Origin of the sequence: Acetobacterium sp. UBA5834 (assembly GCF_002435675.1) — a bacterium.
In the GTDB taxonomy this organism is placed as follows: domain Bacteria; phylum Bacillota; class Clostridia; order Eubacteriales; family Eubacteriaceae; genus Acetobacterium; species Acetobacterium wieringae.
Map to the genome: position 1 here is coordinate 53,769 of NZ_DJGY01000009.1, position 57,671 is coordinate 111,439.

The following is a 57,671-nucleotide window of genomic DNA, read 5'->3' on the forward strand; positions in this document are numbered from 1 at the left end:
ACAACATGATGTAACAATTGTCGGTACTAGGTTATTTTTTTTGACAGTTTGAAAGACAGTTTATGGCTGTCTTTTTTTGGTTAGTCGTTAATCAATTGGAAGGCTTCTACATCAAAAAGTCCCAGATCGGTCAGGCGCAAGGCGGGGATTACCGGCAGGGCCATAAAAGAAAGGGTGATAAACGGATCAACCCCGGAAGCGACGCCTAATTGATGGGCGCTGGCAATGAGTGCGGACACCTTTTTCTGAACCAGGTCTCCGGGCTCAAGACTGATCAGACCAGCCAGAGTCAGCGGCACCGAACCGATGATGCGGTGATTGCCTGCTACCACATAACCGCCACCAATTTCTGCAAGGTGCTTAACTGCCAGCAAAATATCCGCATCATTATCGCCAACGACAATCATATTGTGAGAATCATGGGCGACAGTGGTGGCAATGGCCCCATTGCGGATGCCAAAGCCCTTAATGGCAGCAACACCGACGTTGCCGGAGTGGCCATGCCGTTCAATGACACACAGCTTATCATAGTTTTCGTCGGGACAAAAGGTGCCATCAATTCCTGGCAGGGTTTCAATCAGATGGTGGGTTTCAATCTGATCCTTGATAATCTCGATCACATGATTTTTTTGACCAAGGGGGAGTCGCAGTTTTTCGGGCGTAAGGGTGTGGATATGAACCGAATCGAGCAGCTTAGGATCAATCGGGTGCTGGGGCGGATGGGCCCAGGTAGCATCATCCACCAGCCGACCATCCCGATAAACCTGATTCACCTGCATGGTGCCCAGATCCGATAGGATTACCAGATCGGCCTGGTATCCCGGGGCAATGGCGCCGAGTTTTCTGAGGCCATAGGCTTGGGCGGTGTTAATGGTGGCCATCTTGATTGCCTTGATCGGGCAGAGGCCCAAATCGATGGCTTGTTTAATATTAAATCGGATATGACCCTCCCGATGAATATCTTCTAAATGCTTGTCATCGGTACAGAAAAGGAATCGATCCATCGGACAGTCACTTTCCAATAAGCCACTGATGATGGCATGAAGGTTTTTGGCGGCAGAACCTTCCCGAACCAGAATATAAAAGCCCGCCCGCAATTTTTCAAGGGCTTCGGACCAACTGGTGGATTCGTGCTCACTGTGGATTCCGGCGCTGGCATAAGCCTGCAGGGCTTTACCGGAGAGCCCCGGGGCGTGGCCATCAGCCAATGCGTTGCGGCACAGGGTCAGTTTGTCAAGAATCACCGGATCTCCAGTCAGCACAGCGGGATAACACATGACTTCCCCCAACCCCAGAACCCGGGGATGATTAAGATAAGCTTGCATATCGGCGGCTAAAAAGGGTCCTGCGCCATTGGTTTCAAAGGGGGTAGCGGGTACCGATGAGGGCAGCATCACAAAAACATTTAAAGGAATCTGTTCGGTGGCTGCTAGTAAGTAATCCAGTCCGGATTTTCCAGCTACATTTACCAGTTCATGGGGATCGGCGATGATCGTGGTGGTGCCAGTAGGAACAATCGCCCGGGCCAGCTCGAAAGGTGTAACCATGGTGGATTCAATATGCATATGGGCGTCAATAAAGCCAGGGACAATATATTTGCCATCCAGATCCACTTCTTCAAGACCCTGATACGTTCCAATGCCCACAATGGTGCCATCGTTAACGGCCAGATCGCCAACACAGATTTCTTCAGAAAATACGTTGAGAATCTTAGCGTTTTTGAAAACCAGTTCGGCTTTTTCAAAGCCATTGGCGACAGCAATGTTTTTTTTGAGACATTCGTTATATTTTTTCATGTTCCATCCTATCTTGGTTCGTGATTTATTTGCGGCAAAGAATAATGCTAAGCTCTTATATGCCCTTTTTTTACAAAAAAATGCAATAGTGATATGAATCTAATCAAAAAAGGTTTATAATGAGAAGCAGAACATCAATTTTTTCCTGTACTTCAAGATACTTTTAAATTATAATTATTATAAAGTAGAGAGTAATTCTAAGAAAGTGGTGAACAAAATGAAAAAATGGCGCTGCACAGTATGTAATTATGTACATGAAGGTGATACTCCGCCCGACAAATGCCCGATCTGCGGGGTGGGACCGGATAAGTTTGTGTTAATTGAAGAAACGGAAGCTGTTGCCCCTGTTAAAGAGAAAAAATGGCGTTGTACCGTTTGTAATTATATCCATGTGGGTGATACTCCCCCTGACGTTTGCCCGGTCTGCGGCGTGGGACCAGAAAAATTTGTGCTGGTTGAAGAAGTCGAGGATGGTTTAACTGATAAAGAAAGAGAAGCCTTACAGACCTTATTATTCAATGTCAGCTACGGTTTATATATTATTTCATCAGTCAGGGATGAAAAACTCAATGGGATGGTCTCCAATACCTTCATTCAGGTTACCAGCACGCCCTTAAAAGCGAGTGTCTGCCTGGGAAAAGGAACCTTGACCTCAGAATATGTCCGGGAATCCGGCGTCTTTGGGGTTTCCATTCTGGGTAAAGACAATCATGATCTGATCAAACATTTCGGTTACCAGAGTGGAAGAGATGTCGATAAATTTAAAGATCTCAGCTATATTACCGGCAAAACAGGCTGTCCCGGCTTGTTGGAAACGCTCTGTTTTGTAGAATGTGAAGTGGAGCAGACAATTGATCTGGGTACCCACTATATGTTTATCGGCAAGGTTGTCGATGGCGATGGATTCAGCAAAGATGAACCGATGACCTACGCTTATTATCACGCAACCCGATAGAAAAAAACATGAGAGAAAACCATGCGAGAAAAAGTCGCATGGTTTTTTTTATTTGCTCAAAAGATCGTATAGGCGTGGTTTAATGATAGCGGTCGTAAAGCGTTAGCAAAATATCAGGTGGAGATATTGACAAAAATGGCGCTGGATGATATATTGAATATATATTCAATATATCATCCGGGAGGAAGCATGGCTCGATCAAAGGAACAAAATGAAAGAATGCGGGAAACCCGTAAAGAAAAAATTCGAACAGCTGCGTTGTCACAATTTGTTAAACAAGGGTTATTTGCCACCCGGATCCAGGACATTGCAGTTGAAGCAGGTATTGCCCAAGGGTTGTTATATCATTACTATGGATCAAAAGAAGAAATTTTTGTAGATCTAATCAATGATGCACTGGATAAAACAATTGAAGCATCCTATTCGGTCCGTGATATGGAGGCCGACCCCGGTGAAAAAATCCGCTTTGCTTTGGAGAGACTGGTTGAGATTATTGAAAATAGCCAGACATTTTTAGATACTTGTCGGTTGATTACCCAAGCCACCAATTCAACCGCAATCCCTCAGGCTGCCCAGGATCTGATTCAGGAAAAACGGAACATCCCATATCAGGTCATCGAAAAAATTATGGCGGCGGGACAAAAAGAAGGAACGATTATAGCGGGAGATCCTAAAATGCTGGCTATTTTTTTCTGGACGAGTATTAATGGCCTGGCAATATATTATTCTACCAATAATAATCGTGAGGTAAAACTGGATTATCGGGTGATCGCATCGATGTTTTTAGTTAAAACTGAAAGAGAAAGTGAGGAATAAAGTTAGAATGACTGCAAAAGCAAAAATGATGCACTATACACTGAAATATCGTCATCTCCTTAAAGGGAAATTACGACCGGAAGAGATTGATCACAACACTTCAATCGAAAAATTGCGTCGCGACTGTGATGAAAGTGCCACCCGTTTTTTTAAACCAATCCCGGGCATCAGTTTTATCCCCAGTGACTATCCGGGGGTTTATGCGGAATGGGTTGAGATTGAAAATGCTCCGGATGAAAAAGTGGTACTCTATTTTCATGGCGGCGGTTTTGTCATGGGTAATGCCCGGTCGCACCGAAATATTGTCGGGAATTTCGTCAAGTACTTAGGAATTAAAGCCCTGGTGTTTGACTATCGGCTGGCGCCGGAACATCCGGCACCGGCCGCTGTCAATGATGCTGCAGCGATTTACAGTTGGCTTCTTGAACAGGGGTATCAAGCAGAAAATATTGTCTTTGCTGGTGATTCGGCGGGCGGTGGGATCGCACTGGCCACCCTTTTAAAATGTAAAGATGATAAAATCCCCTTACCGGGAACCTGTGCCGTATTTTCGCCGTGTACCGATATGACAATTTCGGGCGAGTCCCATATAACTCGGGCAAAGGCTGATCCCTGCACACCTAAAGGGGCAAATGAAACCTATCTGGGCTACTACGCTGGTAATGGTGATCCCAAACATCCCTATGCATCGCCATTATTTGGCGATTTAAGTGGTCTGCCACCAACGATTATTCAGGTTGGTGATAACGAAACCTTAAGAGATGATTCGACCCGTTTTGGCGAAAAAGCCAAAGCCGCCGGGGTTGATGTGCAATTAAAGGTATGGAAGGGGATGTTTCATTGTTTTCCGTTATTGGCACCACTGTTTCCCGAGGCAACGGTGGCCCTGGAAGAGGTTTGTCAATTTATCAGAAAAAAACTGAAGGATTGAGATTTTCATCAGATGAGTAGTGTTTATTATGAAAAGCTGATTATGCAGAAAAAAGGTTTGAATGCTTCAAAATGCATGGTGTTATTAACGAATCAGCCTATTGACTGGAAAATTTTGCAAAGCTAAACAAATAAGATTTCGAATTATCCTTGCCTTCTTTTTACAGTACGGCTATAATTTAACCATACGGAGGTCGGAGATGAAAAAGCTGGGGATAATACTTTTGTTTTTTGTTCTGACAGTCTTTGGACTTTCAGGTTGCGGCATTGTCGACTATTTTACGGCGCAAAGGGAGCCCATTGTCGCTAAAAAACTGCCGGAAATGGTATTAAATGAGCCCTTTGTCATAACCACAGCCAATGGCGATTACAGTGTGACCATCAACGGAGCCAGAACAACGCCACAAAGAGATGCTAATTCCAAATCGAATCCCCAAGCGGTTATCTTTCTTGACTATAGTTATGAAAATATCAGCTATGAAAAGCGAAACAATATGGATTTCTTTTTGGCACAAGGGGATTTTATGGTTAGCGATGATGCGGGTAACGAGCTGGAGACTTATAATATAAAGGATCCCAAGCGGATGATTCAGGAAACGCCCATTGGTGGGAGTTGTGCGGCAAGTATTGCCTATGCTCTGGAAACGGAGAGTGAAAGTCTCACCGTCACCTTTGTCAGAGGAAAAGGCCGGGAAATTGCCCAGATTATTATTCCAATTGAAGAATAATGGGATAAAATTTCAAAGTGTTCCGATTTTTACAATAAGATCAGGATGAAATAGAGTATAGTAAGATCAGAAAGACAAAGCAGTCTGATTTCTTTTTAGGAAATCATTTGTTTTGTCTTTTTATTTTCGCAGAAATGAGCTTACTTGTAGGCGTTTTTTTTCAGGAAATAATGAAAAATATAACTCGGAATTTTTTGTGTATTGTGGATTGTATTAGTTGAATAATAATGGGGGCAAGGGTGCTCAAATATCCAAAAGGATGTTTGGGCATCTTTTTATTTTAAAAAACACACCATCGGGACACTTTTTCAATGACGAATAAGGTGTCAAAAAAAATTAAGAAGGAGATTATTATGGAAAATCAGAAAAAATTGGGATTAGGCTCTGCGGTATCAGTCTGTGTTGGTCTGATTGTAGCAACCAGTTGTTTGCTTTTACTTGGTCAGGGAATGGGTTTGGCAGGTTCCGGGTTTATCATCTCGTTAGGAATTGTACTTTTTTTAAATGTGATGCTGTCGCTGACATTTGGTGAGCTTCATGCCATCATGCCAGAGGTGGAAGGGGGTCTTGGACAATATACGCTGGCGGGACTCGGCCCGGTGGCATCCATTATTTCAAACCTTTCCGCCTATGTGATTACCATGATTTTGGCGTCATCGGTGGAAATGGCAATGTGTGGAATGGTAATCAATCAGATTTTCCTACCAATGATTCCAGCCCCGGTCCTCAGCGTGGTGTTATTGGCAATTTTATTTATGGTCAATTATAATGGGGTCGATATTTTTGCCAAGGTTCAAAATGTTGTGGTTGTATTACTGATCGGTTCATTGATTGCCCTGGGGATTATCAGCTTTTTTAATCTGGGAACGGGAACCGTAATTACCGCCGCCCAGCAAACACCAGCGCCGGTAACCGGGATCAGCGGCTATGCATCGCTGGCCGCTTTGGCATTCTGGTTATTCATTGGCATTGAATTTGTTATTCCCATCGCCAAGGATTTAAAGAATCCCAAACGTGATGTAACCCTGTCAATGATTCTTGGTCTATTATTGCTGTTTGGAGTTCAGGCCATGCTTGGGATTGGGATGACCCATTATGTTACCCTGGAAGCCCTGGCCAGCTCAGAAATGCCGCATATGTTATTTGCAGAAAATCTATTGGGTCAATTTGGTGTCTACTGGATGGGGATTGTGACCTTGCTGGCTGGAATCAGTACCGCCAATACAGTTCTGGGCAGTGTCAGTAAAATATTATCGGGAATGGCCCAGGATGAGATGATGCCGAAGGTATTTGCCAAAAAGAATAAACATCAAATCCCGGTGGCCGGGCTGGTACTGATTTTTGTCGGTGACCTGGCAATGCTAATTACCGGCTTTACCCAGTCTTCCGGTTTAGCCACAATTTTATTGGCGGCCTCATGTTTCTGGTTGGCATCCTATATTCTGGTCAATATTTCAGTGTTGGTCCTGCGAAGAAAATACCCGGATATGCCTGGCCGTAATAAAAAGCTGACCTTCTTTGGGATTCCCCAGCTGCTATGTATTGTTGGTAACATCTATATGATCTGGCATATTGCCGAAGGTGACACCCGATTGCTGGTCTATAAAATATTCTTCGGTCTGTTTGCAATCCTGATTGCCTACGCAGTGATCTGGGTAAAAGTGATTAAAAAAATCTCACTATTCGAAACGGCCGATGTTCATGAAATGAATTTAAGATGTCAAGCGGTAGGCGATACGGGGGTAAAGAATAAGCCGGTGATCATTGATTCACCAATTGTCTAACGTTAAACCGATTGCGTATCAAAATATTATAAAACAAAACAAACCACCACTGGTCTACTTTGCCCGGTGGTGGTTTGTCTTTGTGTTATAAATTGATTTTAAGTGGATGGGTATTTGATTGCAACACTTCTGCGAGTTTAGTATAATGAATGGCAAAGAAACGATTATCACGAAAATCGAAAGGATAGTCATGATGGATTCCAAGAATAAACGAATAAAACAAATGCTTACGAATTTTCTGATGATCTTTGTGCCGGGACTTCTGATTGTGACCATTTTTGCCGGGATTTTTATCAACATCAATATCGAAAATGGTAAAAATATCATTAAAATCAGACAGTTAAATAACAGCGAAATTGTTGGCGTCAACGTCAATTCAATTTTTGAAGATATCAAGTCAGATGGAAACATTATTTTAAATTCCAGTGAGATCAGAGCTTATGTGGGCAATATGACGGATGCCAATGTTCAGAACGAATTGAAACGGATCTTTTCCAATATGATGACCAACAAAAAAATCTATGATTCCATCCGGTTTATCGGTGTCGATGGCTACGAAAAAGTTCGGGTCAATGAGGTCGAAAATGGTACCACAGCAGTGGCAGACAGTGAGCTGGAATATAAGGGCGATCAGACCTATTTTCAGGAAGGGATCAAGCTTAATCCCGGCGAAATTTATATTTCACCGATGGATTTAAGCATGAAAAGTGGCGTTGTTGAAACACCACTTAAGCCACTGATGCGGCTGGTGCTGCCGGTGTTCAACGATAAAAACGAACGTCAGGGAATTCTGGTGTTAAACTATCTGGCTAAGAATATGCTGGATCAGATCGAAAATGATTCCAAAAGCAATATGGACATGAAAATACTGCTGTTAAATAATGAAGGCTACTATCTGCTTAGTGAAAACAGCGACAAGGATTTTTCCTTTATGTATGGTGATCAGCAAAGGATCTCATTCAGCCAGGAAAATCCGGAAATCTGGCAGGCTATCCTAAACAAAGGCAGCGGTTATTATGATGACGGCAGAGACCTGTATTTTTACACTCCGATCTATCCCTTAAAAGGCTATCAAAACCTGCATTGGGTCTTGGTTGGGGCTGTACCCCTGGATGTACTGGGGGTTTTCACCAATGAGGATAACCGAACCATTGTGCTCATTGCCGTTTTGTTGATTCTGGTTTTATGTATTATCAGTGTGATTGTTTCATGGTTGTTGCTGATCAGGAAAGAAGCCAGATCCCGGGAAAAAATAACCGATGGCATTTTTAAAAATGCCAAGGAAGGGATTATGATCATGGATGCCGACATGCAGATTGTTTATGTTAATAAGGCATTTTCGACCATCACTGGCTATTCCGAAGGTGAAGCCTTGGGTAAAAAGCCCATTGATTTAAAAACAGCTAAAACGCTTCGGGAGATCTACAGCAAAATCTGGGAGACCGTTAATGAAGAAGGAAACTGGAAGGGTGAAATTACCGATCAACGAAAAGACGGCACCACTTATCCCAAATATATTTCGATCTCAAAAATGTTTGATCGAAAAAGCAATACTCTCAGTAATTTTCTGGAAGTTTTTGAAGATTTAACCAGTGTCCGAATTACCGAAGAGGCCATCAATAAAATTAAACATTATGACGAAGCCACCGGGTTACCTACCCAGGTGCTTTTTGAAATGAAAGTCCGGGAATACATCAAGCAGATTGATCGGATGGCTGTCGTGGTGCTTCAGGTTACAAATTTTAATACGCTGTATGATAATTTGGGAAAAAAATCAGGTGCCATTTTAATCAATGAAGTTTCCCGGCGGATTCAGACTTTTTTGAGCGCTACGGATCTACTGGGAATTCTGCACAAAGACCAGTTTATAATGGCCCGTATCAACAGCAATGATAAGCTGGAAATGGGACATTTAATGAATAAAATGATAACCTATATCAGAGAACCGATCGAAATTGATACCGAGAAGGTTTACTTAAATGTGTCAATAGGAATCGCCGTTTTTCAGGATGACAGCGCTGATCTTGAAAAACTGATTGAATACGCAAATATTGCCAAAAATTATGCGCTGCAAACCGGCGATAATACCTATGTTTTCTATGAAAAAGAAATCCGTGAAAACTATCTCAATAATCTGAAACTGGAAACAGAGCTGCGAAGTGCTCTGGAAAACAATGAGCTCAGTTTAAATTATCAACCTCAGGTTCAGGTCGGCAGCAGAGCCATTATTGCCAGTGAAGCATTGCTGCGGTGGCATAACAAAAATCTCGGCCAGGTCAGCCCGGGGGACTTTATACCCGTCGCCGAACGGACAAATTTAATCATTCCCATCGGAAATTGGGTTTTGGAAGAAGCCATTCGGCAAAACCAAAAATGGCAACAGCTGACCAATGAACCTCTAGGAGTGGCTGTTAACCTGTCTCCAGTTCAATTTAAAAAATCAGATCTGCCTAAAATCATCAAGGAACTGCTGGAAAAATATCAAATGCCCGCAGAATTATTGGAAATTGAGATTACCGAGGGAATTCTGGTGGAAAACATGGTCGGAACCGGCAGCCAGTTGGAGCAGATCAAAGCATTGGGGGTTAAGGTTGCCATCGATGACTTTGGCACTGGCTATTCATCACTAAAATATCTGCAGAATCTGAATTTTGACAAACTGAAAATTGACCGGGAGTTTATTAAAGATTATCCGGAAAATGATAGCGGCAGCATTGCCAAGACAATTCTGAACCTGGCTGCCCAATTGGAACTTCACGTGATTGCCGAAGGCGTTGAAACGCACGAACAGTTTTTGTTTTTAAAAGAAAATAATTGTCATGAAATACAAGGGTATTATTTTTCAAAGCCGCTTTCGGTTAAGGACTTTGAAATTTTGATCACTGAGCAGAATCAAGTGGATTAAAGAAAAGTATCGCATAATGTGGTATGATTGAAAACGAAGGTGTTGACCTTAAAAAAATGCTTAATTAATGGCAAGTGTTACGATGATTCCTTTTTATAATCGATGAAAGGGAAGAAACGGTGAAAGGATTCAAATTGACTTTATTAGAAAATATTTTGTCTCCCCAGGATTTAATCGGCCTGTCTGATGCCGAGCTTAAAAATCTGGCCGGGGAGTTACGGAATCGAATTTTAGAAACGGTATCAAAAAATGGTGGGCATCTGGCTTCCAATCTGGGTATTGTTGAAACAACATTGGCCATTCATCGGGTTTTCAATAACCCGGAAGATCAAATTGTATTTGATGTCGGGCACCAGTGTTATACCCATAAATTGTTAACCGGTCGACAGCAGGTCTTTAGCAGCTTGCGGCAGTGGAATGGGATTTCCGGTTTTACCAATCGCAAAGAAAGCGATAAAGACGCTTTTGGCGCTGGTCACAGTGGCACCTCGATTTCAGCTGCCCTGGGTCTGGCGATGGCCAATCAGCTGGATGGCAAGGAGAATTATGTCATTGCGGTTGTCGGCGATGGCTCGTTTACCAATGGGATGATATATGAAGCGCTGAATAATTGTAATAAAAAAAATCTGCGACTGATTATAATTCTTAACGACAATGAGATGTCAATTTCAGAAAATGTCGGCGGACTTTCGAATTACTTATCAAAAATTAGAAACAGTCAGAATTATTTCAATTTAAAACACCAGACACAGTCGTTGTTACACAAGATCCCCACCATCGGCGATGGTCTGATTGAAGGCACCCGTAAACTAAAAAAACACATTAAAAAACGGGTGGTTGCCGAGAATTTTTTTGAACATCTGGGCCTGGATTATTTGGGGCCGGTTGATGGTTGTGATCTTAAAAAATTGGAATCGGTACTGAGCGAAGCCAAAAGTAAAACCAACTGCTGTCTGGTTCATGTTCATACCGTCAAGGGAAAGGGCTATGTCCATGCCGAAGAACATCCGGAAATGTATCACTCATCGGGTCCCTTCGACCAGGTTAAGGGGATTGAAAAAAAAGCATCTGAAGATAGTTTTTCGGCTCAGTTTGGAAAAATAATGGTGGCGGCGGCCAACGCGGACGATTCTATTTGTGCGATTACCGCAGCGATGACTGGGGGCACCGGACTGGATCATTTCAGCCTGACCCATCCCCGGCGTTTTTATGATGTCGGGATTGCCGAAGAACACGCCGTCACCTTTGCTGCCGGTCTCTCAGCCAATGGGAAAACGCCAGTATGCGCCATTTATTCAACCTTTGTCCAACGAGTCTATGATCAACTGATTCATGATGCGGCCATTCAGAAGTTGCCGCTGATCATGGCTCTGGATCGGTGTGGACTGGTACCCGGCGATGGCATTACCCATCAGGGAATTTATGATTGTTCTTATCTGTCTACCATCCCGGGAATTGAAATCTACAGTCCGGAGACCTACGATGAAATGAAGCAGAGTTTTGCGACCTGTTTTGAAGCGCCGAAGCTGGCGATCATCCGCTATCCCAAAGGCGCCCAGCAGCAATACGATCGCAGCGGTTTTAATCTTTGCGGCGAGTTTTGTTATCAGGACTTTGATGACACAGGGCGCAACCAGGGAGATCCGGAAATTGTGATGGTCACCTATGGCCGTATCACAAAAAATGTCTATGAAGCAGTCCAATTATTAAAAGCGAACCACCGGATTCGCCTAATCAAACTGATTCAGGTTTATCCGCTAAATAGTCAAAAAATCCTGTCGCTGATTGGTCAGCCGAGGCTTGTTTATGTTTTGGAAGAGGGCATCCGCAGCGGCGGAATCGGCGAAAAGCTGGCTGCGGCCATCGCCCAGCACGATGGTTGCAAGCCGGATACGATAAGAATCCGAGCCATCGAAGACCCCTTGATGGAACAGGGCGATCTGGCGGCATTAGATGGCTATTGCGGATTTTTACCACCGCAGATCGCTGCTGAAATCGCAGAAATATCGAAGGCAAAATAAAAACGGCGTAAGCCGTTTCAGACTGTCAAAAAGATAACCGAGTACCGACAATTGTTACATCATGTTGTACGCATCGGAGCGGACACGGCATCGCCTGTCCGATTTGCGCGTAGGCAACGAGCCAATCACAAGCTTGCTTGTAGTTGGCGACTGCCCGCGACCAATGCGAAAGGAGCAAAGCGGATTTCGCATGGCGCAGCGTACAACAGATTAACAATTGGTCGGTACGGCTAGTTTTTCGACAACCTCAAACGGCGTAAGCCGTTTTTATTTTGCAATGATTTGCTGGGCATGCCAGAATTATTATCAGATCAGCATTAACTATTTATAGACAGTAATCGACATTGTTTTAAAGACTGCATAAAGCTCACAGCCCTTGCTGATCTTCATGTTTTCCAGCGATTTTCTGGTAATCAGGGACATGATTGGAATCCCGATGTCTAAAATAACTTTGACGCCATCAGCATTATCAATCAGATCCACCACCTGCCCTTTAAAAATATTTCGGGCGCTGCTGGTAAATGGTTCAAGACTGAGAATGATGTCCTCCGGTCGGATTGAAAGCTTAACCGCTCCGGTTAAATCGGTGTGAACATGGATATTGACATCATCAATTTTGACAAATTGATCATCACCTTCCATAAACACCGTGCCCTGATACTGATTGGCGGAACCCTTTGATTTGAGTAAATAATTATCGAACTGGGACTGGGAAATGCGCAGATGCTTGCCCAGGCGATGGGCTTCAAGATCCCCCCGTTTGACCATCTCGTAAACCGTATTCTTGGTGATCTTTAGTTTTTGGCTGATTTCTTCTGGGGTGTATAAAAGTTCGTCATTCACGATGATCGCCTCCTTTTGTTATGTATCGATTGACTAATTGTGAGTTCGGAAAAACTTCTGAAAATTTTGAAATTAAGCCAGTCCAGGAAGTAATAAGTTCCTCACAATTCCATGGTTACATCTATTATAACCAATCCTGGGCGAATATTAAAGAATTAAAATGCCCATTTACAGTTAATTAAAGAAAAAACAGGATGTGAATGTACATGAAAAATACAGAATAATCATTTGACTCGGACAATTCTGTTTTGTATAATGGAAAATATCAAAACATAACAAAACATAATGAAAAAAGTGAAAAGGAGAAATGAGATGAAGTTGTTAAAAAGAGGTCTTGTTCTGGTTGTTTTCATGTCTTTGATTTTTGCCCTGGCTGGTTGTCAGCCTGCAGCCAAGGAGGAAAAGAAATCAGAACCGGTAGCACTGACTATTTCTGCGGCGGCCAGCTTAAAGGAGGCCATGACCGAAATTCAGAGTCTGTATTTAGAAGAGTCACCGGAAACCACCTTGACGCTTAATTTTGGTTCGTCGGGATCGCTGGCTCAGCAGATTCAGCAGGGTGCAGAAGTGGATGTCTTTATGTCCGCATCAGCTAAAGATATGACAACATTAAAAGATGCCCAATTGATGAATGACGATACGATCAAGAATCTATTGGGAAATGAAGTTGTTCTGGTCGTGCCAAAAGACTCAACCGCCACCATCACCAGTTTTGATCAATTGGTCGATCCAGCGATTACAAAAATTGGTATCGGTGAACCAAGTAGTGTGCCAGTTGGTCAATATGCAGTTGACGTATTTAATTTTTATAATATAATGGAACAGATTCAGAGTAAAATTATTTATGGGAAGGATGTTAAAGAAGTCCTAACCTGGGTCGAAACAGCAAATGTCGATGCCGGTGTTGTCTATTCAACCGATGCTCGGGCATCAAGTAATGTCAAGATCGCAGCCACTGCTCCGGCTGATTCTCATAAAGCGATTATTTATCCGGCTGGCGTTGTAAAAGCCAGTAAAAATAATGATGCGGCAGTGGCATTTGTAACCTATTTAAGCAGCGATGCAGCAAAAGCAGTATTTGAGAAATACGGTTTTACGATTTTATAAAGAAACTGGTGAGAGCCATCAGTAGTGATCATTTGCCCGCATCATCGCACAGTTTTATGTGGATGCCAGCAAGAAGTAGAGGGAGAAGTTAGAATGGGGTTCGATTTTTCGCCAGCATGGATTTCAATCAAGGTTACCTTGACCGCCACGGCCATTGTCTTTTTTCTGGGGCTGGTGATTGCCTGGCTGATGACCAATTATAATGGTCGCTGGAAGGGCCTGATCGATGGCATTTTAACCCTTCCGTTGGTTTTACCGCCAACTGTCGCCGGGTTTGGGATTTTACTGTTAATTGGCAAGAATGGACCAATTGGCAATTTCTTAGAAATATTTGGAGTCAACATTATTTTTTCCTGGTATGCTGCCGTAATTGCGGCGGTGGTGGTCGCATTTCCATTGATGTATAAAACCACCATGGGTGCCTTTGAACAGATTGATCCCAATATTCTCAGTGCCGCCAGAACCCTGGGCGCCTCAGAAGTCAAGGTATTCTGGCGGGTCGCCGTCCCGGTAGCCCGGCCGGGAATCGCCGCAGCGACCGCCCTGACCTTTGCCCGCTGTCTCGGCGAATTTGGAGCAACCCTGATGGTGGCTGGCAGTATTCCCGGAAAAACGGAAACCATTCCCATTGCCATTTATTTTGCCACCCAAGGTGGCGAGATGCAGGTAGCGTTGATCTGGGTGCTGATTATCTTTGCCATTTCGTTAACGGTGCTGGTGATCAATAATTATTGGGAGAGTCGCAAAAAGAAACAGCAACGGGGCTTTGGAGGTTAATCGATGGCGTTTATGATTGACATAAAAAAGAATTTATACGATTTTCAGCTGGCAGTAAAACTCCAATCGGAGGAAGAGATCATCGGTATTCTAGGTGCCTCCGGGTCTGGCAAAAGCATGCTTTTGCGGTGTATCGCTGGATTGGTGAAACCCGATCAAGGCCAGATTATCATTAATGGAAAAACCTTTTTTGATTCGCAAAAAAAAATCAATTTATCGATGGGAGCAAGAAAGGTGGGGTTTCTCTTTCAGAATTATGCCCTCTTTCCCAACATGACGGTGGTTCAGAATATTGCCTTTGGCTTGGATCATTTGCCGAAAAATGAAAAAAAACGACGGGTCGATGCGTTAATGGAAAAGTATCATTTGGGTGATATTGGTAATCGCTACCCGACTCAAATATCCGGGGGGCAGCAGCAGCGGGTAGCGCTGGCCAGAGCAGTGGCAGTTGAACCGGATATTCTTTTGCTGGATGAACCTTTTTCAGCACTCGATGTCCATCTTAGAAATCACATGATGAAAGAAATGGTCGAATCACTGAAAGAATTTACGGGATTAACCCTGTTTGTCACCCACAACCGCGAGGAAGCCTACCGGCTGGCTGACCATATCGCCATCTTTAATACCGGGAAGCTGGAAGTATTGGGACACAAAGACGTGATTTTCAAGCATCCGGCCTCGTTGGAAACGGCTAAAATTACCGGCTGCAAAAATCTAATCAAGGCCCGCCGCTGCTCTGATTACCTGTTGGATATTCCAAAATGGGGTGTAACGATGCAAACCACCATGAAAATTGTAGCGGAATCCGGGTATATGGGAGTTCGGGCAAATCAGGTCAAGTTTATCAATAATCCGGAATATTCCGGGATCAATCGCTTCAAGGTGTACATCGCCGATGAGAGTGATGGCCCATTTCGAACCTCGCTATATCTAAAAATTGGTTCCCCGGCTAAAAGCCTGGATGATTATCATCTTCAGGCGGAGATCAGCAGAGAAGAGCGGGATCGTCTATTTGATCAAGCGCAACCATACGAGATCGAGATCAACCCGGAATCCGTATTTTTTGTAACCGAATAAAACGAGCCGGAGACGGTCTCATTGTGAGAAAAAAAGAAATCAGCTTTTGTTGATTTCTTCAGACTGTCAAAAAAGCTAACCCAGTACCGACAATTGTTAGATCATGTTGTGTGCCTCAAGGCGAACAGTTGCGCTGAACGCCTATAATTAGCCGAATCTTTAATAGCAACTGTACGAATTGTGCGCATACAACAGATTAACAATTGGTCGGTACGGTAGTTTATCGACAACCTCAAGAAATCAGCTTTTGTTGATTTCTTTTTTGTTTGCAAAAACAAGGGATCAAAGCATTGCTTTAGAAAAACAGTGGGTATATAAGGAATGATAAAGAAGTTTGAAAGGCAGGAAAAGACGATGATGATGGAAAAGCTGTCACGGTTGTTGCATGAAAATCAGGGACGTTATGATAAAGGCTTACGGTTGCCCCAGATACCGCCGATCAAATCAGTATGGGTAGTCGGTCAATCAAGCCCGACTATCAAAGCTAAAAAGAAGCTGGTTCCTGCAGCGGAGCTCATTATGAAAAGTGGATTTAATGAAATCATTAATGCTTATGATTATTTTTTTGAAAATCCCAGTGATCCCGAGGGGGTTCATCAGGTGCGGGTGCGGATTCGCAGGTTTCGGGCTATTCTGGCTTTTTTTGCGCCGCTATTTAAGGCCGAACACTATCAACGGCAACAGGATACGCTCAGACAAATGGCCGGGCAATTCGGTGAAGTAAGACAATTGGATGTGTTGCTGGAAGGGATTGCCGAAATCGAAAAAGAGAGCGTTTTAGAGATCGATTGTTTTGGGGAAATAAAAAGTTTCCTAAAAGAAAAACGGGAAGCGGCCTTCGACCATTTAATGGTGGCACTCAAAACCGATGACTTTGCCCTGGAGTTACTGGACATCTGGATCTGGAAACTCAATGAGCCTTGGGACGAAACGGCGTCGGATTTGCATGGTTCGATCAAAGACTATACAAAAAAGCAGATTGCCAACTGGCATAAAAAAATCAGACGGAGCATGAAAACGCTGGAGATAAAGGATCAGCAGGCCATTCATCGGGTGCGCATCAAGAGTAAAAAACTCCGCTATGTTATTGAACAGCTGTCTTCGATTCTTGATCAAAAAACCCGTAAATCGATGAACGCCTTTGAAAAAATGCAGGATGATCTGGGCTACTATCACGATGTCTTTGCCAACCAGCACCTGCTTGAACAACTGGTCGCAGATTGTGATGATTGTCAACTTCATTATCAGGCCGGTATCGTCATCGGTTGGCAGATGATGGCGGGTAACCGCAAGATCAAAAAGTTTAGTGAAAAAGTCGGTACGGTAGTTCAGAAATAAACGTCAATATTTCAAATAAACTTTACAGTCAGCTTGTCAGTTGTAAAGATACGTGCTATACTTTTAATCATGAAAATCCGATTAAAGGTGGAGGCATAAAAAAGTGAAAGAGCGCTTGTTAAAAATAGAAAAACTCAAAAAAGAAAAAGATGCAGTGATCCTGGCCCATTACTATGTTAATGATGAAATTCAGGAAATTGCAGATTATATCGGTGATTCCTATTATCTCAGCAAAATTGCCGTCGAGCTGCCCCAAAAGGTGATTGTCTTCTGCGGGGTAACCTTTATGGGCGAAAGTGCAAAGATTCTAAGCCCCGAAAAAACCGTGATCATGCCGGAAGCCCTTGCGGACTGTCCCATGGCTCACATGGCATCCCTTGAGAAAATTGCCGAGGTTCGGCAGAACTATGAGGATCTGGCGGTGGTCTGCTATATCAATTCAACCTCCGAAATCAAAAAAGCGGTGGATGTCTGTGTGACCTCCTCCAACGCCTTAAAAATTGTCAGAGCCCTGCCCCAGCAAAATATTTATTTTGTGCCGGATCAAAACCTCGGCCAGTACATTGCCAGTCAGGTGCCGGAAAAAAATTTCATCTTCAATGATGGCTATTGTCATGTCCACGACGAAATCATGATTGACGAGGTAGAAGCGGCCAAAGCTGCCCACCCCAATGCCAAGGTGCTGGTGCATCCTGAATGCACGATGACGGTAATCGGTGCTGCCGATTATGTCGGGAGTACTGCCGGAATCATTGACTATGCCACGGCCAGCGATGCCGATGAATTTATTATCGGCACCGAAATCGGTATTTTGCACCAACTCAGAAAAAATAATCCCAACAAAAAATTCTATACCATCAATCAAAATCAGATCTGTCCGAACATGAAAAAGATCACCCTGGCGAAGGTTGCTTATGCACTGGAAAACGGCATCAACCAAATGGAAGTCGATGAGGAGACCCGAAACCGGGCCGTTCTGGCGTTGGAAAAAATGCTGGAACTGGCCAAATAAGGGAGTACCGGCAATGAACGGGAAAACCGATATTATTGTTGTGGGAACTGGCGTATCGGGTTTATTTTACGCCTTGAATATTCCTGTAACCAAACAGGTATTGATGCTCACCAAAGCAGCTGCGGATGAAAGTGATTCGTATCTGGCCCAAGGCGGGATCTGTGTATTGCGGGATGCCGATGATTACAATAGTTTTTTTGAAGATACCATGAAAGCCGGGCATTATGAAAATGATCCGGCCTCGGTGGATGTGATGATTCGCAATTCCCCGCAAATAATCACCGATCTGATTGCACTGGGGGTCGAGTTTGAAACGAAGGATGGCGAGCTGGTTTATACCAGAGAAGGGGCCCATTCCCAAGCCCGGATTCTTTATCATGAAGATCTGACCGGCGCCGAAATCACCAGTAAATTGCTGGCCCAGGTCAAAAGTCGACCCAACATTACCATCGTCGAAAACATGGCGATGGTGGATCTGATCTGTCAGGATAACCAATGTTCGGGGGTGGTGGCCTGTGATCGGGACGGCAGCATAAAGCTCTACCATTCGGACTACGTGGTGCTGGCTACCGGCGGACTGGGCGGGCTGTTTCACAGCTCCACCAACCTGGCTCACCTCACCGGGGATGCCATTGCTATTGCATTAAAACGTCAGATAACGCTTGAAAATATCAGCTATATTCAAATCCACCCCACTACCCTATATTCCCGGAAACCCGGACGTCGGTTTCTGATTTCTGAATCGGTTCGGGGCGAGGGGGCGGTGCTGTACAATCGCAAAATGCAGCGTTTTGTGGATGAACTACTGCCCCGTGATCTGCTGACCAAAGCGATCCATGAGCAAATGGAACAGGATGAAAGTGATTTTGTCTGGCTGTCGATGCAGGACATGGGCCGGGAGGTCATTACCCATCGCTTCCCCAATATCTTTAAACATTGTCTGGAAGAAGGCTATGATATTACCCGGGAGTGTATTCCGGTTACTCCGGCCCAGCATTATTTTATGGGCGGAATCAAGGTCGACCTCAACAGTCGAACTTCCATGGACCATCTTTATGCCGTCGGTGAAATCAGCTGCAACCGGGTTCACGGCGCCAACCGGCTGGCCAGCAATTCACTGCTGGAAAGCCTGGTCTTTGCCAAACGGGCAGCCCGGGACACTACTGCCAATTATCAGGTCATAAGCGAGGTCAGCCATCCCATTCTTGATCTGACGGAGTATAAAGATTTGGAACAGTTGCGCCTGGCCTATAAAACCATCATTCTGGACGAAATCGAAAGGAGTAAAGTGATTGAACGAATTGATAAAGCTTAATATGGATCCACACCTTTTACAGGCCTTGCAGGAGGACATCCCCTGTGAGGACATTACCACGAATGCGGTCATTGCCGCCGGGATCAAGGCCCAGGTTGAACTGGTTGCCAAAGAGACCGGGATCATTGCCGGTTTGGACGTTTATCGGCGGGTATTTGAACTGCTGGAACCCAGCGCCAGAGTAGAAACCTTTGTCAGTGATGGTGATGCCGTCACCCCTGGTGAGCTACTGGCGATTGTTTTTGCTGATGCCCGAACCCTCCTCTCCGGTGAGCGGACAGCGCTTAATTATCTGCAGCGGATGAGTGGTATCGCCACGCACACCCGAAAACTGGTGAGTTATTTGGCTGGTACCAAAACCAGACTGCTGGACACCCGTAAAACGACCCCCACTATGCGGATTTTTGAAAAATATGCCGTAACCGTTGGCGGCGGATCCAACCACCGCACCAATCTGTCCGATGGGATACTGCTTAAAGACAATCACATCAATGCAGCCGGTGGCGTCAAAGAAGCCGTTGCGGCGGCCAGGACAGCTGCTTCCTTTGTGCGAAAGATCGAGGTCGAAGTTGAAAATCTGGAAATGCTTCGTGAAGCGCTGGAGGCCGGTGCCGACATTATCATGCTCGACAATATGGATGCGGACACCATGAAAGCCGCCATTAAAATTATCGATGGTCGGGCTATCAGCGAATGCTCCGGCAATGTGACGGAAGATCGGTTAAAAGAGCTTGGGCAAATTGGAGTGGACTTTATTTCCTGCGGTGCCCTTACCCATTCTTCGCCAATTCTTGATTTATCGATGAAAAATCTGAAAATCTTATCGGATTCGTTGATGAAAAATAGAAATTGACGGCGCCATCATTGTTCACTATAATTATTGAGACACCCCCGACGCACTTATAAATGCCAGTTTAACAAAAATCTGATTTGAATCATAAATACCAGGAGTGTAAACCATGAAGAAACAACAGCGACAGGCAGACATTGTTAAGACCCTCCGGTCATCTCGGGAACCGGTTTCAGGTGCCGCCCTGTCAGAAATTTTTCAGGTCAGCCGGCAAAGCATCGTTCAGGATATTGCGCTCCTGAAAGCGGCCCATTTCAACATCATTTCCACCAACAAAGGCTATATTATCGTTGATCCACCGCCCCGCGAAAAGATCTTCAAGGTGTCCCACAATCATGAAGAAATTGGCGATGAGCTTTATACCATTGTTGATGCCGGTGGTTTTGTCAGAGACGTCTATGTTCTGCACGATATTTATGGAAAAATCCAGGTTGATTTGTTTCTGGCCACCCGGGCCGATGTGGATGCCTTTGTTGCCGGACTAAAAGAAAAAAAAACCAGCCCCCTGATGAAGCTTACCGACACGGTCCATTATCATACCGTGGAGGCGGTATCTGACAGCATTCTTGCGGCGGTCGAAAAAAGTTTAACGGAAAAAGGCTATTTAATCAGCGTCGGGTGATTTTAAAAATAAATATTGGGGTATGAACTAAATAGCATACAAAAGAAGGAAGACATCAGGAGGTTTTCCTTTTTTATTTGCACCGGAAAGTTCATTTCACAAAAATGAAGCAGACTGTCAAAGAAGATAACCCAGTATCGACAATTGTTATATCATGTTGTCTGCATCAAGGCGGACATGGCGATAGCCTGTCCGAGCTTGCGGCAGACAACAGATTAACAATTGGTCGGTACGGTAGTTATTTGAGAACCTCATTCATTTCACAAAAATGAATTGGGATTATTTTAACTAGATATCAACGAAGGGTGGAAAAACAGTGAGTAAAATAGCGTGTCAGCTCTGTCCGCATCATTGCAGATTGGATGAGGCAGAGATTGGATTTTGTCGGGCCCGGGTTAACCGGTCGGATGTGATAAGCGATTTGAATTATGGGGTGGTTACAGCCATCGCATTGGATCCCATCGAAAAGAAACCGTTGCGCCATTTTTTTCCCGGCTCCCGAATTTTGTCAGTCGGAAGTTTTGGCTGTAATTTAAGATGTCCGTTTTGTCAAAACTACGAAATTTCCATGGCTGGCAGTGAAGAAGCCCATGGTCGGCGGATGACGCCTGAGGATCTGGTCGGCAATGCCCGAAGACTGGTAGGCGAGGGGAATATCGGCTTGGCCTATACCTATAACGAACCGCTGGTGGGGTATGAATTTGTCAGAGATTGTGCCAAGCTGATAAAAAAGAATGGCTTAAAAAATGTGCTGGTCACCAATGGTTGTTTTTGTGAAGCGCCAGTCCGGGAAATCCTGCCCGATATTGATGCAATGAACATTGATCTAAAAGCATTTAACCAGAAATTCTATCAAAAAATCAGCGGCGATCTGGAAACCGTCAAACAGACCATTCGGATTGCCAGTGAGGCCTGTCATGTGGAAGTAACGACCCTGATCGTGCCAGGGGAAAACGACAGTGAGGAAGAAATTAGGGCTTTATCTAAGTGGCTGGCGTCAGTGGGAAAATCAATCCCCCTTCATCTGTCCCGCTTTTTTCCCAGACATGAAATGACCGATCGGAATGCCACCAACGTGGCCCAGATTTATCGACTGGCTGACATCGCCAGAGAGTCCCTGGAAAATGTTTATGCAGGGAATTGTTGAGGCAGAACAATGGGACATAAACGCTCAAAAAATCTAAACAGTCGCCTGGCAAAACAATTAAAAGATATCGAACAACAGATTCGACCAGCCACCGTTCCGGTCACCAATACTGAAACGGCGCCTCATTCAGAAAAAGCAGTGTATACCTTTTTTCTTGATCCGGTTGTTGCCACAGCCCCGCAGGTTGAGGCGGGTGAGATCAACCGATTGGCCCAGGAAGGCTATGGGGGATGGATTGCCGAGGATCCGAAGGAGCCAGAAAGACGGGATGATCTGATGCCGGAGGGCTATTTGCTGCCTGCCGGTAATGAACCGGAACAGCTGTTGCATTTTTTTGCCATCACGGATATTCATATCACTGACGGGGAATTTCCGGCCCACGGAATCTATTCAAAATTTGGTGGTGGCATTGTCTCAGTGTATTCTGAAATGATGCATTATACCACCCATATTTTAGATGGCGCCATTCATTCCATCAACGCCATTCATCATCAAAACCCTCTGGATTTTGGTCTATCCATGGGCGACAACACCAACAACGCCATGTACAATGAGCTGCGCTGGTCGATTGACATTTTTGATGGCAAAGAAATAAATTTGGATTTTGGGGTCAGTCCCAATCCCCGGGTTGGCCCCCGGAAGCCTTTTTATGACGAATTTGCGGCTGTGGGGCTGAATCCGCAGATTCCCTGGTATCAGGTTATTGGCAATCATGATCACAGCTGGCCGGATAAGCCGCTTTTGCCGGTATCGGATGATCCCGCCCGGCGGTTTCTGAGTCGGGCAGAATGGATGAAGGAATTTTTTATAACCGAAACGAAGCCCAGCGGACACGGTTTTAGTCTGGAAAACAGCCAGAGTGGTTTTGCCTGCTATAGCTTTGAACCCCGGGCAGAAAAACCGATCAAGGTGATTGTGCTCGATAACACCCAAAGGGATGATGATCAAAACGTTAAGGGATATGCCCATGGTTCCCTGGATCGGGAGCGTTTTGACTGGTTGGGGCAAGAGCTGGAAGCCGGACAACAAGCCGGTCAGCTGATGATCATTGCCGCCCATATACCCATTGGGGTGGAATATCAGGAACCACTGACCAGGCCGTTTATGTCATGGAGTACCCTTTCGCCAGTTTCAGAACAAGAACTGCTAAAAAAACTCCAGTCTTATCCCAATCTGATTTTGTGGGTGGCCGGACATCGGCATCGCAATACTGTAACCCCGATAAAGTCTCCGGATGCGGATCATCCGGAATACGGCTTCTGGGTGGTTGAAACAGCATCCCTCCGGGATTTTCCGCAAAACTTTCGAACCTTTGAAATTCTCAAAAACAGCGATGACACCCTATCGATTGTTAGCAGAAATATAAACCCGACCATCAGAGAAGGTTCCTTTGCCAGTATCGCCCGGTCTTATGCGGTGGCGGCCCAGCAGCTTTTTAACGGCCGGACGGAACTGCTCCCATCCGGCTCTTATAATGGTGAGTTGCTGGTTAAGACAAAAGCATAACCAACGACCAGCAAAAGCAATGAGCGACAGTAAAAAAGAGCAGCAAAGGTTTGAAACATCGATCAGCCGGTTTGATTACGGACAGACACGGGATTTTGAGAGGCGAACTGACAATTCTTGTGGAGGTAAAAGAGATGGAAGTAATGACGCTGATGGAGAAATTAAAAAACGGCGATGTCATGACTCAAGACATGCGCAGTGAGATTGTCGATTCATATAAACTGATGGATGTGGCTTTGGACTCCATTCTCAACGGACTGATGATCATTGATACCGAACTGCGGATAAAGAAATTTAATCATAAAATTTGTGAGCTGTTTCAAATGGATGAAGCCGCTATTTTAAAGCTGGACATGAATGTGGTGTTAAAAGAGATTGATGTCGTTGGAAATATCCTGATTAATAAACGAAAATTTTCGTATTCGGATATCACCCTCACAATCGGGTCAAAACAAATTGACTGTTTTTTGGATATTACCCCAGTGGTTTTTAATGAGAAGGTCATGGGCGCAGTGCTGGTGATTCGGGAAGCCAAACAGGTGCGCAAAGAAATCAATAAACTGGCAGGTTTTCGGGCCAACTATACCTTTGATAAGATCATCACGAAAAATAAAACGATGCTGGAGCTGATTAATACCGCCCGGCGAATAGCCAAGACAAATTGTTCGGTACTGATTGAAGGTGAAAGCGGTACCGGGAAGGAGCTGTTTGCCCAGTCCATTCATAACGACAGCCAGCGCCGCAACGGCCCCTTTATTGCCATCAACTGTGCCGCCATCCCTAAAGAGTTGGTGGAGAGTGAGTTTTTTGGTTACGAAACTGGCTCGTTTACCGGAGCCATCAAAGGTGGCATGCCGGGAAAATTTGAGTTGGCCAATGGCGGCACCCTGTTTCTTGATGAAATAGGCGAAATTCCCCTGGAAATGCAACCCAAGCTGCTGCGGGTGTTGGATGAAAACAAGGTAATGCGGATTGGCGGCAGTTTTGCCAGGGACTTGGATGTCCGGATTATTGCAGCCACCAATCGCAATCTGCTCAATGAGATGTCAAAATCGGCTTTTCGTCAGGATCTCTACTTTCGGCTCAATGTCATCAATTTACGGCTGTTGCCGCTTAAAAGGCGGCCAGAAGATATACTGGTTCTGGGCCGATATTTTCTGGAGCAGCTCAATTGCGAAAACAGTGACGTCAAAAAATTCTTCAGCAAGGCATTCGAAGAAAAATTGCTGGCCAATGAATGGAAGGGCAATGTCAGAGAACTCAAAAATATGGTGGAGCGTGGCTACTATTTGTCAGCCGGTGTTTTTATTGATTGCATTGAGGCACCGACAAAAGAGCAGAATGTCATTTTACCAGTCCGTGACAGTGATGGTGAAACTTTGAGAGATTTGGAAAAAAACAGCATCGAACAGGCTCTTTTTCTCAATAAGGGCAATGCGGTAAAGGCCGCAGAAGATCTTTGCATCAGTCGGGCGACCATCTATCGGAAAATAAAAGCCTATGATATTCACGTGACCAGTTTATAAATGAAGCGAAACGTAAACAGCAGCCCTTTGAAGAAAATTTTAAAACTTTTTTCGAAGGGTCTTTTTTTGGCATGAAACATGCTACAATTAGTTTTGGAAAGAATAGGAAAAATGAAAAGAATAGGGAGGTGAGCGTTTTGGCAAAAGTAAATCTAAGCTTGCAGGTTTTACCGGTAGTACCGGACAGAGAAATATACTATGTAGTCGATCAGGTTATTGAGATGATCCATCAGACGGGCCTCAAATATGTGGTGGGTCCTTTTGAAACATCCATCGAAGGCGAACTGGATGAACTGCTTAACATTGTTAAACGGGCCCAATCCATCTGCACAGAGCATGGAGCCGAGCGGGTGGTTTCAATCGTAAAAATTGATTACAAGGAAGAAGGCGTCACAATTGATGAGAAAGTATCAAAATACCAGTGACAAGCTGATTCCGATCGTATTTCTGCTGACCATTCTGATTCTCTGGGAGGCCGCTGTTAACCTGGGGGTTGTGGAGCGATACGTTTTGCCATCGCCCACTGACATCATCGCGGCGCTGATTGCCAATGGTTCGGATTTGATGATGCACGCCGGAACAACTTTTTTTGAAGGAATGACAGGGCTGCTGGTAGCCGTATGTTTATCACTGATTATGGCAATTGTGATGGATTTGTTTCCAGTGGTGAAAAAAGCCATTTACCCGGTACTGGTGATGTCGCAAACCGTGCCGATTATTGTGATCGCACCCCTGCTGGCGATGTGGTTTGGTTTTGGGATTGCCCCCAAAATTTTTGTGGTGGTGCTGGTTTGTTTTTTTCCCATCACGGTCAGTCTGATTGAAGGGCTTCAGAGTGTTGATGGGGAACTGATTAATCTGGTGCGATCGATGGGGGCAAAGAAGCGTCAGATCTTTACAAAAATCAAGTTTCCCAGTGCCCTGCCCTATTTTTTTTCGGGCCTTAAAATTGCGGCTACCTATAGTATTATGGGGGCAGTTATCGGGGAATGGCTGGGTGGAAAGGCCGGACTGGGCGTTTACATGTTAAGAGCCCGCCATGCCTTTGCGTTGGATCTGGTTTTTGCCTCGATTCTGGTGATTGTGGTTTTATCAATTGGACTTTTTTACGGCATTGCCGGGATTCAGAGGGTCATGATGCCCTGGGAAAAATTAAAGGAGGAAGAGGAATGAAAAAGAAAATCATCTTATTAACACTGGGAATTCTACTGATTGCATTAACCGGGTGTACAACAAAAGAAAGCGAGAAAATAACGGTGGTTCTGGATTGGGTTCCCAATACCAATCACACCGGTCTTTATGCGGCTAAGGAGCTTGGCTATTTTGAGGCCGAAGGGCTTCAGGTGGAGATTATTCAACCCAGCGAAGGCGGCTCAGCGGATCTGATTGCGGCCGGTCAGGGAGAGTTCGGAGTCAGCTATCAGGAACAGGTGACCTACGCCAGAACCGCTGCAAATCCCCTGCCAATTAAGGCCATTGCTGCGATTATCCAGCATAACACATCGGGCTTTGCTTCGCCGGTGGATCGCAACATTGTCAGTCCCAAAGATTTTGAAGGGAAAAAATACGGCGGCTGGGGTTCGCCTATGGAAGTTGCCACCTTAAAAGCCCTGATGGAAGGGGCAAAGGCTGATTTTAGCAAGCTGGAAATCGTCGATGTGGGAGCGATGGATTATTTTACCGCTGTTAAAGATCATGTCGATTTCACCTGGATCTTTTATGGCTGGGATGGAGTTGCCGCCGAGCTTAAAAACGAACCGCTGAATTTTATTAAACTTCAGGATGTCGATAAGAACCTGGATTACTATACCCCAGTCATTATTGCCAACGAAGACTATCTGGCCAAGCATCCGGAAACGGCTAAAAAATTTCTGCGGGCTGTCACCAAAGGCTATCAGTACGCCATTGAAAACCCGGAAGCCGCTGCGGATCTGTTACTGGTTGACAACCCCGAAATTGATCGCGACCTGGCGGTGGCCTCGCAAAAATATCTGGCCGCTGAATATCAGAGCGATGCCGAAAAATGGGGTTTGATGCGTTTAGATATCTGGGAAAACTATGGCAACTGGATGTATAACCAGGGCTTGCTGGAGAACCAGTTAAATGCCGACGAGGCCTTTACCAATGAATACCTGCCAGAATAAATGTGTACTCAAGGTTTTGGGGGTTACCAAAGAGTATAATCATAAAAATATTATACAGAACATTAATATTCATCTGAATCAGGGTGAGTTTGTCTCGATTCTGGGCCCCAGTGGCTGCGGTAAAAGCACGCTCTTTAATGTGATTGCCGGACTGTTGCCCCCGGAAGATGGCCAGGTTTTTGTAAATGAGAAGGAGGTAACCGGGGAAACCGGAAAGGTCAGCTATATGTATCAGAAGGATCTGCTGCTGCCCTGGCGCAACGTCATTGACAATGCCATTTTACCACTTGAAATTCGGGGCATTCCGAAAAAGGAAGCCCGGGAGACGGTCAAAGCGATGCTGTCGATTTTTCAACTGGCAGACGATGGGAAAAAATATCCCATTCAATTGTCCGGTGGGATGAAACAGCGGGTGTCACTGTTGCGAACCACCATGTTTTCACAGGAGATCATGCTGCTGGACGAACCCTTTGGCGGACTGGATGCCATTACCCGGATGAAGATGCAGGCGTATCTGCTTGAGATACTCAATAAAATTAAAGGGTCGGTCTTGTTTATTACCCACGATATTGATGAGGCCATTTTCTTATCAGACCGGATCTACATCATTAACGGATCACCGGCCCAGATCGTTAGCGAAATGGTGGTGCCGATTAAACACGCCAGTCCCGAGGAAATGATGACCGCAGAAGCATTGCGTCAGCTGCGTAGTGACATTCTAAAATGTCTGTAAATCTCCAGGCGAGCAATGCTCGCCCTGAAAACCGGATAATTATTGTGAATAGAAGCACATCAACTTGTTAATAAACTACCGTAGCAGTCTCATTTTTGAGACTGCTTTTCTCATTTTGAGACGCCAATTCTCATAATGAGAAAGAATTGTTCCAGGATCGGTTGGGTAAAGGCGCTCGGAAGCAGAAAGCAGCACCGTTTACGTAAACGTTTAAACAACTAGCCGATTCATCGGTTATGGCATGAATATTGCTTAACATATAGACAACATGAAATCAAGGAGGTTAGAATATGGCGTTAAAAGCAGCATTTATTTTTATTGCTCCCAATGCAGATCCGGCCATTCACCGGTCGGCGGTTGAAACGGAACAGGTCACCCTGATCGCTGTTGGGGTATCGTCCTACGAAGCAGCAGTTGCAGCAGCGGGGCAGTTGGTTGATGAAGGGGTGGTCGCTTTCGAGCTCTGTGGTGGCTTTGGAAATCGGGGGACGGCCATGGTCAGTGAAGCCGTCAAAGGAAAAGCCGCCGTGGGGGTCGTGCGTTTTGATATTCACCCCGGTTTGGATAATAAAAGCGGGGATGATCTTTTTTAACAGCATGACCACAGCAATTCACGTCAGGAGGTGTTTCTTATTAAAAAATTTATCATTGAATTTGGCATGGGGATGGACTTTCATGGTCAGGATGTTAATAAGGCGGCGGGAAAAGCGATTAAAGACGCCATTTCCCGAAGTTGTCTGATTGGTTTGAATCAGATCCATAGTTTAACGGAAGAAAGTCTCAATGAAAAAATGATGATCGAGGCAATTATTGGGGTGTCCCGGCCTGAAGATTTAAACATTGAGATGTTAAAAAAACTATTCCCGGTGGGAAAGGTAACCATTCAAGCCAGGAAAGGAGGATTAACAACAGCCGGTTTATTCTTTCCCGGTTTTGGCGATACCGACGATACCATCGAAGCCGCCATTGTGTGCGTAACGGTGAGTGTGTAGCGGAAGGTAGGTTGCAAACCTACAAAAAACCTGATAATGTGTGGTGTTATCGACGTAACAACAGACAAAGCGCATCATCGTTTAAAAAAAACTTAGCAAAGCAGATACAAAGGAGGAAATATTTTGAAAATCTCAAACGAAACTATCATTGAAATGTATGAAAAAATGGTAAAGATCAGGAAGTTTGAAAATAGAGCCATGAATCTTTTTGCTGAAGGTCAGGTTGGCGGATTCGTTCACCTTTATATTGGTGAAGAAGCAGTGGCAACAGGCGTTTGCGCAAGTCTACGGGACGATGACTACATCACCAGTACCCATCGGGGCCATGGACATATTTTAGCCAAAGGCGGCGATATGAAATACATGATGGCCGAGCTTTTTGGCAAAGAAACCGGATACTGTAAAGGCAAGGGCGGCTCGATGCATATCGCCGATGCCACCAAAGGAATTCTTGGGGCCAATGGGATTGTCGGGGCTGGCCATAATATTGCGGTAGGTGCCGGACTGGCAGCACAATATAAAGGAACAGATCAGGTTTGTGCCTGTTTCTTTGGGGATGCCTCCACCAATCAGAGTACCTTCCATGAAGGACTGAACCTGGCCAGTACCTGGAAGCTGCCGGTTATCTTTATCTGCGAAAACAATGGCTACGGAATATCTGTGAGCCAGGCCCGTCATCAGAATATCACCGATATTTCCCAACGGGCAGTGTCTTATAATATTCCGGGGATTACGGTGGACGGCAATGACGTTTTTGCGGTTTTTGAAGCGGTTCAGGAGGCCGTTGCCAGAGCCCGTAAAGGTCAGGGACCAACCCTGATTGAATGCAAGACCTATCGCTGGCGGGGACATTTTGAAGGGGATCCGACGGTGTACCGTCCCGAAGGTGAGCTGGAACAATGGAAGAAAAAAGACCCCATTCCCAGAGCCGAAAAATATATCCTTGATAATCAGGTGATGACTCAGGCGGAAATGGATCAGCTTAATAAAAAAATTGATGCTGAGGTTGAAGAAGCCGTTGATTTTGCCCTGGCCAGTAAATTCCCTGATGTTGCATCCGCTGTTTTAGATGTTTATACCGATATAGTAGAGGAGGGACGAACAAGATGAGAGAGCTTACGTATGGTCAAGGAATCAAAGAAGGTATGCGTATAAAAATGCTGGAAAATCCGGATGTCTTCATTTTTGGCGAAGATGTTGGTCTATTCGGGGGATGTTTTGGTGTCACCTCCGGCTTATTTGAAGAATTCGGCGAAAAACGGGTGCGTGATACCCCAATCTCGGAAGGGGCCATTATCGGTGCTGCCGTTGGTGCGGCAGCGGTTGGCTTGCGACCGATTCCCGAGCTGATGTTTGTTGACTTTGCCACTGTCGGGATGGATCAGCTGGTTAACCAGGCTGCTAAAATGCGTTATATGTTTGGTGGTAAATTAAAACTGCCAATGGTAGTACGACTACCGTCCGGTGGTGGGGTGGCAGCGGCAGCCCAGCACTCCCAATCACTGGAAGCCTGGTTTACCCATGTGCCGGGTTTAAAGGTCGTTTATCCCTCGAATGCCCAGGATGCCATCGGATTGATGCTGACAGCCATCGATGATGATAACCCGGTAATTTATCTGGAAAATAAAACCCTCTATGCGGTGACCGGTCAGGTTGAAGATGAAGTCAAACCAATTCCACTGGGTAAAGCCAATATCAAGCGGGAAGGGAGTGATGTCACCATCATTACCTATGGCAAACAGGTATACGACTCCCTCAAAGCAGCTGAGCTGCTAGAAAAAGATGGCATTGATGCTGAAGTCATCGATTTACGTTCCCTCTATCCGCTGGATAAAGAAGCGATCTTTGAATCGGTCAAGAAAACCCATAAGGTGGTCATTGTCTCCGAAGAAGCTAAACGGGGCAGTTATGCCGGTGAACTGGCTGCGATTATTGCCGATGAGTGTTTCTATGAATGTGATGCTCCGATTAAGCGGGTTTGCGCATTGAACACCCCGATTCCGTTTTCTGGCAATCTGGAAGCCTATGTGTTGCCCAATGCCGACGATGTGGTTGAGGCGGTCAAATCGTTATTCTAAGGTGGGTAATTGAATCGGCCAGACGGGCCAGGGTTCTGGAAATAGTGGAGTGCACAGCGATGATCTTATTTCCAGAACTTTTTTTAAACAAAAGACAGAAAAAGGTGGTGGACATATGAATTCAATTGGAATCATTGCCAATCCGGCATCCGGGAAAGATATCAGGCGGCTGGTTTCCCATGCTACGGTGATTGATAATAACGAAAAGATCAATATTGTTGAACGGATTATACTGGGAGCCCAGCAAAATGGCGTCAAAAAAGTATACATGATGCCAGATCCCTATAATATGGGCTATCGGGTGGAGGATAAGCTTAAAACCTCCGGCGAGCTTAAATGTGAGATCGAAGTGTTTGATTTTTATAAGGAAGACACCGTGGAAGATACCTATAAAGCGGTGCAAATGATGAATGAGAAAAACGTCGGCTGCATTGTCACGTTGGGAGGTGACGGCACCAATCGGGCGGTGGCTAAGGATATTAAGGAAATCCCACTGATTTCGATTTCCACAGGGACGAATAATGTCTATCCGGATATGATTGAAGGAACCATTGCTGGCATCGCAGCGGCCGTGGTCGCTTCCCAACAATTTGATAAAGCGGCTTATTCAAATAGAGATAAGATTATTGAGATTGAGACAGCGGGGCAACTTAAGGATATTGCCCTGATCGATGCGGTGATTTCCCGGGATATCTTCGTGGGTTCCCGGGCGATCTGGAAAGTTGAGGATATTGAGAAAATATTTGTGGCCCGGAGTCATCCGGCCTCAATTGGTTTTTCGGCGGTGGTGGGGGGAAAAACCATTATCACCGAAGCGGACAATTTTGGTGCTTATGTCAGCATTGATAAAAATGCCCCCAAAATTAAGATTCCCATGGCAGCGGGGATTGTGTTGCCAATTGGTACCAGTGAGCCGGTGATCTTAACGTTTAGCGAAGTCTATACCTTTACCACCTACTGTCGGGGCACCATTGCCCTGGATGGGGAGCGGGAAATTGAATTTCATCAGAATCAGACTTTTACCTTTAAACTAAGCCGCAATGGGCCCTGGCATGTGGATGTGAAAAAAGCCATCGAAGTGGGACAGCAAAACGGATTTTTCAAGGTTTGATGTTTAAATTTTCATAGAGTTATGTGATTTCAGAATTACAGGAGGAATGCATTATGGCCAAGTTTTTAGTGATGCCCAAGCTGGGATTGACGATGACTGAAGGCAATATTGCCAACTGGCGAAAAGCAGAAGGCGACAGCGTTGCGATGGGCGAAATTATCTTTGATGTGGAAACCGATAAAATAACCAAGGAATTTGAATCTCCGGGGGCTGGCATCATCAGAAAGATACTGGTCGAAGAGGGCACCGTGGCAGTGCTAAAACCGATTGCCATTCTGGGAACAGCTGAAGAAGATATAACTGCATTGCTGGCCGAGGCCGAAAATTTGACTGACAGCCCAGCCAGCGAAGTTAAATCCACCGCAGCAGAACCGGATTCGGTGGTTGCTACATCATCGCAACCGGTCGCTGGGGGCCGCATCAAAGCATCAGCCCGAACCAAAAAAATTGCGGCTGAGCAAAATATCGATCTTGCCCAGGTAACCGGGACGGGCCCCCAGGGGGCCATTACGGAAAAAGATGTTAATGAGTTTGCGTTAAGAGCAAAAACAGCAGCCCCCAAAATATCGCCGACGGCCGGGGTGATTGCTGATGGTTTAGGCATCGATCCGGGACAGATTAGCAAGGACGGCCGGATTATGAAGGCCGATGTGCTGGCTTTTAAACAAAAAGCTGATTTACTACGATTTGCCGATCCACAGGAGAGTAGCAAACCGATGTCGGCGATGCGAAAAATTATTGCCAGCCGGATGTCAGCCAGCCAGGAAACGGCTGCTACAGTTAATTACAACCAGCGGGTGGATACCACCGCCATGAAACAGCTAAGGGAAGAATTAAAAAACTCTGCCAAAATTACCTATACCGATATTCTGGTTAAGATTTTAGCCCGGGTGCTGTTGGAGTTTCCGCTTTTAAACAGCTCGATAGTCGGCACTGACATTGTCACCCGCAATTATGTCAATATTGGGGTGGCGGTTGCCCTGCCGGATGGATTGATAGTGCCGGTGGTCAAATTCGCCAATAAATTAGATCTGGGCGAGATTTCCCGGGAAATCAAAGCCCTGGCCGAAAAAGCCCGAAATAATGAACTGGAAAGCGATGAAATTACCGGGGGCACTTTTACCATCACCAATATCGGGATGTATGGCATGGAATCCTTCACGCCGATTATTAATCAGCCTGAGGTGGCCATATTAGGGATTAATACCATAATCGACACCCCGATGGTGGTGGATGGCCAGGTGGTTATTAAACCAATGATGAACCTGAGTTTAACAGCTGATCACCGGGTGGTTGATGGCTCGGTGGCGGCGCAGTTTGTTGCCCGTCTCAAGGAGCTCATTGAAAAACCGGGACTTCTGCTCTTGTAATGGAGGTGGAATCATGAAGATTATTATAATTGGCGGTGGCCCGGGGGGGTATGTGGCAGCGATTCGGGCGGCCCAGTTAGGTGCTGCGGTAACCCTGATTGAAAACAAATATCTGGGCGGCACTTGTCTTAATGTCGGTTGTATTCCCACCAAGGTGCTCCTCCATACCACCGAACTGCTGGACGTTCTTAAACATGATGCCAAGGAACTTGGCATCACACTTTCAGACTATCACGGTGACTGGCCAAAGCTGCAGAAAAGAAAAACAAAAATCATCAAAAAACTGGTCGGTGGGGTCAACGGATTATTAAAGAACAATGGGATTACCAAAATAATGGGCACCGCTGTTTTTGTGAATGCGCATCAAATTAAGGTCATCAGTGAAAATCAGGACGAAATAAACAACGCAGCAACTGTCATCGATTTTGATTTTGCCATCATTGCCACCGGCTCAAAACCAGTGATACCACCGATACCGGGGAGCAATCATCCGGATGTGATCACCAGTGACACGGCTCTGTCATTGGATGCTGTGCCGGAAAGCCTGGGCATTATTGGCGGCGGCGTCATTGGCTGTGAATTTGCCAGTATCTACAATGCCTTTGGCTGTAAGGTAACAATCATCGAGATGCTACCGGAAATTGTTGCCAACATGGACCGTGATATTGTCAAGCCGCTCAAAGAAAAACTGCTAAAAGATGGGGTCGATATTTTTACCAGCACCAGAGTCGAGTCAATTCAGGAAAGTGCTGGCGGTTTAACCGTTACAACCAGCTCGCAGACCGGTGAAAAAACCATTACCGCCAAAAAAGTGCTCTTGTCAGTGGGCCGAAAACCGGAGCTTAGTACCCTTAACTTGGATCTGGCTGGTATAAAAACCGCCCGTGGGGCGATTGTTGTCAATCAAAAAATGCAGACCAATGTCCCGCATATCTATGCCATTGGCGATTGCAATGGCGGGGTAATGCTGGCCCATGTGGCCTCAGCTGAAGGAATTTTGGCGGTGGAAACGATCATGGGGAAAAGATCACAAATTGATTTTAAAACCATTCCCTATTGCGTTTATACCAAACCGGAATTGGCCAGTGTCGGGCTGACCGAAGCCCAGGCCCGAGAAGCGGGCTATGACGTAAAAGTCGGCATTTTTCCCATGGCCGTCAATGGTAAAGCAATGATCATGGGTGAAACAACCGGGGTCGTCAAATACGTAACCGATGCCGCTACTGGCGAAATTCTGGGACTGCACATGGCCGGTCCCCGGGCTACCGATCTGATTGTTGAAGGCGCCCTGGCCATCCGCCTGGAAGCCACCGTGGCCGAGCTGATGGCTACCATCCACGCCCATCCCACTGTCGGCGAAGCACTGATGGAAGCCGCCCATGCCGTCGATGGTCACGCCATCCACCTGATGAGCGATGCGGTAAAAAAGGAATGAGTGTTGGAAATAAAAAACAAGTGGCCTTAAAACCACTTGTTTTTTTTGAAATACAGCAGGGTGCCGGCCACCACGACGATGCATAAACCAATCACAAACGGGTAGCCGTACTCCCAATGAAATTCCGGCATCATGATGTTCATGCCGTACCAGCCGACAATCAGGGTCAGGGGCAGAAAAATAGATGTGACGACAGTGAAAATTTTCATGACATTATTCAGGTTAATATCGAGCTGCGCCTGGTAGGCCTCCCGCACCTGAGTGCCGTAATCCCGGAGGTTCAGCACATTGGTAAAAAGTCGGTTGATGCGATTGGTGAGAATTTTAAAATAGCGGAGATCTTTTTTATCGATCAGATTATTTTCATTTTCTTCAATGGCCTCAGAAATTTCAAAAAGTTGTTCATAATATTGTTTCAGACTTAATAGACGCTTGCGAAACGTGATCAGATAGTCGACCAGGTCATTTTTAATGGCGACAATAAATTCTTCTTCCAGCCCGGAGATTTCTTCCTCAATCGCAATCAATACATCCCGATCATCGTAGGTCAGCTTGTCAAAAAAGAGGTGAAAAAATTTGCTTAGATCGGATATCTGGATATCGGCCGTCTTGATGGTGTCAACCAGGTCAGCGAAATAGGTAATCCGATCCGAGGCGAAAACAAGCAGGTTGGCACGGAAATAAATTCCGATCCGTTTTGGTTTGACTGTACCGGAAATGGCATCCGGAATTGACAGGGTAATGAAATCAAAACCATCGTGACTTTCAAACTTACAGGAGTTACCGCTGATGCATTCTTCAACCAGTCGTGATCCGATATTCAATTGGGCACTTACCGCTACGAGCTCACTAAAATCGAGGATACACAGGTGCTTCTGGTCAGAGCTGGCAAAAGACTGTGAGGGGGAAACAGCTGTTAGTTGACCTGCCGTCAGTTTATAAGCCAGCATTTTTAACCTTCAGCTGGGGTTTATTGCGGATCAGTGCTTCCGGGTTCTTGGAATTCGCTGTTTTATGGACTTCGATATCAAAGAGGTTGAGGGCTTCCAGCAGTGAGCGCAGTTTGGCATAGCCGTAATTTTTACTTTTAAAGGTGGGGTGCTTCTGGGCGATTTGGGAACCAACCAGGCCCAGATTGGCCCAACCGGATGGGTCAGCATTTTCTGAAACGATTAACTGAAAGGATTGGATCAGCTCTTTTTTGAGTTGAATGTCTTTTTGCGATGATCCGTTTTTTTCAGAAGTGATGTTGCGGATCACGTATTTGACATTTTGAGAATTGGCGGTTCGGCGGGTTGTCAGTTCAAATTTGTCCAGTGAGGAAAGCAGCGAGCGCAGTTTGGAATAACCATAATTGCGGCTGTCAAAATCTGGATAGCGGTTGTTGAGGCGGGAGCCAACCAGACCCAGATCGGCCCAGCCTTCTTCATCCGAGTTATCGTTGATAATTGTTTTAATCGATTGGATCAGTTGTTTTTTGGAGGCCATTCCTTCTTTGGCAGAAGACTGCTTTTGGTTTAATATTTCTTCCGGTTGAGAAGAATCCGGGTCAGCTGCCAGAACTTCCAGATATTTAAATTTTTCACAGGCCGAGATAAAGGGGGTGGGGGTTTTCTTTTCACCCATCCCCACCACATACATTCCGGCTTCCCGGAGCCGGGTCGCCAGACGGGTGAAGTCGCTGTCACTGGAGACGATACAGAATCCATCCACATTATTGGAATAAAGAATATCCATGGCGTCAATAATTAAGGCGGCATCGGTGGCATTCTTTCCGGTGGTGTAACTGTACTGCTGAATCGGGGTAATGGAATAGTTAAGTAATACCGTTTTCCAGGATCCCAGCTGGGGTTTGGTCCAGTCACCGTAGATGCGTTTAAACGTTGCCATCCCAAGGTTGGAAATTTCATCGAAGATATATTTGATATATTTATCCGAAACATTATCGGCGTCAATTAAGACGGCAATTTTCATATCATTTTTCATGGGTCACCTTTTCTATTTCGTTGGTTTCGATCACTTTGTTAGTCTCAGTATAATTGAAATCACGCTTTTTTACAACCGACCGCCGCCACAAAAAAATAACTGATCAATTCTGATCAGTTGAGGTTGTCGATAAACTACCGTACCGACTAATTGTTAATCTGTTGTATGCGCACAATTCGTACAGTTGCTATTAAAGATTCGGCTAATTATAGGCGTTTCAGCGCAACTGTTCGCCTTGAGGCACAGGGTCTGCCCTTTGGGTACAACATGATCTAACAATTGTCGGTACTGGGTTAGCTTTTTTGACAGTTTGTAGGGGCGATCCGTGATCGCCCGCAACTAAATTTATGCCGAGACATCCGTGATGACCAGGGGCTCAGACCCTTGCCCCAAGCGGCAGTGAATCAGGGCTGGTCGTAAAGATGCTCTTCTTCCCGGTCATTGGTCAGATTCAGTTTGTCCAGCACAAAGAAGATCAGACTTAAAATCATCCCAACCACGGCGGCCAGAACCATCCCTTTGAGCTGGATACTGCCAAAGGTAACCGCAATCCCGGATAAGCCCACCACAAACACGACTGAAGTCAGGGCCAGATTACGGGATTTGCCATAGTCAACCTGGGCATCAACCAGAATTCGGATCCCGGCGGCGCCGATCATTCCATATAAAAGGAACGAAATCCCACCGATAACCGGACCGGGAATGGTGGAAATCAGCATCGACAGTTTACCAACAAACGAGCAGACAATCGAAATAATTGCCGCACCAGCGATGACCTGGACCGAGTAGACTTTGGTGACCGCCATTACGCCAATGTTCTCGCCGTAGGTAGTGGTTGGTACCGAACCAATTAAACCCGACAACATGGTCGAAAAATTATCGGCAAACAGGGAGCGGTGCAAACCGGGATCTTTTAGCAGATCTCGTCCCACTACCTTGCTGGTGACAATCTGGTGACCAATGTGTTCAGAGGCAATAACCAGCAGTACTGGCAAAATGATAATAATTGCTTCTAAATTAAATTGTGGGAACTGGAAGTTTGGCAGCGAAAACCAGGGGGCCTCTGCGACGGCCTCATAGGTAGCCGGGCCAACCACACCGGTGATCAGAGCCGTGATGTAGCCAGCCACAATCGCAATCAGGATGGGGATAACTGCCAGAAATTTACGGAACATCACCGATCCAAAAACGGCGAAGGCCAGGGTCACCAGAAAAACAATGACATTTTCAGGAACAATGGCGGTTACCACTTGTTCATAAAGACCGGAAGCTTCGTCCAAAACGTAACTGGTGCTACTGACGACTCCAGCCGTGCTGGCAGCGGTCCCAGCCAGCTCCAGACCAATCAGCGCTACTACCGGGCCCATGGCCGCTGGAGGCAGCACCACATTGATCCATTCAATGCCGAACTTATAAATAATCCCAGCCAGGATACAGCCGCATAAACCGACTACCACAAAACCGCCGAGGGCATAAGAATACCCCCAGGTGGCAATAACAATACCGGCTGGCGCCAGAAAGGCAAAACTGGAACCCAGGTAAGCCGGGGCCTTACCCTTGGTGATCACCATAAACAACAGGGTACCCACACCATTCATAAAGAGTACGATGGCCGGGTTGATTCCAAAGAGGAAGGGAACCAGAACTGATGCGCCAAACATGGCAAACATATGTTGCAGGCTCAGTGGCACCAACATATTCAATGGCACCTTTTCCTCCACTTGTATAATTCTTCGATTGTCCAAAACGTTTCCTCCGTTCTTTTCATTTTCCTTTGAGATTATAACACAGGAATGAAGCAGAGCAAAGACTTTATACAATTAAATGAATAATAATAAAAAAATCCAGTTACCGGCCAGTTGGGAATATTTACCCGCTTGCCAACCTGTGATACAATGCAGCTAAAGCTAAAAAATGAAGGAGTCCTAGAATGCGAATTTCAGTTGATACCAAAATATATGCCGTCATCGGCGATCCCATTGTGCAAAGTTTATCGCCCCAATTGCATAATGGACTGTTTAAAGCAATCGGGGTGGACGCTTTATACCTGCCGATTGCTGTTAAGTCTGAAGATTTAGGAAAGCTGGTGGATGGTTTTCGGCTAATGAATGTGGGCGGATTTAACATCACCAAGCCCCATAAAATGGAAATCATGAAATATATCGACCAACTGGATCCTTTGGCAGAGAAAATCGGGGCGGTGAATACGGTGGTTTGCCGTGATAAAAAAATGATCGGCTACAATACGGATGGGAATGGCTTTATTAAATCAATTGAAACAAAAATTGGTAAGATTCCCAGATCGGAATTGACCATTCTGATTCTCGGTTGTGGGGGTGCGGTTAAGTCGGTGGCGATGGCTTTGGCAGATTGGGGCATCCAAAAGGTCATCATTGCCAATCGTACAGTGGCTAAAGCAAAAGAGCTGGCCAGTCAAATTAATGAGAGTTGGCCGGGAAAAGCCCAGGCCATTGACATGAATGCAGAGTCCTTAAAAGCAGCCGTTAATGAAGCTGCGGTAGTGGTCAACGGAACCAGTTTAGGAATGGCCGATACCGCCTGGCAAACGCCGCTTGACAAAACGCTCCTGAAAAAAGAATTGCTGGTATATGATATGATCTACAGCCCGGCGGTGACCCAGTTAATGAAAGATGCCCGGGAAATCGGGGCACAAACTGAAAATGGGCTGGAAATGCTGTTGTACCAGGGACTATTAGCCTTTGAATTATGGACCGGAGTGTTTCCGGATCCGGTTTTGGGCAAAAAATTACTGGAGGAAGGGATAAATGAAAACTGAAAAAAAGTGTGTAGCATTGATTGGCTTTATGGCAACGGGTAAAACCACCATCGGTTCCTTGTTGGCCCGGGAACTGGAATATGATTTTGTCGATACCGATGCCTTAGTGGAAGCGGAGCTGGGGATGAAGATAACCGATATTTTTGCCCAGCTGGGGGAAGATGCCTTCCGGGACGCCGAACATGAGGCGTTAAAAAAGGCCTTAACGATGGAGAATATTGTTTTGTCCACCGGCGGGGGAATCATTCTGTTTAAAAGAAATCGAAAATTGTTGGCTGAAAAGGCCTTTGTAGTCAGTTTGTCAGCTCAGCCGGAAACCATCTATTGCCGAATTAAGGGCGATGATACCCGCCCTTTGCTAAAGAGTGAAGATCCGCTGGTGCGAATCCGTCAACTGCTGGCCGAACGTCAGGAGTATTACGATGTTTGTGATTTTAAAATATCAACCGAAACCTGGACTGCCGAGGGATGCTGTCAGAAAATAAAAGAAGCCTTTAACGATCATCGGGCAAAATAGTTTACTGAACGAATCAGGAAGAAAACGAGACAAAAAAATACACCGATCAACTGATCGGTGTTATGCTTCGTTACTTCATGGCTTTCAGATCGCAAATATAGCAATCCGTCAGTCGTTGAACCGCATCGGGGTTTTTGACAGGCCAGGTGGTTTCCAGTGCCTCGCAATGCCCCGTGGAGGTTTCTTCATCAAAGACAAAATCAATACAGCCATTGCATTTTTTATCCTTTGTTTTTTTAATCAACTCAAGAACAGACTCGTTTACAAATTCTCGAAATTCCTTATAAGCGATTGTTTTATGATTTTCAAATATGCTCATCACTTCACCTGACTTTCTGGAAATAAGATTATCGGATGGGCAATTAAATTCTTTGTTAATAACCAATCCTTTACTAAACTTATAGTAACCCATAAATGAAAAAAAACAAGATAATATTTTGTCGTATTTTCATTTTAAGAAAATAATTTAAAACGAAAAAAAATGATTGAAATTCTTTTTAAGCTGTGTTATCATTTATGACAGTGTCCTGTGGGGCGCTAATAAGATGCGCTGAATCTTTGATTTGGTGTGAATCGCTTAGTTATCTCTATTGCATTAGGGGTACAATCCTTACAACCAAATAAACTATTTTTTCGCCGAAGTGATGGAATTGGCATAAGCAGAGAACCCAAATCTTTGATTTGGTGTGAATCGCTTAGTTATCTCTATCGCATTAGGGGTACATCCTTACAACCAAATAAACTATTTTTTTCGCCGAAGTGATGGAATTGGCAGACGTGACGGACTCAAAATCCGTTGTGAGTGATCACGTGCGGGTTCGAGTCCCGCCTTCGGCACCACTTTTGCTCCCTTAGCTCAGTTGGCTAGAGCACCTGACTCTTAATCAGGGTGTCCAGAGTTCGAGTCTCTGAGGGAGCACCAATAATAGCGCATAACAGAGCCGTTTGAGGGCTCTGTTTTTTTTACGTCTAATTTGTAATACTTGTAATTTACGGTGCGTTATGGCTATTAAGTGGCGGTTGGAATGGCGACCCAAATATGGGGATTGAAAAAAAGCGGAGTTGTTTTAATTGATGGTTTAAGTACATATCGGCAATAATTAAAGCGTAACGGGCGCTTGAGTATTACTCAGCAAACTGTTATAATTACACGCAATTAAGATTTATGAGGAGAGTCAAATGGAATCAACAGAAAAAAATGCGTGTTCTTATTTAAACTGCGGTTTTAATGTCAATGGACGTTGTCCGGACATGGATGTCTTAAAGAATCCATATAAAGAGACCGGCTGCATTTTCTATAAAAATAAGAATATCCAGACAGATGATAAAAAAAGCGAATAAAAACACCGAAAGGTGTTTTTTTATATTTTTTGAAAAACATTCGCAGCCGTTGCAAATGCAACGGCATAATCACGTACCCCCGGATATAATAGCAACATACCAATGAGGTAGCGACATCAAAATTGTTAAAACTAAATGTTATGATGAAATAGAATTTTCAGGAGGATAATCGTATGAGTATGTTTTGTTATCAGTGTCAGGAAGCGGCCAAAGGAAAAGGCTGTAGCGTTAAAGGGGTTTGTGGTAAAAGTGAAGAAGTTGCTAAACTCCAGGATCTATTGATTTATACAGTTAAGGGGATTTCCGAAATTGTCGTAAAAGGCGAATTGGAAGCCAAAGAGTTGGGCGAAGTCAATCATGAGGTATTAAGAAGTCTCTTTATGACCATCACCAATGCGAATTTTGATGGAGATGCCTTTGTTAAAGAAATAAAGAAAATGACCGTGCTGAGAAATCAGCTGCGGGATATGGTGGATGCCGCCAATAAAAAGAATAACCCCGGTTTCTTCCAGAAATTGCTGGGCTTAAAGAAAGAACAAACGGGCAAAAAAATAAATGTATCAGCACTTCATGACGCCGCCCGTTTTGAAACCGCCACAAAAGCGGAGATGCTTAAAAAAGCTGCAAATGTCGGAATCCTGGCTACCAAAAATGAAGATGTCCGTTCGCTGCGGGAACTGATTACCTACGGCGTCAAAGGGCTGGCCGCCTATGCCGAGCATGCCCTTAACCTTGGCAAAGAGGACTTAAGTCTATATGGTTTTATCTACGAGGCCATGGCGGCAACCCTGGATGATGCGCTGTCTGCTGATGATCTGGTAGCGTTGACTTTAAAAACCGGTCAGTTTGGCGTCACTGCCATGGCGCTGTTGGATGGTGCCAACACCGGGAAATACGGCAATCCGGAAATCACGGAAGTCAATATTGGGGTTAAAAAGAATCCCGCCATCTTAATTTCCGGCCATGACCTGACCGATCTGGAACAGCTTCTAGAGCAAACCAAAGGCACTGGTGTGGATGTATATACCCATAGTGAAATGTTGCCCGCCCATTATTACCCGGCCTTTAAAAAATATGATAACTTTGTCGGTAACTATGGCAATGCCTGGTGGAAACAGCTGGAAGAATTTGAATCGTTCAACGGCCCGATTCTGTTTACCACCAATTGTATTGTGCCCCCCAAAAGTGACGAAGTCCGGGGTCGGATTTTCACCACTGGGGCTTCGGGACATCCCGGCTGTACCCATATTGAAGCGGATGGAAGTGGTAAAAAAGACTTTTCAAAAGTCATCGAAATGGCTAAACGCTTAAAAGCTCCCACCGAAATTGAAACCGGAAAAATTGTTGGCGGCTTTGCCCACGAGCAGGTTTTTGCCCTGGCGGATAAGGTTGTCGATGCGGTAAAATCCGGTGCGATTAAAAAGTTCTTTGTTATGGCAGGTTGTGATGGTCGTATGAAATCCCGGGACTACTATACCGAATTTGCCCAAAAACTGCCACAGGATACAGTCATCCTAACAGCCGGTTGCGCAAAATACCGTTACAATAAGCTGGATCTCGGTGATATCGGTGGGATTCCCCGACTGTTGGATGCGGGACAGTGTAACGATTCGTATTCCCTGGCACTCATTGCCTTAAAGTTAAAAGAAGTGTTTGAACTTAATGACATCAACGAACTGCCGATTGCCTATAATATTGCCTGGTATGAACAAAAGGCGGTCATTGTTTTACTGGCCCTGCTCCACCTGGGTGTCAAAAACATCCATCTGGGACCAACCTTGCCAGCCTTCTTATCGGCAAATGTGGCAAATGTCCTGATCGATACCTTTGGGATCGGCGGAATTGACTCAGTTGATGCTGACATGGCGATGTTCTTAGGCGCATAAACCAACAAATAATTATGAGTCGATACAGTGGCTTATCAACAACCTTGCCGGAGTTATCCAGATGGATAGCTCCGGTATTTTTTTGGCAAAAAAGTCAAAGCCCCTGTAATTTTAAGCAAAACCATGATAGGATAGAGCAACAAAGAAAAAACATGAGGTAAAAAATGATGCAGTTAATAACAGCTCTTGAAGCTGGTTTTAATCCCCAGATATATAAAATCATCCTGAGTAAACCACGAATAAAAAGCAATGACTATCAGAAAATCGTCATCAGTCAAATCGGAGAATCCTATCATCTGGAAAAATTCACGGCCACCCAGGTCTTTAATGAAAATCTGGCGGCAGATCAACTGATTGAATTTCTTGGCCAGGCACTGCACACAGACTATCAGCAGTATAACGCCTGGGATGATCAATTTGAGTATATCATCCAGATCAGCAAAAAAGGCAAGCCATCAATAACCCGTAAAGCAGTTACGAAAGCGCCAGCCAAAGTTATCAGCCACAACCGCAAAAAAAACTACATTCTGCAGGAAGGTACCCTTATTCAGCCGCTGGTGGATATGGGGGTCTTTACGAAAGAGGGCAAGGTCGTCAAGACAATGACTGATAAATTCCGCCAGATCAACCGCTTTGTGGAGATTGTCGATGATGAAGTAAAAAAACTGCCCCCTGGCACCGAGCTCAATGTGATTGACTTTGGTTGCGGTAAATCCTATCTGACCTTTATTCTCTATTATTACCTGACGGAGATAAAGAACATCAAGGTGCAAATGATTGGTCTGGATTTAAAAAGCGATGTGATTGACCACTGCAATGCCAGTGCCCGGAAATATGGCTACAACCAGCTATCATTTGAACGGGGGGATATCCATGACTATCAGGCAAGCTTCCCGGTGGATATGATCATTACCCTGCATGCCTGCGATACCGCCACCGATTTTGCCCTCTACAATGCCATCAAATGGGAGGCCCGGCTGATTTTTTCAGTGCCCTGCTGTCAGCACGAACTCAATGGTCAAATGGAAACCGGGGAACTGAGCCTGTTGACAAAATATGGCATCATAAAAGAACGAACCGCCGCACTGTTAACCGATGCCATTCGGGGGAACCTGCTTGAAGCCTGCGGCTACAAAGTTCAACTGATGGAATTCGTCGATCTGGCTCACACCCCCAAAAACATCCTGATCCGGGCTCAAAAAGCCAAAGTCAGTGAAAAAAGAAAAGCGCAGGCGCTAAGGGAGGTGGAAAACGCCATGCAGGCATTTTCCTTAACCCCTACCCTGTTTAAACTCCTTGAAACAGAGAAACGCATTAATTTTAATAAAATTTAAATGTAAGATCGGTCAAAAGATGATATAATAAAAAATCAGTTAGAAAATAATAACAAAACTCTCTTTGGTCATTGCGAAATTAAAGTACAGCATTTTCGCAAATACCTGGAAATTCGATAGATGAGGAGGCAAAGCGGATGCTGACAACCTTTGTTCATACCGGTGATTTTCATTTAGGTCGCCCCTTTACCTTTTTACAACAGGGAAATTATTACGGAAAAAACAAAAGAAAAGAACTCTGGAAAGCTTTTGACGAGATGATTGCATACGTTAAAGAAGAAGCAGTGCCCCTTTTGCTGATTGCCGGAGATTTATTTGATAGTGTCAATGTTCTGACCATGGATATAAAAAGAGCAGCCGAAGGATTGGCCAGTCTTGAGAAAACCTGGGTGGTGATTATCACCGGTAACCACGATTACCACGGTGACAGCTCACCCTACAAAAAAGTTGAGTGGCCCAGAAATGTCTACATTTTTAAAGAAGATGTTTTCCGTTCGGTTTATATCAAAGAATTAAATACCGAAATTTATGGGATGTCCTGGGTGAAAAACGAGTACCGGGCCTTTCCTGAACGCTCCTTTAACAGCATTAAACTCAACGATACCCGCTATAACATCCTGATGGCTCATGGCGAAGTGACCAATCAAAGCCTTTATCTACCCATTGATTTAAGAATGATCGAGAAAAAAGGTTTTGATTATATTGCCCTGGGACATATTCACAAACCCGGCTTGACCCCTGGTGGCGTCGCTTATTGCGGGTCACCGGTACCCCTGAATTTTGGGGAAACCGGGGAACGGGGCTTTATTATTTCGCAGGTAAAAACGGATTATGAAAACCAGAGTTTTATTACCAGTAGCGGCTTTAATCCCATTGAATCGCGAAAATACGAAACCATTGACATTCAGATTGTTCCGGAAGATTCCTATCAGGATATTATCAACAAAGCAGTCAGTTGTGACAGTGAGAGTAACCGCCAGCAAAACTATTATCGGATTCGATTTACCGGTTACATCAATCCCGAAATTCAAATGGATTGGATCAACGATGATCTGGAAGACGCTTTTTATTACGTCGAAACAGACATGGTTAAACTGGAACCGGATATTGATCTGGAACTGCTGATCAAAGAAAATCTGAACAACCCGATCGGACAGCTTCTTACTGAATTGGGTAAAATAGCCGAACCGGAAGTCCGTAAAAAAGCGATTATTTATAGCATCGAAGCGATGATTAGCGAGGGGGTTTTGAAATGAGAATAAAAACCCTGACCATCAAAGCTTTTGGAAAATTCAAAGATCAGACCATTGACTTCAAACCGGGACTGAATCTGGTTTACGGTCGCAATGAGGCTGGCAAAACAACGGTTCAAACCTTTATCCAGGGGATGTTTTTCGGGTTTTATAAACCCTACCGCAAAAAGAAAACCTATAGCGAAGAATATGAAAAGTATATGCCCTGGAATCAATTCGACTACAGTGGTTCCCTGGTTTATGAGGTGGATGGCCGGGAAATTCGTCTGGAACGGAATTTTCTGCGATCCAAAGATTCCTTATTCATTTATGATAATACCACCGGGAAAATAATCAACGACCAGTTCAAGTACGATGGGGTAATAAGACAGCACCTGCCGCTGGGAAACCAGGGGATGACTGCCGTTATTTATAATAATACCGTCAATATGCGTCAAACGGCCCACGATAACGAAACGGGCAGCCAGGACGAAGTCCGGGATTCCTATATCGAGATGCAAAATTCCAGCGGCATTGAGATTAATTTCAAAGGAATCGCCAGACGATTGGAAGAAAAGAAAAACGCAATTGGCCGTTCAGGCCAAAGTAAGTCAAGAATTGGGGCCGCCATCCGGGAGCGGGATGAGCTCCGGGAACTGTTAAAAGAGGCGGAGGCCGCCTACGCCAAGGTCGCCGAAAACCAGGAAAAAATTATCCGGAATCAGATGAAAATGAAGCGGATCGAAGCAGAAAACGACTATCTCAGTCAGGAATCGATAGTCAAGCGAAAAAAAGAATTGTTGGCCACCTATGAACGCATTAACAAGCTGGAAAAGGAGAACAACCGTTTATCAAAAATAATCAAAGAAGACCAGATTTATGAAGGCTATAACTATAAGACGCTGGAGGGCTTAAAAGCCATTTCCAATCAGGCTGAGCGCCTCAGCGATCAGATGGATTACATTGAAAAGGAAATGGCTGATGCCTCGGAACATTTAAAAACGATCCGTCAAAAAGAAGCGGCAAAACGCAGCTCGCTGGCCGGGCATACCTTGGAGGGCATCACCGAAGACTACGAACTGTTTAAAAAAGAAGAAACCGAAGTGGCTGAGGTGGATAAAAAAACCAATGTGGTCATCAACATCATTGCCACACTGGTGACGCTCCTGGGAATGGGACTGGTGGGATTGGCCAATATGGGGATGATGGGCACCAGTCAGGGAATCGAAAATCTGTCCTTAACCGTTGGGGTAACCATGGCAATTGTCGGTGTTGTCGGCCTAAGCTACGGCATTTCGGCAACCCTTAAAAAGCGACGGATTTTAAAAGAAAAACAAATAATCCCGATTCAGGAAGAAATACTGGCCAAATACCAGTTAAAAGATGGACCCAGTTTTGACAGTTACTATAAAAAGGTAATTAGAAATCAGAAAGAACTGGAGCAGCTGCAAAATGAAGGCGAATTGATTATTATTCAGCACTCCCGTCATCAGGCCGGTTATGAAGTGCTCTTTGAACAGCGACGGGGAATCATTCGGGATCTGGATCGGAAGCTGGCTGAATATCAGGTTAAAAACATTGCTGAATATGCTGAGCGCTGTGAAAAAGCGCAGCAATTGGAAGAACTCAAAATCCGTTTTAACGGGAACCTGGAACTACTGGAGAATCTGCTGGAAACCGTCAATGGCGGAAAAACAGAGGACGGACAGGCGGTTTGGCATAAAGCCTCCCCAAAATCGGAAGAACTGTTAAGTCTGGGCAAGGAAATTGCCAGACTGGAAGGTGAAAACAGTGCCCTTACCGATGGGATTGGTCTGCCGGTGGAAATAAAAGAGACCATTAAAACGCTGGATAGCCAGATTCAGGCCTTCGATACGGAAATCAGCGCCTGTAATGCAGCGCTTGAGATTATTTCGACAATCCAGAAAGATTGTCATCAGGACTCGGCTCCGGAGTTGAATAAGAATATTGGCGATATTCTCGATACCCTCACCCAGCATTATAAAGGGGTGAAAATTGATGATGCCATGAGGCTTAAAGTGGTCGATCCCAAAGGTGGCGACTTCAGGGATGTTGACCAGTTAAGTGCCGGAACCATGGATCAGGTTCATTTTGCCTTTCGCTATGGCATCAGCGAACTGATCAGTCACGAAATGCCTTTTATTCTGGATGAACCGTTTGTGCGGTATGATAAACAGCGAAAAACCGAGGCGCTCAAGCTACTTGCAGAACTCAGCAGTAGCCGTCAGGTGATCCTCTTTACCTGTGACGAGGTTGAAGAAAACCTGCTCAGATCCTTAGGCGCAAGCTACCATAAAATTGTGTTATAAGTGCGGGATGACCGCTACACTTTTGGGAAGATCGTCTCTTGAAACAGGGGCGATCAGCGGTTCTTCCTGTTTTACGAAGTCGCACGGGTGATAAATAAGTAGAAGTTGCCGAGCAAGCATCATTTCCCGATAAATATTTAAAAAAACAGGAAAGACCTTGCTAAATGAATAAGAAATCCTTTACAATACTAGTAATAACTAAAAAAGGAGAACATTCGATGAAATTAAGTCAGGTAAGAGACCTCCTCGATGCTGTTGTTTTATCTGGAGAGAGTCATCTGGAGGAAGAAGTTCACTCTGGTTTTGGCTGTGATCTGATGAGCGATGTGCTGTGTTTTGCCAGAGAGGACGCCATTCTGCTCACTGGTCTGGTCAACAAACAGGTGCTGAATACGGCTGATATGGCAAATATGAACAGCATTATTTTTGTACGGGATAAAATGCCCAGTCAGGAAATGATTGACATGGCCAGAGAACGGAATCTCCTGGTTATGTCCACAAAATATATTCTTTTTGAATGTTGTGGCATTCTCTACTCAAACGGTCTCAAGGGAGCCCATCTTAGATGAGCTACGAACTCGTCTTTGATGTGAAGCGGGGAGATTTTGACACCGCTGGTGAAGCCTCCCGGAAAATTAAACGAACCCTCCAGCAGTTAGGGGTTGCCAACAAGGTGATCCGCAAGGTGTCCATTGCTGGCTATGAGGGAGAAATGAATTTGGCGATCCATTCATCTGGCGGAAGAATTGTTTTGCAGGTAGGTGAAGAGGAACTGGTGCTGACGATCGAGGATGTCGGACCGGGGATTGCCAATATTGACCTGGCGATGACGGCGGGTTGGTCAACTGCAGGCGATGAAGTCCGACAAATGGGTTTTGGCGCCGGAATGGGTTTGCCCAATATGAAAAACAATGCCGACAGTTTTGAAATCTCCTCCAAGATTGGAGAGGGGACAAAAATTGTCATGAAATTTTTTGTCTAATCAGGAAGAAGGGGGGACATATGGAAAAATTACTGCATTCAGTATACCTTGATGAGGAAAAATGTCTGGGTTGCACGACCTGTCTGAGAAGCTGTCCCACTGGAGCCATCCGGGTTCGGGGGGGGAAGGCGACCATCAATGAGTCCAAATGCATTGACTGTGGTGAGTGTATTCGGATTTGTCCGCATCATGCCAAGCTGGCCAAAACCGATCCGCTTTCAAAAAAAGATAATTATCAATATACCGTGGCGATGGTGGCGCCCGCCATCATTGGTCAGTTTAAACCGAAATATTCCATTAGCCAGATTCTTTCGGCCGTAAAAGCCCTGGGCTTTGATGAGGTGGTGGAAGTGGCTTACGGTGCTGAAATTGTCGGCCAGGCTTTGAAGTATGAGTATCACGCCAAACGATATCCCAGACCGCTGATTTCTTCAGCCTGTCCGGCGGTTGTCAAGCTGATTCAGGTGCGCTTTCCTGAACTCACTGACAATATCTGCCGCTTGAAGTCCCCGATGGCAATAACCGCCAGACTGATTAGAAAGCGGATTAGGGAAGAAGGAATCCATAAAAATAGCGACGTCGGTGTTTTTTTCATTACTCCTTGCGCTGCCAAAGCCACCATGGTCAATAACCCGGCGGCCAGTGAGTACGATAAATATGACCTAATCGATGGTGCCATTGCCATTAAGGACATTTATAGTGATATCGCCCGGCTTATCGGTAAGTGCCCGCTTCAGGAAGGCCTGCATAACACCACCCCGGAATCCTGCACCTGGGCCTTGTCTGGTGGTGAAAGTGACTATCTCAAAAATAAAAATGTCCTCCATGTGGATGGGATTCAGAATGTCATTAACGTTCTGGAAGAAATCGAATGTGGTAAACTCGATACCATCGAGTTTTTTGAAGGCCTGGCCTGTATCGGCGGCTGCGTCGGCGGTTGTCTGACGGTGGAAAATAACTATGTGGCTAAAATGTACATTCAGGACCGGGCCAAAACCATGAAACAGACCTCCATTATCCACATGTCAGACGAATATGTGCGAAATGTTTATAATTCCGGGATGATGCATATTAAAGAGCGAATTCTACCGAGAAGTCCCGAACCGCTGGATCAGGATATCAACTGCGCCATCGAAAAAATGAAGCAAATCGAAGTATTGGAAAGCAAGCTCCCCGGTCTGGACTGTGGTTCCTGCGGCGCCCCTGGCTGTCGTGCCCTGGCGGAAGATATTGTCGCCGGAAAAGCCAAAGAAATCGATTGTGTATTTGTTTTAAAAGATCGGGTCCGGGATCTCTCGGTATTAACCAATGAACTGCTGCAGGTCGAACATCCCACCGAAAAACCATTGATCAAAAAAGAATAAATGTAGCTATAAAGGCATTGCAAAATGAAAATAAGAACAAAGATTGCTTTGGGTGCAGTTTCCACATACAATTTTGTAACGTGTAGGCGAACAGTTCAGAGAACTGTACGCCGTACAGTGTAAAAATTTGCGAAGGCAACGAGCCAATCACAAGCTTGCTTGTAGTTGGCGACTGCCCGCGACAAAGAAGAAATTCGCCTAGCGATTTCTTCTGGTGTATTGTGCAAACTGGGATCAAAGCTCACGGCAGTATCGCAATTACCTAATTTAGTCATATAAAAGGAGAAAAGGAATGAAGGTTAGTGAGTTATTAGAAAACAAAGAATTCAAGTGTCTTAATCCTCAGGTAGGGATTGAGGGGGTCATTAAAAGTGGCTATGTCGGTGACCTGCTCAGTTGGGTTATGGCCAATGCCGGTCATGGCTGTGCCTGGGTAACCATCCAGACGCATGTCAATATTATTGCCGTGGCATCGCTGCTGGAGATGAGTTGCGTGATTATTCCCGAAGGGGCTGAAGTTGAAGAAAGTACCCTGGAACGGGCCATCATCGAGGATATCCCCATTATCATTACCGGTCTTAATGCTTTTGAAGTCTGTAAAATTTTAGGAAACGCTGGCATATAAAATGGAAAAGGTAGCCATTGATCTGCACATCCACTCGGCATTATCCCCCTGTGGTGAAGCGGAGATGACCCCCAACAACATTGTCAATATGGCCCTGATTAAAGAACTGGATTTTATTGCCGTCACGGATCACAACACCGCCAAAAATTTACCTGCCATCATGGCAGTTGCCAAAGAATTGGCCAAAGAAACCGGAACAGGCCTTTGCATTCTGCCGGGTATTGAAGTGACAACCAAAGAAGAAGCCCATGTTCTGGCCTATCTGCCAACCCTGGCGGCAGCTATGAAACTGGATGCCATTGTTTATGACCATCTTCCGGATGTGAAAAATGAAAAAGCGCTGTTCGGCCCCCAAACGATCATGGATGCCGAGGATAATATTATTGGCGAAGTGGATAAATTGTTGATTTCAGCAACCGATATTGGGGTCAATCAGCTCTGGGATCTTGTTACGGACCTGGGCGGGGTGCTGGTACCAGCCCACATCGACCGAAAATCCTATAGTTTAATTTCATCGCTGGGATTTATTCCCCTGGAATTGGCAGTAAAGACCTGCGAAGTGTCAAAAAAAGAAACCTTTGAAAATGTCCGGAAAAACTTCCGTTTTTTTAAAGACTATCAGTTCATTCACGGTTCTGATGCCCATCAATTGGAAGACATTGCCGAGCGGGAATATTTTCTGGAACTACCGGATATGCAAAGGCAGACGCTGATTAACTATCTGGGATCAATTGATTAAGTCGTACCGACACGTGTTCGATCATGCCTGACCGAGCGGTCAGACTCTGCGTATCGGAGCGAACAACAGATGAATAAGTGGTTTATACGGTAGTTAGCTGTGAACTTTACAGGTGTTTTTCGAAGCGCCTGTTTTTTTGTGCAAAATTATTACACTTATTTTGAAAAAAAAATAAATGGGTAGAATTTTTACTTCAAAAAACAAAAAAGTTAAAGGTTTTCATAAAAATCCGGGCCAAAAAGAGTGAAAAATTTATCTGTTATAAATATAACGAAATATTTCGTTCTGTGTTATAATGACTTCGTTAGAAAATATGCAATCACAAGCGTAAAGGTTTGCATGATTTAATTAGGAGGTTTGAAAATTGGCTGAATTAATACCAGTTGAAAATTTGGACGTAGTAAAGGCAATAGTCGCCGAGCACAGAGAAGTACCAGGTTGTTTAATGCAGATTCTGCAGGAAACCCAGGAAAAATACGGCTACTTACCACTTGAACTACAGGGAACCATCGCAGATGAGTTAGGAATTCCTCTGACTGAAGTCTACGGTGTGGCAACATTTTATTCACAATTTACACTTAAACCAAAAGGAAAATTCAAAATTGGTATCTGCTTAGGAACCGCTTGCTATGTAAGAGGCGCACAACCAATTATTGACAAGGTTAACAGCATTTTAGGAACACAGGTTGGTGATACAACTGAAGATGGAAAATGGTCAGTTGACGCAACCCGATGTGTTGGTGCCTGTGGTTTGGCTCCAGTAATGATGATTAACGAAGAAGTATTTGGACGTTTAACCGTAGATGAAATTCCAGCGATCCTTGAAAAATTTTAATTAGCTGTTATGAAAGAGTTGTCCCTTCACATTTTGGATATTACCCAAAATTCCATTAGAGCCCAGGCAAAGCTTGTGAAACTGCTGATTATTGAGTCCACGGCAAATAATGAACTCACCATTATCATCACTGATGATGGGTGTGGCATACCGGCTGATCGGCTTGAGAATATCACAGATCCGTTTGTAACGACCCGAACAACCAGAAAGGTTGGTCTGGGTTTATCTCTATTTAAAGCAGCAGCGGAAGCATGCGGCGGATACTTTGAGATAAGCTCGACCCTCGGTGTTGGCACAAAGGTGATTGGAAGCTTTATGCGAGACCATATTGATCGTGTCCCGCTGGGGAATATGGCCGATACGGTACTCACCATGGTAATGTCTTTTGGAGAGACAGATCTTATTTATCAACACGACTTCAATAACCAACTATTTGTTTTTAATACACGAGAAATTAAAGACACTCTGGAAGTAGAATCGTTAAACGAACCAGCGATACTAAACTGGATTCGGGAATTCGTTTCAGAAGGTCTTGAAGAAATTATGGAGGAATAAATTTATGGCAAAGTCCTTAGCAGAACTAAAAGCGATTCGTGAAAAAAAATTGAACGAAATCAATTTAAGACACGGCAAGAATGGATATCGCGTCGTAGTAGGAATGGCAACCTGTGGTATCGCAGCAGGCGCTCGACCCGTTATGGTTAAACTGATGGAAGAAGTAGATGCAAAAGGTTTGGTCGATGTTACTGTTGCCCAAACAGGTTGTATCGGATCATGTCGATTAGAACCAATTGTTGAAGTTTACGATGCTAACAATGAAAAAGTAACCTATGTGCATATGACACCGGAAAAGGTTGCTAAAGTTGTAGCAGAACACTTGGCTCAAGGCAAAGTTGTCGATGAATACACCATGACTGTGGTTGATGGTAAAGTCATTGATCCAACGGTTAAGGGTTAATTGAGGAGGAGAAGAGCAGATGGCATATAAACGTTCGCAGGTACTGATTTGTGGTGGTACAGGATGTACATCCTCAGGATCCATGACATTAGTAAAAGAATTAAAAAAAGAATTAGTCAAACACGATATCCTGGATGAAGTAGAAGTTGTTGCAACCGGTTGTTTTGGTTTGTGTGAACTGGGACCAGTTGTTATTGTATACCCAGAAGGAACATTCTACAGCCGAGTTGAAGCTGCTGATATTCCTGAACTGGTTGAAGAACATCTGGTTAAAGGTCGTCCATTGGATCGTTTGATCTACACCGAAAAAGGTGATGGTCATCACCCACTGTCAATCAATGAACTGGGATTCTTCAAAACCCAGAAACGTATTGCTTTGGCAAACTGTGGTGTTATCAATCCAGAAAACATTGACGAATATATCGCATTTGATGGTTACCTGGCGCTGGAAAAAGTGCTGTTAACCATGACACCAGTCGATGTAATCAACGAAGTTAAAGCGTCCGGTCTTCGTGGTCGTGGGGGCGGAGGATTCCCAACTGGTCTTAAATGGCAGTTTGCTCACGATGCTGTATCCGAAGATGGCGTAAAATTTGTAGCATGTAACGCCGATGAAGGAGACCCTGGTGCATTCATGGATCGATCTGTACTTGAAGGTGATCCGCATGCACTTATCGAAGCCATGGCGATTGCCGGCTTTGCTGTAGGTGCTTCTAAAGGTTATGTTTATGTTCGAGCTGAATATCCAATCGCTGTTAACCGTCTGCAGATCGCTATTGATCAGGCCAAAGAATATGGTTTGCTGGGAGAAAATATCTTTGATACCGATTTCTCCTTCGACCTGGAAATTCGTTTAGGCGCCGGCGCATTTGTCTGTGGTGAAGAAACAGCACTTATGAACTCAATCGAAGGTAAACGTGGTGAACCGCGTCCACGTCCGCCATTCCCAGCTAACAAAGGTTTGTTTGGCAAACCAACCGTATTAAATAACGTAGAAACTTATGCAAATATTCCAGCGATTATCTTAAAAGGCGCAGAATGGTTTGCATCAGTAGGAACCGAAAAATCTAAAGGAACAAAAGTATTCGCACTGGGTGGAAAAATCAACAACACCGGTCTGCTTGAAATTCCAATGGGTACAACCCTCCGAGAAATCGTCTTTGATATCGGTGGTGGGATCCCCAATGGTAAAGCGTTCAAAGCTGCCCAAACTGGTGGACCATCAGGCGGATGTATTCCAGCTTCTTTATTAGATACAGAAATCGACTATGATAACCTGATTGCCATCGGCTCCATGATGGGTTCTGGTGGTCTGATCGTAATGGACGAAGACAACTGTATGGTTGACGTTGCTCGTTTCTTCCTTGACTTTACTCAGGACGAATCCTGTGGTAAGTGTCCTCCTTGCCGTATTGGTACCAAGAGAATGCTTGAAATTCTGGAACGAATCTGTGATGGTAAAGGGATTGAAGGCGATATCGAACGGTTGGAAGAACTGGCTGTTGGTATCAAAGCTTCAGCACTTTGTGGATTGGGACAAACTGCTCCAAACCCTGTTCTGTCTACCATCCGTTATTTCCGTGACGAATATGAAGCACATATCAATGACAAAAAATGTCCCGCTGGCGTATGTAAACATCTGTTAGACTTCACAATCAATCCAGATACCTGTAAAGGTTGCGGAATCTGTGCCAAGAAATGTCCAGCCGATGCGATCACCGGTGAAAAGAAAAAACCATATACCATCGATACCGCAAAATGTATTAAATGTGGTGCCTGTATTGAAGCCTGTCCATTTGGCTCCATTTCCAAGGGTTGATTTAGGAGGTCACAAAAACAATGAAAGATGTAACATTTAAAATAAACGGTCAGGAAATGACTGTTCCCGAAGGAACAACCATTTTAGAAGCAGCCAGAATGAGCAATATCGACATCCCAACACTTTGCTACCTGAAAGATGTTAACGAAATTGGGGCTTGTCGTATGTGTCTGGTTGAAATCGCTGGAGCACGAGCACTGCAAGCAGCGTGTGTTTACCCAGTTGCCAACGGCATCGAAGTACTTACCAACTCCCCAGCCGTTCGAAAAGCACGACGCGTAAACCTTGAGTTAATTCTGTCAAACCACAATCGTGAATGTACCACCTGTATTCGTAGCGAAAACTGTGAATTACAGACACTGGCAACCGACCTGGGTGTTTCTGAAATTCCTTTCGAAGGCGAAAAATCAGGTAAACTGATCGACGATTTATCAACAGCTGTTGTCCGTGACGAAAGCAAATGTATTCTTTGTAAGCGATGTGTATCCGTTTGTACCAACGTCCAAAGCGTTGCCGTACTGGGCACCGTTGGTCGAGGCTTTACCTCACAGGTACAACCAGTATTTGACAAATCGTTAGCTGAAGTTGGTTGCATCAACTGTGGACAATGTATCATCAACTGTCCAGTTGGCGCATTAAAAGAAAAATCAAATATCCAACAAGTTTGGGATGCCATTGCTGATCCGACCAAAACTGTTATCGTTCAAACCGCTCCAGCTGTTCGTGCTGGTTTAGGTGAAGACTTTGGCTACCCAATGGGAACATCAGTAACCGGTAAAATGGCAGCTGCCTTACGAAGACTGGGCTTTGACAAAGTATTCGATACCGATTTCGGTGCTGATGTATGTATCATGGAAGAAGGAACAGAACTGATTGGACGTGTGACCAACGGTGGTGTTCTACCAATGATCACATCCTGTTCACCAGGTTGGATTAAATTTATCGAAACCTATTATCCAGAAGCGATTCCACATCTGTCAAGCTGTAAATCACCACAAAATATCACCGGTGCTTTACTCAAAAACCACTATGCGCAAGCTAATGGAATTGATCCTAAAGATATGGTTGTTGTTTCAATCATGCCTTGTACTGCTAAAAAATACGAAGTACAACGAGAAGAATTATGTACTGACGGTAATGCCGATGTTGATATCTCCATCACCACTCGGGAACTTGCACGTATGATCAAAGAAGCCCGTATTCTGTTTGACAAATTACCAGATGAAGACTTTGATGATTACTATGGTGAATCCACAGGAGCTGCTGTTATCTTCGGCGCTACCGGTGGTGTTATGGAAGCGGCTGTCAGAACAGTTGCCGACGTACTGAACAAAAAAGACATTCAGGAAATTGAATATCATGTGGTTCGTGGTACCGATGGTATCAAACAAGCCAGTGTTGATGTAACCCCAGACCTGAAAGTCAACCTGTTAGTAGCTCATGGTGGATCAAACATCCGTGAGGTCATGGAAATGCTTAAAGCTGGTAAATTGGCTGATACCCACTTCATCGAGCTGATGGCTTGCCCAGGCGGCTGTGTCAACGGTGGTGGACAACCCATCGTATCTGCTAAAGATAAAATGGACGTCGACATTCGTGTTGAACGAGCAAAAGCTCTGTATGACGAAGATGCCAATGTATTAACCTACCGAAAATCTCACCAGAATCCTTCTGTCATCCGACTGTACGAAGAATACCTGGAAGAGCCAAACAGCCACAAAGCGCACCATATTTTACATACAAAATACTCAGCTAAACCAAAATTGGTTTAATTGCAGTTCGATAAACGAAAAACTCCTTAAACGAAAAAAAGGCCCAATAATGGGTCTTTTTTTGTGTTATAATAAACCGATAGAGTATCGAACAAAAGTAAGCACAGGGGGACGGTTTTTCTTGTGTCAACAATTCGATTAAGAACAATCGGACACAAAAGAACCGTCCCCCTGTGCGGAAAAACAAAACAGGAGCAAAGCATGGAAAGCATTAAGGGTACGGTGGAGCACATCGT

General features: G+C 44.9%; 53 protein-coding genes, 2 tRNA genes and 1 pseudogene (1 of these 56 only partly in view). 49 read left to right on the forward strand and 7 right to left on the reverse strand.

Annotated elements, in window-relative coordinates; translation table 11 throughout:
• Nucleotides 1-80: 80 nt before the first annotated feature.
• Nucleotides 81-1,796: an adenine deaminase gene (ade, locus tag B3F51_RS01760; RefSeq protein WP_250934626.1), complete on the reverse strand. Its 1,716-nt coding sequence runs from the start codon at nt 1,794-1,796 to the stop codon at nt 81-83.
• A 217-nt stretch (nt 1,797-2,013) separates the two neighbouring features.
• On the opposite strand from ade, the gene B3F51_RS01765 reads away from it, so the two are divergent.
• From B3F51_RS01765 to dxs, 7 genes are all read left to right on the forward strand, one after another.
• On the forward strand, nt 2,014-2,751 hold the full coding sequence (locus tag B3F51_RS01765) for a flavin reductase (protein ID WP_242871567.1): 738 nt from the start codon (nt 2,014-2,016) through the stop codon (nt 2,749-2,751).
• A 189-nt stretch (nt 2,752-2,940) separates the two neighbouring features.
• Nucleotides 2,941-3,567, forward strand: coding sequence for a TetR/AcrR family transcriptional regulator (locus B3F51_RS01770; protein ID WP_070369983.1), 627 nt, complete (start codon nt 2,941-2,943; stop codon nt 3,565-3,567).
• A 7-nt stretch (nt 3,568-3,574) separates the two neighbouring features.
• Nucleotides 3,575-4,498, forward strand: coding sequence for an alpha/beta hydrolase (locus B3F51_RS01775; RefSeq protein ID WP_286945137.1), 924 nt, complete (start codon nt 3,575-3,577; stop codon nt 4,496-4,498).
• A 199-nt stretch (nt 4,499-4,697) separates the two neighbouring features.
• Nucleotides 4,698-5,225 (forward strand): hypothetical protein, encoded by a 528-nt coding sequence (locus B3F51_RS01780; protein WP_070369997.1) that lies wholly within the window; start codon nt 4,698-4,700, stop codon nt 5,223-5,225.
• A 353-nt stretch (nt 5,226-5,578) separates the two neighbouring features.
• On the forward strand, nt 5,579-7,009 hold the full coding sequence (locus tag B3F51_RS01785) for an APC family permease (protein WP_250934635.1): 1,431 nt from the start codon (nt 5,579-5,581) through the stop codon (nt 7,007-7,009).
• 145 nt (nt 7,010-7,154) lie between these two features.
• Nucleotides 7,155-9,914: a bifunctional diguanylate cyclase/phosphodiesterase gene (locus B3F51_RS01790; protein ID WP_148637330.1), complete on the forward strand. Its 2,760-nt coding sequence runs from the start codon at nt 7,155-7,157 to the stop codon at nt 9,912-9,914.
• A gap of 119 nt (nt 9,915-10,033) precedes the next feature.
• On the forward strand, nt 10,034-11,935 hold the full coding sequence (gene dxs, locus B3F51_RS01795) for a 1-deoxy-D-xylulose-5-phosphate synthase (protein ID WP_263992941.1): 1,902 nt from the start codon (nt 10,034-10,036) through the stop codon (nt 11,933-11,935).
• A gap of 321 nt (nt 11,936-12,256) precedes the next feature.
• On the opposite strand, the gene B3F51_RS01800 is transcribed toward dxs, so the two are convergent.
• On the reverse strand, nt 12,257-12,778 hold the full coding sequence (locus B3F51_RS01800; RefSeq protein WP_070370001.1) for a helix-turn-helix domain-containing protein: 522 nt from the start codon (nt 12,776-12,778) through the stop codon (nt 12,257-12,259).
• Between the two features lie 312 nt (nt 12,779-13,090).
• Here B3F51_RS01800 and modA point away from each other — a divergent pair, with 312 nt between their 5' ends.
• The 22 genes from modA (at nt 13,091) to lpdA (ending at nt 34,918) form a co-directional block, all read left to right on the forward strand.
• On the forward strand, nt 13,091-13,885 hold the full coding sequence (gene modA / locus B3F51_RS01805) for a molybdate ABC transporter substrate-binding protein (protein WP_070370002.1): 795 nt from the start codon (nt 13,091-13,093) through the stop codon (nt 13,883-13,885).
• 93 nt (nt 13,886-13,978) lie between these two features.
• Entirely contained in the window at nt 13,979-14,662 is a 684-nt protein-coding gene (gene modB, locus B3F51_RS01810; RefSeq protein WP_070370003.1) for a molybdate ABC transporter permease subunit, read from the forward strand.
• Nucleotides 14,663-14,665: 3 nt separating this feature from the next.
• Nucleotides 14,666-15,739, forward strand: a complete 1,074-nt coding sequence (locus tag B3F51_RS01815) for a sulfate/molybdate ABC transporter ATP-binding protein (protein WP_286945141.1) — start codon at nt 14,666-14,668, stop codon at nt 15,737-15,739.
• Between the two features lie 354 nt (nt 15,740-16,093).
• Nucleotides 16,094-17,077 (forward strand): CHAD domain-containing protein, encoded by a 984-nt coding sequence (locus B3F51_RS01820; RefSeq protein ID WP_286945143.1) that lies wholly within the window; start codon nt 16,094-16,096, stop codon nt 17,075-17,077.
• A gap of 103 nt (nt 17,078-17,180) precedes the next feature.
• On the forward strand, nt 17,181-18,089 hold the full coding sequence (nadA, locus tag B3F51_RS01825) for a quinolinate synthase NadA (protein ID WP_286945145.1): 909 nt from the start codon (nt 17,181-17,183) through the stop codon (nt 18,087-18,089).
• Between the two features lie 13 nt (nt 18,090-18,102).
• A complete protein-coding gene (locus tag B3F51_RS01830) occupies nt 18,103-19,404 on the forward strand; it encodes an L-aspartate oxidase (protein WP_286945147.1) in 1,302 nt (433 codons plus the stop codon).
• A complete protein-coding gene (gene nadC, locus B3F51_RS01835) occupies nt 19,382-20,257 on the forward strand; it encodes a carboxylating nicotinate-nucleotide diphosphorylase (protein WP_286945149.1) in 876 nt (291 codons plus the stop codon). Before B3F51_RS01830 ends, nadC begins: the two co-directional genes overlap by 23 nt.
• A gap of 106 nt (nt 20,258-20,363) precedes the next feature.
• Nucleotides 20,364-20,876, forward strand: a complete 513-nt coding sequence (locus tag B3F51_RS01840) for a transcription repressor NadR (RefSeq protein ID WP_286945151.1) — start codon at nt 20,364-20,366, stop codon at nt 20,874-20,876.
• A 316-nt stretch (nt 20,877-21,192) separates the two neighbouring features.
• Nucleotides 21,193-22,023, forward strand: coding sequence for an AmmeMemoRadiSam system radical SAM enzyme (amrS, locus tag B3F51_RS01845; RefSeq protein ID WP_349680177.1), 831 nt, complete (start codon nt 21,193-21,195; stop codon nt 22,021-22,023).
• Between the two features lie 9 nt (nt 22,024-22,032).
• A complete protein-coding gene (locus tag B3F51_RS01850; protein WP_286945152.1) occupies nt 22,033-23,529 on the forward strand; it encodes a metallophosphoesterase in 1,497 nt (498 codons plus the stop codon).
• Nucleotides 23,530-23,663: 134 nt separating this feature from the next.
• The gene (locus B3F51_RS01855) at nt 23,664-25,055 is read left to right on the forward strand and encodes a sigma-54 interaction domain-containing protein (RefSeq protein ID WP_286945155.1); all 1,392 of its coding nucleotides are present in this window, start codon (nt 23,664-23,666) and stop codon (nt 25,053-25,055) included.
• 137 nt (nt 25,056-25,192) lie between these two features.
• Nucleotides 25,193-25,480, forward strand: coding sequence for a thiamine-binding protein (locus tag B3F51_RS01860; protein ID WP_286945157.1), 288 nt, complete (start codon nt 25,193-25,195; stop codon nt 25,478-25,480).
• Nucleotides 25,455-26,228 (forward strand): ABC transporter permease, encoded by a 774-nt coding sequence (locus B3F51_RS01865; RefSeq protein WP_070370013.1) that lies wholly within the window; start codon nt 25,455-25,457, stop codon nt 26,226-26,228. The genes B3F51_RS01860 and B3F51_RS01865 overlap by 26 nt, the downstream gene beginning before the upstream one ends.
• Nucleotides 26,225-27,199, forward strand: a complete 975-nt coding sequence (locus B3F51_RS01870; RefSeq protein WP_250934661.1) for an ABC transporter substrate-binding protein — start codon at nt 26,225-26,227, stop codon at nt 27,197-27,199. The genes B3F51_RS01865 and B3F51_RS01870 overlap by 4 nt, the downstream gene beginning before the upstream one ends.
• Nucleotides 27,180-27,932, forward strand: coding sequence for an ABC transporter ATP-binding protein (locus B3F51_RS01875; protein WP_070370015.1), 753 nt, complete (start codon nt 27,180-27,182; stop codon nt 27,930-27,932). The genes B3F51_RS01870 and B3F51_RS01875 overlap by 20 nt, the downstream gene beginning before the upstream one ends.
• 290 nt (nt 27,933-28,222) lie before the next feature.
• The gene (locus tag B3F51_RS01880; protein ID WP_070370016.1) at nt 28,223-28,525 is read left to right on the forward strand and encodes a DUF6506 family protein; all 303 of its coding nucleotides are present in this window, start codon (nt 28,223-28,225) and stop codon (nt 28,523-28,525) included.
• Between the two features lie 30 nt (nt 28,526-28,555).
• The gene (locus B3F51_RS01885; protein WP_286945159.1) at nt 28,556-28,924 is read left to right on the forward strand and encodes a Lin0512 family protein; all 369 of its coding nucleotides are present in this window, start codon (nt 28,556-28,558) and stop codon (nt 28,922-28,924) included.
• A gap of 153 nt (nt 28,925-29,077) precedes the next feature.
• Nucleotides 29,078-30,034 carry a thiamine pyrophosphate-dependent dehydrogenase E1 component subunit alpha gene (locus tag B3F51_RS01890; RefSeq protein WP_070370061.1) on the forward strand — a complete coding sequence of 319 codons (957 nt, stop codon included), beginning with the start codon at nt 29,078-29,080 and terminating at the stop codon, nt 30,032-30,034.
• Nucleotides 30,031-31,002, forward strand: coding sequence for an alpha-ketoacid dehydrogenase subunit beta (locus B3F51_RS01895; RefSeq protein ID WP_286945161.1), 972 nt, complete (start codon nt 30,031-30,033; stop codon nt 31,000-31,002). Before B3F51_RS01890 ends, B3F51_RS01895 begins: the two co-directional genes overlap by 4 nt.
• A gap of 115 nt (nt 31,003-31,117) precedes the next feature.
• On the forward strand, nt 31,118-32,113 hold the full coding sequence (locus B3F51_RS01900) for an ATP-NAD kinase family protein (protein ID WP_250934663.1): 996 nt from the start codon (nt 31,118-31,120) through the stop codon (nt 32,111-32,113).
• Nucleotides 32,114-32,166: 53 nt separating this feature from the next.
• The gene (locus tag B3F51_RS01905; RefSeq protein ID WP_250934665.1) at nt 32,167-33,483 is read left to right on the forward strand and encodes a dihydrolipoamide acetyltransferase family protein; all 1,317 of its coding nucleotides are present in this window, start codon (nt 32,167-32,169) and stop codon (nt 33,481-33,483) included.
• Between the two features lie 13 nt (nt 33,484-33,496).
• A complete protein-coding gene (gene lpdA, locus B3F51_RS01910; protein WP_286945164.1) occupies nt 33,497-34,918 on the forward strand; it encodes a dihydrolipoyl dehydrogenase in 1,422 nt (473 codons plus the stop codon).
• A gap of 26 nt (nt 34,919-34,944) precedes the next feature.
• On the opposite strand, the gene B3F51_RS01915 is transcribed toward lpdA, so the two are convergent.
• From B3F51_RS01915 to uraA, 4 genes and pseudogenes are all read right to left on the reverse strand, one after another.
• On the reverse strand, nt 34,945-35,868 hold the full coding sequence (locus B3F51_RS01915; RefSeq protein WP_286945165.1) for a CorA family divalent cation transporter: 924 nt from the start codon (nt 35,866-35,868) through the stop codon (nt 34,945-34,947).
• A complete protein-coding gene (locus tag B3F51_RS01920) occupies nt 35,855-36,178 on the reverse strand; it encodes an OST-HTH/LOTUS domain-containing protein (protein ID WP_228881556.1) in 324 nt (107 codons plus the stop codon). Before B3F51_RS01920 ends, B3F51_RS01915 begins: the two co-directional genes overlap by 14 nt.
• Nucleotides 36,161-36,904: pseudogene (locus tag B3F51_RS01925) on the reverse strand (NYN domain-containing protein); the annotation flags it as partial. The pseudogene B3F51_RS01925 and the gene B3F51_RS01920, both read right to left, overlap by 18 nt.
• 404 nt (nt 36,905-37,308) lie before the next feature.
• Nucleotides 37,309-38,649 carry a uracil permease gene (gene uraA, locus B3F51_RS01930; RefSeq protein WP_070370026.1) on the reverse strand — a complete coding sequence of 447 codons (1,341 nt, stop codon included), beginning with the start codon at nt 38,647-38,649 and terminating at the stop codon, nt 37,309-37,311.
• A gap of 185 nt (nt 38,650-38,834) precedes the next feature.
• On the opposite strand from uraA, the gene B3F51_RS01935 reads away from it, so the two are divergent.
• Nucleotides 38,835-39,701, forward strand: coding sequence for a shikimate dehydrogenase (locus B3F51_RS01935; RefSeq protein ID WP_263992956.1), 867 nt, complete (start codon nt 38,835-38,837; stop codon nt 39,699-39,701).
• Entirely contained in the window at nt 39,691-40,218 is a 528-nt protein-coding gene (locus B3F51_RS01940; protein ID WP_070370028.1) for a shikimate kinase, read from the forward strand. Before B3F51_RS01935 ends, B3F51_RS01940 begins: the two co-directional genes overlap by 11 nt.
• Nucleotides 40,219-40,288: 70 nt before the next feature.
• Here B3F51_RS01940 and B3F51_RS01945 read toward each other — a convergent pair whose 3' ends face one another.
• Nucleotides 40,289-40,537 carry a hypothetical protein gene (locus tag B3F51_RS01945; RefSeq protein WP_228881488.1) on the reverse strand — a complete coding sequence of 83 codons (249 nt, stop codon included), beginning with the start codon at nt 40,535-40,537 and terminating at the stop codon, nt 40,289-40,291.
• Between the two features lie 434 nt (nt 40,538-40,971).
• Between B3F51_RS01945 and B3F51_RS01950 the strand changes: the two genes are divergently transcribed.
• The 18 genes from B3F51_RS01950 to B3F51_RS02035 form a co-directional block, all read left to right on the forward strand.
• A tRNA-Leu gene (locus B3F51_RS01950) sits at nt 40,972-41,058 on the forward strand.
• A 5-nt stretch (nt 41,059-41,063) separates the two neighbouring features.
• A tRNA-Lys gene (locus B3F51_RS01955) sits at nt 41,064-41,140 on the forward strand.
• Nucleotides 41,141-41,397: 257 nt separating this feature from the next.
• Nucleotides 41,398-41,559, forward strand: a complete 162-nt coding sequence (locus B3F51_RS01960) for a hypothetical protein (protein WP_175440888.1) — start codon at nt 41,398-41,400, stop codon at nt 41,557-41,559.
• 173 nt (nt 41,560-41,732) lie between these two features.
• The gene (hcp, locus tag B3F51_RS01965) at nt 41,733-43,445 is read left to right on the forward strand and encodes a hydroxylamine reductase (RefSeq protein WP_070370030.1); all 1,713 of its coding nucleotides are present in this window, start codon (nt 41,733-41,735) and stop codon (nt 43,443-43,445) included.
• 164 nt (nt 43,446-43,609) lie between these two features.
• The gene (locus B3F51_RS01970) at nt 43,610-44,779 is read left to right on the forward strand and encodes a class I SAM-dependent methyltransferase (RefSeq protein WP_286945170.1); all 1,170 of its coding nucleotides are present in this window, start codon (nt 43,610-43,612) and stop codon (nt 44,777-44,779) included.
• 137 nt (nt 44,780-44,916) lie between these two features.
• Entirely contained in the window at nt 44,917-46,035 is a 1,119-nt protein-coding gene (locus B3F51_RS01975; RefSeq protein WP_286809130.1) for a metallophosphoesterase family protein, read from the forward strand.
• Nucleotides 46,032-48,341, forward strand: coding sequence for an ATP-binding protein (locus B3F51_RS01980; protein WP_286945171.1), 2,310 nt, complete (start codon nt 46,032-46,034; stop codon nt 48,339-48,341). Before B3F51_RS01975 ends, B3F51_RS01980 begins: the two co-directional genes overlap by 4 nt.
• Nucleotides 48,342-48,559: 218 nt before the next feature.
• Entirely contained in the window at nt 48,560-48,910 is a 351-nt protein-coding gene (locus B3F51_RS01985; protein WP_148637356.1) for a hypothetical protein, read from the forward strand.
• Entirely contained in the window at nt 48,907-49,323 is a 417-nt protein-coding gene (locus tag B3F51_RS01990; protein ID WP_286945172.1) for an ATP-binding protein, read from the forward strand. Before B3F51_RS01985 ends, B3F51_RS01990 begins: the two co-directional genes overlap by 4 nt.
• A 20-nt stretch (nt 49,324-49,343) precedes the next feature.
• Nucleotides 49,344-50,687: a [Fe-Fe] hydrogenase large subunit C-terminal domain-containing protein gene (locus B3F51_RS01995; protein WP_286945174.1), complete on the forward strand. Its 1,344-nt coding sequence runs from the start codon at nt 49,344-49,346 to the stop codon at nt 50,685-50,687.
• Nucleotides 50,688-50,979: 292 nt separating this feature from the next.
• Entirely contained in the window at nt 50,980-51,312 is a 333-nt protein-coding gene (locus tag B3F51_RS02000; RefSeq protein WP_286945176.1) for an AraC family transcriptional regulator, read from the forward strand.
• A 1-nt stretch (nt 51,313) separates the two neighbouring features.
• A complete protein-coding gene (locus tag B3F51_RS02005) occupies nt 51,314-52,051 on the forward strand; it encodes a PHP domain-containing protein (protein ID WP_148637358.1) in 738 nt (245 codons plus the stop codon).
• Between the two features lie 364 nt (nt 52,052-52,415).
• Nucleotides 52,416-52,886, forward strand: coding sequence for a complex I 24 kDa subunit family protein (locus B3F51_RS02010; protein WP_070370039.1), 471 nt, complete (start codon nt 52,416-52,418; stop codon nt 52,884-52,886).
• A 9-nt stretch (nt 52,887-52,895) separates the two neighbouring features.
• Nucleotides 52,896-53,441 (forward strand): ATP-binding protein, encoded by a 546-nt coding sequence (locus tag B3F51_RS02015; RefSeq protein WP_148637359.1) that lies wholly within the window; start codon nt 52,896-52,898, stop codon nt 53,439-53,441.
• 4 nt (nt 53,442-53,445) lie between these two features.
• Nucleotides 53,446-53,844 (forward strand): (2Fe-2S) ferredoxin domain-containing protein, encoded by a 399-nt coding sequence (locus B3F51_RS02020; protein ID WP_070370041.1) that lies wholly within the window; start codon nt 53,446-53,448, stop codon nt 53,842-53,844.
• 19 nt (nt 53,845-53,863) lie between these two features.
• Nucleotides 53,864-55,663 carry an NADH-quinone oxidoreductase subunit NuoF gene (gene nuoF / locus B3F51_RS02025; protein ID WP_070370042.1) on the forward strand — a complete coding sequence of 600 codons (1,800 nt, stop codon included), beginning with the start codon at nt 53,864-53,866 and terminating at the stop codon, nt 55,661-55,663.
• Between the two features lie 20 nt (nt 55,664-55,683).
• Nucleotides 55,684-57,435 carry an NADH-dependent [FeFe] hydrogenase, group A6 gene (locus B3F51_RS02030; RefSeq protein WP_228881512.1) on the forward strand — a complete coding sequence of 584 codons (1,752 nt, stop codon included), beginning with the start codon at nt 55,684-55,686 and terminating at the stop codon, nt 57,433-57,435.
• 201 nt (nt 57,436-57,636) lie between these two features.
• Nucleotides 57,637-57,671 carry the 5' end (the start) of an ATP-dependent RecD-like DNA helicase gene (locus B3F51_RS02035; RefSeq protein WP_286945181.1) on the forward strand. It continues 2,179 nt past the right edge of the window, so 35 of the gene's 2,214 nt are visible here — the first part of the coding sequence; it begins with the start codon at nt 57,637-57,639; the stop codon falls past the right edge of the window.

Bases quoted from the DNA above. Each gene is read 5' to 3' on its own strand.
- B3F51_RS01985 (WP_148637356.1), top strand. From the start codon at position 48,560: ATGAAATTAAGTCAGGTAAGAGACCTCCTCGATGCTGTTGTTTTATCT.
- B3F51_RS01880 (WP_070370016.1), top strand. From the start codon at position 28,223: ATGGCGTTAAAAGCAGCATTTATTTTTATTGCTCCCAATGCAGATCCG.
- B3F51_RS01905 (WP_250934665.1), top strand. From the start codon at position 32,167: ATGGCCAAGTTTTTAGTGATGCCCAAGCTGGGATTGACGATGACTGAA.
- B3F51_RS02030 (WP_228881512.1), top strand. From the start codon at position 55,684: ATGAAAGATGTAACATTTAAAATAAACGGTCAGGAAATGACTGTTCCC.
- B3F51_RS01850 (WP_286945152.1), top strand. From the start codon at position 22,033: ATGGGACATAAACGCTCAAAAAATCTAAACAGTCGCCTGGCAAAACAA.
- B3F51_RS01990 (WP_286945172.1), top strand. From the start codon at position 48,907: ATGAGCTACGAACTCGTCTTTGATGTGAAGCGGGGAGATTTTGACACC.
- B3F51_RS01960 (WP_175440888.1), top strand. From the start codon at position 41,398: ATGGAATCAACAGAAAAAAATGCGTGTTCTTATTTAAACTGCGGTTTT.
- lpdA (WP_286945164.1), top strand. From the start codon at position 33,497: ATGAAGATTATTATAATTGGCGGTGGCCCGGGGGGGTATGTGGCAGCG.
- B3F51_RS01790 (WP_148637330.1), top strand. From the start codon at position 7,155: ATGAATGGCAAAGAAACGATTATCACGAAAATCGAAAGGATAGTCATG.
- B3F51_RS01995 (WP_286945174.1), top strand. From the start codon at position 49,344: ATGGAAAAATTACTGCATTCAGTATACCTTGATGAGGAAAAATGTCTG.
- B3F51_RS01830 (WP_286945147.1), top strand. From the start codon at position 18,103: ATGAACGGGAAAACCGATATTATTGTTGTGGGAACTGGCGTATCGGGT.
- nuoF (WP_070370042.1), top strand. From the start codon at position 53,864: ATGGCATATAAACGTTCGCAGGTACTGATTTGTGGTGGTACAGGATGT.
- B3F51_RS02005 (WP_148637358.1), top strand. From the start codon at position 51,314: ATGGAAAAGGTAGCCATTGATCTGCACATCCACTCGGCATTATCCCCC.
- B3F51_RS01780 (WP_070369997.1), top strand. From the start codon at position 4,698: ATGAAAAAGCTGGGGATAATACTTTTGTTTTTTGTTCTGACAGTCTTT.
- B3F51_RS01815 (WP_286945141.1), top strand. From the start codon at position 14,666: ATGGCGTTTATGATTGACATAAAAAAGAATTTATACGATTTTCAGCTG.
- B3F51_RS01900 (WP_250934663.1), top strand. From the start codon at position 31,118: ATGAATTCAATTGGAATCATTGCCAATCCGGCATCCGGGAAAGATATC.
- B3F51_RS01915 (WP_286945165.1), bottom strand. From the start codon at position 35,868: ATGCTGGCTTATAAACTGACGGCAGGTCAACTAACAGCTGTTTCCCCC.
- B3F51_RS01970 (WP_286945170.1), top strand. From the start codon at position 43,610: ATGATGCAGTTAATAACAGCTCTTGAAGCTGGTTTTAATCCCCAGATA.
- modB (WP_070370003.1), top strand. From the start codon at position 13,979: ATGGGGTTCGATTTTTCGCCAGCATGGATTTCAATCAAGGTTACCTTG.
- B3F51_RS01940 (WP_070370028.1), top strand. From the start codon at position 39,691: ATGAAAACTGAAAAAAAGTGTGTAGCATTGATTGGCTTTATGGCAACG.
- B3F51_RS01770 (WP_070369983.1), top strand. From the start codon at position 2,941: ATGGCTCGATCAAAGGAACAAAATGAAAGAATGCGGGAAACCCGTAAA.
- B3F51_RS02020 (WP_070370041.1), top strand. From the start codon at position 53,446: ATGGCAAAGTCCTTAGCAGAACTAAAAGCGATTCGTGAAAAAAAATTG.
- B3F51_RS02000 (WP_286945176.1), top strand. From the start codon at position 50,980: ATGAAGGTTAGTGAGTTATTAGAAAACAAAGAATTCAAGTGTCTTAAT.
- B3F51_RS01870 (WP_250934661.1), top strand. From the start codon at position 26,225: ATGAAAAAGAAAATCATCTTATTAACACTGGGAATTCTACTGATTGCA.
- B3F51_RS01775 (WP_286945137.1), top strand. From the start codon at position 3,575: ATGACTGCAAAAGCAAAAATGATGCACTATACACTGAAATATCGTCAT.
- B3F51_RS01785 (WP_250934635.1), top strand. From the start codon at position 5,579: ATGGAAAATCAGAAAAAATTGGGATTAGGCTCTGCGGTATCAGTCTGT.
- B3F51_RS01895 (WP_286945161.1), top strand. From the start codon at position 30,031: ATGAGAGAGCTTACGTATGGTCAAGGAATCAAAGAAGGTATGCGTATA.
- hcp (WP_070370030.1), top strand. From the start codon at position 41,733: ATGAGTATGTTTTGTTATCAGTGTCAGGAAGCGGCCAAAGGAAAAGGC.
- B3F51_RS01765 (WP_242871567.1), top strand. From the start codon at position 2,014: ATGAAAAAATGGCGCTGCACAGTATGTAATTATGTACATGAAGGTGAT.
- B3F51_RS01820 (WP_286945143.1), top strand. From the start codon at position 16,094: ATGATGATGGAAAAGCTGTCACGGTTGTTGCATGAAAATCAGGGACGT.
- B3F51_RS01855 (WP_286945155.1), top strand. From the start codon at position 23,664: ATGGAAGTAATGACGCTGATGGAGAAATTAAAAAACGGCGATGTCATG.
- modA (WP_070370002.1), top strand. From the start codon at position 13,091: ATGAAGTTGTTAAAAAGAGGTCTTGTTCTGGTTGTTTTCATGTCTTTG.
- B3F51_RS01975 (WP_286809130.1), top strand. From the start codon at position 44,917: ATGCTGACAACCTTTGTTCATACCGGTGATTTTCATTTAGGTCGCCCC.
- B3F51_RS01840 (WP_286945151.1), top strand. From the start codon at position 20,364: ATGAAGAAACAACAGCGACAGGCAGACATTGTTAAGACCCTCCGGTCA.
- B3F51_RS01890 (WP_070370061.1), top strand. From the start codon at position 29,078: ATGTATGAAAAAATGGTAAAGATCAGGAAGTTTGAAAATAGAGCCATG.
- ade (WP_250934626.1), bottom strand. From the start codon at position 1,796: ATGAAAAAATATAACGAATGTCTCAAAAAAAACATTGCTGTCGCCAAT.
- B3F51_RS01865 (WP_070370013.1), top strand. From the start codon at position 25,455: ATGAGAAAGTATCAAAATACCAGTGACAAGCTGATTCCGATCGTATTT.
- B3F51_RS01980 (WP_286945171.1), top strand. From the start codon at position 46,032: ATGAGAATAAAAACCCTGACCATCAAAGCTTTTGGAAAATTCAAAGAT.
- B3F51_RS01935 (WP_263992956.1), top strand. From the start codon at position 38,835: ATGCGAATTTCAGTTGATACCAAAATATATGCCGTCATCGGCGATCCC.
- B3F51_RS02015 (WP_148637359.1), top strand. From the start codon at position 52,896: ATGAAAGAGTTGTCCCTTCACATTTTGGATATTACCCAAAATTCCATT.
- B3F51_RS01875 (WP_070370015.1), top strand. From the start codon at position 27,180: ATGAATACCTGCCAGAATAAATGTGTACTCAAGGTTTTGGGGGTTACC.
- B3F51_RS01945 (WP_228881488.1), bottom strand. From the start codon at position 40,537: ATGAGCATATTTGAAAATCATAAAACAATCGCTTATAAGGAATTTCGA.